This window comes from Mesorhizobium sp. WSM4819 (genome assembly GCF_055811215.1).
In genome coordinates, this window is sequence record NZ_JBVVQO010000019.1 from 1 (window position 1) to 53,989 (window position 53,989).

Consider the following 53,989-nt stretch of genomic DNA (forward strand, 5'->3'; position numbering starts at 1 on the left):
AAAGCCTTGGATTCTTGCCCACTTCCTCATCGCGCTTGTGACCGAACCCCTCTCGCAGGAGTTGGGTGTCTCTCCCCATTGAGCGACGGACCTGCTGTGGCGCGCCACCCGCCAGATCGTCGCCTCTCTGATTGCAGCGATCTTTGCTCAACCTCCCTTGGCAACCCTGCGCCAAAATCTCCATGCCTTGCGACGATGGCGTGAACCACCACGAAAGCGCAAATTTCAGTCCATGCCGAAGCTATCTTAGCGCATATGCCCTTGAGGGAGGGTGACCGGCCCGGCCGCCGCGGCAGCTACTTAACCGGGATCATGAGATGTGCGTAGGGAGTGCCCGCCCACATCACATATGGCTTGGACGTGTCAGGTTTGGGGTCAGCCGGATAGCCCTGCATCATGTCCGTTGCGTTGACGATCATCACGTGCGGTCCGGTCTCCACCCAATTGTTGCCTTCCTCAGGCTTCGTCGCATAAGGATCGGTGTTGCTGCCATCGGTGCCGCCGGCCAGCATATACATGAAGCCGACCTTGCCCTTGGGCGGTTCCTTTTTTCCAATCCACGCCATTGCCCATTCCATCGCGTTGGCATCGCCACACATTGGATCCGGGCCAGGTGTGGCCGGGTTGTCCGGCATGCACCAGAAGCCGTTCGTGCCCTCGCGCAGTGTGCGCATTGCACCCTTCTCATCCATAGCGTGGATCGCAGCGCCGCTTGCTACAGCGGGGGGTGCGGCGGATTCAGCGCTCTTGATCATCGCAGCGTCATCGGCGGCTGCGCCTTGCATCGCAACCAAACTGCCCGCCGCCACAAGGGCAGCGACCGTCAGAAGCCGTTTCATGGCCGTTCTCCGGTTTTGAGTTGATCTTGTGCATGACGCACGGCCTCCCAGAGCCGTTTGTCGGTAGTTAAATCGTAGCAGATCGCGTGCACCGGGACAACGACGTTTTAGTAATTGCTAATATCTGTCGGGTTATACTAAAACTCTGTACGCGCTATCGAGGGGCCTTCCTTTGCCTTCAGCTCGAGCCGCCGCGCGTGCAGCACCGGCTCGGTGTAGCCGTTGGGCTGGACCCGGCCCTTGAAGACGAGGTCGCAGGCGGCCAGGAAGGCAATCGACTTGTCGAAGTCAGGGGCCATCGGCCGGTAGAGCGGATCGCCTGCGTTCTGGCGGTCGACGACGCCGGCCATGCGCTTCATCGTCTCCATCACCTGGTCTGAGGTGCACACGCCGTGATGCAGCCAGTTGGCGATGTGCTGCGAGGAGATGCGCAGCGTCGCGCGGTCCTCCATCAGGCCTATGTCATTGATGTCAGGCACTTTCGAGCAGCCGACGCCCTGGTCGATCCAACGAACGACATAGCCCAGAATGCCTTGCGCGTTGTTGTCGAGTTCGTTCTGGACCTCCTCCGGCGACCAGTTCGGCCGCACCTCTACCGGCACCGACAAGATGTCGTCGAGCTTTGCCTTGGGGCGGCTCTTCAGCGCCGCCTGCACGGCGTGGACGTCGACCTTGTGGTAATGGGTGGCGTGCAGTGTCGCCGCTGTCGGAGACGGCACCCAGGCGGTGTTGGCGCCGGCCCTGGGATGGGCGATCTTTTCCGCCAGCATCGCCGCCATCAGATCGGGCATCGCCCACATGCCCTTGCCGATCTGGGCGCGGCCGGCCAGCCCGCATTCCAGTCCGGTGTCGACGTTCCAGGCTTCGTAGGCGGCAATCCAGACGGCCTGCTTCATGTCGCCCTTGCGGATCATCGGGCCGGCTTCCATCGAAGTGTGGATCTCGTCGCCGGTGCGGTCGAGGAAACCGGTGTTGATGAAGACGACGCGATCTTTGGCGGCGCGGATCGCCTCCTTGAGGTTGACGGTGGTGCGCCGCTCCTCGTCCATAATGCCCATCTTGATGGTGTTTTTCGCCATGCCAAGCAGCGCCTCGACACGGTCGAATATCTCGACGGCGAAGGCAACTTCTTCCGGGCCGTGCATCTTGGGCTTTACGACATACATCGAGCCCGCGCGCGAGTTTAGCCGGCGGCCGTTCGGGCCGACATCGTGCAGCGCGATCAGCGCCGTCATCGCCGCATCCATGATGCCTTCCGGCACTTCGTTGCCGTCGCGATCCATTATCGCCGGATTGGTCATGAGGTGGCCGACGCTGCGGATCAGCATCAGCGAGCGGCCGGGCAGGGACAGCGCGCCACCATCAGGCGCGGTGTACGACCGGTCGGGATTGAGTTTACGCGTAAACGTGCTGCCGGCCTTGGTGATCTCCTCGGCAAGGTCGCCCTTCATCAGGCCGAGCCAGTTGCGGTAGACCAAAACCTTGTCCTGCGCATCGACCGCCGCGACCGAATCCTCGCAGTCCTGAATGGTGGTCAGCGCCGATTCCAGCACGATGTCGGCAATGCCGGCCGGATCGGTCTTGCCGATCTGGTTGCTGCGGTCGATCGATATTTCGACATGCAGGCCATTGCGGGTGAGCAGGACGGCTTCGGGATTAGCGGCGTCGCCGCGATAGCCGGCAAACTGTTTGGGATCGGCGAGCGTGGTGGCGCCGGCGCCCTCGCCCAGCCGCAGCATGCCGTTGGCCACGGAAAGCCCGTTCACCCCTGCCCATTTGCCGGTCGTCAGCGGGACCGAATCATCGAGAAAACCCTTCGCCCAGGCAATGACCCTAGCGCCGCGCTCGGGATTGAATCTGGCACCCTTCTCGGCGCCGTCGGTCTCTGGAATGGCGTCGGTGCCGTAGAGCGCATCATAGAGCGAGCCCCAGCGCGCATTGGCGGCATTCAGCGCGTAACGCGCGTTCATCACCGGCACCACCAATTGCGGCCCTGCAACCACCGAGATCTCGGGGTCGACATTGTCCGTCGCGACGGAGAAGGCCGGCCCGTCCGGCGCGAGATAGCCGATTTCCCTCAGGAAATCCTTGTAGGCTTCCATGTCGCTGGGCGCGCCATTGTCGCGATACCAGCGGTCGCTCTGGCCTTGCAGCGCGTCGCGCTTTGCGAGCAGAGCCCGGTTCTTCGGCGCCAAATCATCCACGATGGCGGAGAAGCCGGTCCACAAGGCGTCGGCTGCAATGCCGGTGCCCCGCAGCGCCTCGTTCACGACGAAATCATAAAGCTCGCGGGCAATCCGCAATCCGGCGATTTCGACGCGATCGGTCATCGGGGCTTTCTCCAGGCGAAAGGCTTTGGCCGGGCCTTTGACATGTCAGGGTGGCAGGGTCAATTCAGCTTAGGGTGAAGGTAGGGCATTTTCGCCGCCGGCCAAAGCCGCCAATCTCCCCCTTGTGGGCGCCCTTGTGGGGGAGATTGCGCTCTCCCTCAAACCGCGATCCTTGGCCTGCCCGACGCCACCGCCACCACATGCGCCTCGATAAACATGCGCTGGCCCTCGACGGTCGAAACGCGGAATTCGCTGGCGATCTCGATTTCGGCGCTGTCGGTGCCGGCGTCCCTGGCCCGCCCGGCGGCAATGGCGCGGACATCGGTTTCCGCTGCCGCGATCGCCGCCGCCTCGTCATTGAAGTCGCGCACGCTTTCGCCCGAGGCGACGCGAAACAGCCCTTCCTGGGGCTGGCTGACGCGCGCCTCTGCCGAAACCCTGACCTGGCCGACGACGGCGCCGAGCGCATTGGCGACATCGGTATCTTCGGGCACCACGCAGTCATGGCCGACCAGCGGTGGCAGCCCGGCATAATGCAGCGGCGCCGAGGCGCCGAGGCCGATGACCGGGCGGTCGAGCGCGACGCTCAGCCGGGCGATGCCGGGATGCGCGTCGACGGCGCGCTGGACCAGCGCGTGCGCCACGGTTGCCGCCCCATCCAGCCCGTCCTCGGCAAAGGCGGTTTCGAGGATGACTTCCGCCGACAGCCGGGTCAACGTGGTCAGCACCCGTTTCGAGATCGCCTCCGGTGAGGCGGCGATCGCCTGCCCGCGGCCGTCGCGCCTGCGGGCGAACAGCTCGGCACCGAGCCGAGCCGTGGCGGCATCCCAGTTGGCCTGCTTGCCCAGCACATGGGCGGCGTCCGACGGCGTAAAACCGGCGACATGCACCAGCCCGCGCGACACCAACCGGTTCAAGGTGGCGTTCTGGGCGTTTGATGTCAAAAGCCTGTCGACGGCGAGGGGCGTCGAGCCGATCAGCTCATAAAGCTTGGCCTCGGCGCCGGTCAGGCCGGCAGCCAGCCGCTCCGGCACGCCAGTCCTGACCGCCAGCCGGCCATCCATGCGGCTGGGGTTGGCCGTGCGGATTTGGCGTTCCAGTTCGACAGTCACCGCTTCGCCATGCATCATGCCGGCCAGCGCCAGCGGCACCAGGCGGCGCGGCCCGAGCAGGATTCTTGGGTTGAGCGCGCCATCCTCCAGCGTCACTTCGGAATCGCCGCCGAGTCCAAAGGTGCGCATGGCGACCGCCTCGACCATGGTGCGGAAGCCGCCGACGGTGGCGCCTTCCGGGTCAAGCCTGGGACGGCCCTGGTCGAGCACGGCAACGTCGGTGGTGGTGCCGCCGATGTCGGAGACGACTGCATTGTCGAGGCCGGTCATGTGGCGAGCGCCGACAAGGCTGGCGGCCGGGCCTGAAAGAATCGTCTCGATCGGCCGCTGGCGGGCGAAGGCGGCGGAAACCAGCGCGCCGTCGCCGCGCACCACCATCAGCGGGGCGGCGATGCCGCGCGCGGCAAGAAAGCCCTCGGTCGCCGCCACCAGCCGGTCGATCATCGAGATCAGCCTGGCGTTGAGCAGCGTCGTCAGCGCCCGGCGCGGGCCGCCGAGCTTGGCCGAAAGCTCGTGGCTGGCGGTGACCGGCAGGCCTGTTATGCCGCGGATCAGGTTCCGCGCGCTTAGCTCATGCGCCGGGTTGCGAGTGGCGAAATAGGCGCAGACGGCAAAGCCGGACACCGAGGCGCCGAGTTCCGGCAGCGCTGCCTCCAGCCCGGACAGATCGAGTTTTGCCGCATTGCCATGGACATCGTGGCCGCCCGGGCAGAACACCACAGGGTCGGTGCCGAGCGCGGTCTTCAGCCCGTCGCGGGCAAGGTCGCCCTCGGCAAAGCCGATCATCACCAGCGCGACGCGGCCGCCCTGGCCCTCGACCAGAGCGTTGGTGGCAAGCGTCGTCGACATCGACACCAGTTTTATCGCTGCCGGATCGGTGGCGGCTTTTTGCAGCACCGCATCGACCGCGCCCGAAATGCCGACCGCCAGATCGTGGCGGGTGGTCAGCGCCTTGGCCTTGGCCAGAACCTTTCCGTTAGCGCCGCCGGCTTCCGACCACAGCACGGCATCGGTATAGGTGCCGCCGGTGTCGATGCCGAGGAACAGGGGGGAGGATTTGGCGGTCATTGGCGGATCCGGGATTTTGCTCCCCGCCCTTAGCCGATACGCGCCGGCGGATAAAGCCGCGAGCGCTGGGCCACGAAGCCTGATCCCCCTCAGCTATGCGCGGACGGCTTCTCAATCGCCCATCTTCAGCGCCTGGATAAACGCCTCCTGCGGGATGTCGACCTTGCCGAACTGGCGCATCCGCTTCTTGCCCTCTTTCTGCTTGTCGAGCAGCTTGCGCTTGCGCGAGACGTCGCCGCCGTAGCATTTGGCGGTGACATCCTTGCGCAGCGCCGAGATCGTCTCGCGGGCGATGACCTTGCCGCCGATTGCCGCCTGGATCGGGATCTTGAACAGATGGTTCGGGATCAGTTCCTTCAGCTTCTCGCACATCAGCCGGCCGCGCTTTTCTGCCGCCGTGCGGTGGACCAGCATCGACAGCGCGTCGACCGGCTCCTCGTTGACCAGGATCGACATCTTGACCAGGTCGCCTTCCTTGTAATCGGTAAGGTGATAGTCGAAGGAGGCGTAGCCCTTGGAGATCGACTTCAGCCGGTCGTAAAAGTCGAAGACGACCTCGTTGAGCGGCAGGTCATAGGTCAGCATGGCGCGCTTGCCGACATAGGACAGGTCGGCCTGGATGCCGCGCCGGTCCTGGCAGAGTTTTAGGATACCGCCGAGATACTCGTCCGGCGTCAGGATGGTGGCGCGGATCCACGGCTCCTCGATGGCCGATATCTTGACCACGTCGGGCATGTCGGCGGGGTTGTGCAATTCCTTGGTCGTGCTGTCGTTCAACAGCAGCCGGTAGACGACCGACGGCGCCGTGGCGATGAGGTCGAGGTTGAACTCGCGCTCCAGCCGCTCCTGGATGATTTCCAGATGCAGCAGGCCGAGGAAGCCGCAGCGATAGCCGAAACCGAGCGCAGCGCTGGTTTCCATTTCAAAGGAGAAAGAAGCGTCGTTGAGGCGCAGCTTGCCGACTGCGGCGCGCAGATCCTCGAAATCGGCGGCGTCGACCGGGAACAGGCCGCAGAACACCACCGGCTGCGCCGGCTTGAAGCCGGGCAGGGCCTGTGCCGTCTGGCGCTTGTCCTCGGTGATGGTGTCGCCGACGCGGGTGTCGGCGACTTCCTTGATCGAACCGGTGAAGAAGCCGAACTCGCCGGGGCCGAGTTCGTCTACATTGATGCGGGCCGGCGTGAAGACGCCGGTGCGCTCGACCAGGTACTTGGCGCCGGTGCCCATCATGCGAATGGTCTGGCCCTTCTTCAGCACGCCGTCGATGATGCGGACCAGCACGATGACGCCGAGATAGGCGTCGTACCAGCTGTCGACCAGCATCGCCTTCAGCGGGGCAGCAATGTCGCCCTCGCGCGGCGGCGGCAAATCGTTGACGATCGCCTCCAGCACATCGGGAATCCCGAGGCCGGTCTTGGCCGAGATCAGCACGGCGTTGGAGGCATCGATGCCGATCACCTCCTCGACCTGCTCGCGGATGCGCTCGGGCTCGGCGGCCGGCAGGTCGACCTTGTTCAGCACCACGACGATCTCGTGGTTGTTGTCGATGGCCTGATAGACATTGGCCAATGTCTGCGCCTCGACGCCTTGCGAGGCATCGACGACCAGCAGCGAGCCCTCGCAGGCGGCCAGCGACCGCGACACTTCATAGGCGAAGTCGACATGGCCGGGCGTGTCGATCAGATTCAGGATATAATCCTCGCCATTGCTGGCGTGGTATTTCAGCCGCACCGTCTGCGCCTTGATGGTAATGCCGCGCTCGCGCTCGATATCCATCGAGTCCAGCACCTGCTCCTTCATGTCGCGCAGCTCCAGCCCGCCGGTCAGCTGGATCAGCCGGTCGGCAAGCGTGGATTTGCCATGGTCGATATGCGCGACGATGGAGAAATTGCGGATGTTCTTGATCGGCGTGGTCATGTCGGGCGCTTTAGCAGGGGCAGCTTGCCCGGGCAAGCGGCCGGGCGCCGCATGAGCCGCCAGCGATCGCAGCGTCGTTAAACTTTGCTCCATCAGATTAAGGCATAATTCGCGGCCTGCGTGACAGGACACGACCTGTTACCGTTTTGGGGAACACGAAATGCCACTGTCCGGAAGCCATTTTCTCAGTTCCGAGAGCGGCTCCTTAGCGCCGATACTCGCCATCATGCTTATCCCGATGTGTGCCGCTCTGGGCCTCTCGGTCGACTATAACGCGGCCATTGCGACCAAGGGCTCGATGCAGAATGCGCTCGATGCCGCGACCCTGGCGATCACCACGCTGCCGACCAGCACGTCATTGGCGGACCGTCAGGTGAAACTGCAGGAGTCGTTTGCGGCCAATAGCGGGCAAGGCACCGCCAAGCTCGACGGCTTCGTCGTCGCCGCCGACGGCACCGCCAGCATCAATGCTTCGGCCAGCTTTGCCATGCCGACGAACTTCATGCAGATCGCCCGCGTCGACACCGTGCAGATCGGCGTCGCATCGGCGGTGCGCAAGAGGCCGGCGCTGGTGCAGACCACGTTCAAGGTCCAAAAGGTGTCGGGCCATTGGAACAAGACGGTGTCGCTCTACGGCACGAAATTTATCGAGACGGCGGTCAACCCGTTGATGAAGATCACCTATGTCTACAACAACTTTGGTGATCCGAAAGGCTACGGCACGTCGACGGTCTATACGGTCAATGGAGCGACGGAGACGAAGGTCCAGGAACAAAAATGCACGACCAAGACGGTGCAGAATTTCAACAACCTGCCAACCGGGGCGATCACACAGGTTAGCGGCAACAAGAAATACCTGACCACCTGCACCAACACCATGTACCCGGCGAACGGCGCCGGCGCGGTGATCGATGTCAGCCTTATGGATTCACTGTTTCTGCAGATGGATGTGCCGGATGCCGCAAGAGCAAATCCGCCCAAGCCACCCGTGCTCAGATCCAACGATTCGGCGACATCGAACCGGCTGTACATCGACGGCGTCGAGATCGCGAACGGCGAGAAGGTGGACATCTTCACTGCAGTGCCATGCGGCCAATCCAGCCAGCAGGCCTGGGAGGACGGCGGAAATCCCGTCCCGGCTCCGGTGTCCAACGCCGACTTCTTCTACACCGTGGTCGGCAAATGCGACTTCAATCAACGGCCTTCGCAAACAGTGCTTACGCAGTAGGGGCAGGCGCCCGAGCTGCCAATCTCCCCCCTGTGGGGGAGATGGCCGGCAGGCCAGAGGGGGGCGCTGTCCCGCGGCCTTGCCAAGATTGAAAATCGCGCCGCCGTGATCCACCCCTGTTGCCAGGAGATTCGACCGCCTCTCCGGTTATCGATGCATCAACCTGGCGTTATGAAGTGTCCCGACGCCACTTGCACGCAAGGCCTACTGCCGCGCTCTACGTCGCCCCCTCTGTCCTGCCGGACATCTCCCCCACAAGGAGGGAGATTGTATGTCGCACCCGCTTTCGCCAATCTCCAGCGTCGCAAAAACGATGACCCTTCCGATCACGAAGCGGTGATGGCTGTAACGAACCGCTCTGCGGCGGCGAAGTGTGGACATGACCGGCGCTCGCAGCCCGTCGCAGCGGAGGACAGCCGATGACTGGATCAAAAGCAAAACGCAGCAGGAGCGCGACGCGCGCAGGCGCGGCGGCGCTGTTTTCGGCGACGATACTTTTTGCAACGGGGCTTTCGGTAACGGGGGCGGCCGCCGGCCAGCCGCTCACCGTGGTCGAGCTGTTCACCAGCCAGGGCTGCTCGTCCTGTCCGCCGGCCAACGCCAATCTGGTCAAGCTCAAGGACCAGCCCGGCGTGCTGGCGCTCTCCTTCAACGTCACCTACTGGGACTATCTCGGCTGGAAGGACACTTTCGGCAGAGAGGAATTCACCCAGCGCCAGGTCCGCTACGAGCCGTCGCTCGGCCGTTCGGGTCCTTTCACGCCGCAAGTGGTGGTCAATGGCAACGCCGATGCGGTCGGCGCCCGGCCCGGCGAGATCGAGCAGCTGATTTCGAGCAGCGGCCGCGCGAAAGGACCCTCGCTGTCGCTCGACGGCGGCAAGATCGCCATCGGCGCCGGCCCGGTGCCGGGCGGCAAGGCCGATATTTGGCTGGTGCGCTACCGGCAAGGCGTCATCGAAGTGCCGGTGGCGCGCGGCGAAAACTCCGGACGCACGCTGCCGCACGCCAATGTCGTGCATTCCCTCTCCAGGCTTGGCGCCTGGACCGGCGATGCCCTCGCGCTGCCGCTGCCGGCGGCCGCGAGCGGGCTCAGCACCGCGGTGCTGGTGCAAGTGCCAGCTGGCGGACAGATCCTGGCCGCCGCGACAAACTAGACTCTCGAGATTTGCGTAACGCCGCACGAGCGGCGCCGCACATGCCGGCCGCATCAGCGCGCCACCAACCCCAGAGGAGACCACCATGATCAACTTCACCCGCCTGACGCTGCCGGCGCTCGCCCTAGCGACGCTTTGCTCGACGGTGCTTTTTGCCGGCGGCATCGCCCGTGCCGAAGATGCGATGAAGCCCGCTGACCCGATGGCCACGGATGCCATGAAGCCCGCCGATGCGATGGCCACCGACGCGATGAAGCCGGCCGACCCGATGGCCGCCGAAAAGATGAAGGAATGCATGGACAAGGCAGCCATGGAGACCGACGCGATGAAGAAGGATGAGGCAACAAAGGCCTGCGACGCGATGGGCATGGCCAAGTAGGTCCCGCCTCGGCAGTCCCTGGCCCTGGCCGTTTCCTGTCCAGGTCTGGGACGGGTTCTTGCGGCCCGGCGCTGGGGCACCCTGCGCCGGCGCCGTGTTCCAAATACGCACGGCCCAACACGCACGGCAATGTGAGACGCCGGCGGGCCAATATGTTCTATAGTCACAACACCATCATGGGAGATCAGACATGACTGGCATTGGAGAACCCGCCGCGAAACGGTCGAAGAAATTCGCCTGGGGCGCGCTTGCGGCGCTGATGCTCGCGGCGGCTGGCGCCGCCTTGTGGCAGACGCCGGCGATCGCGGCCGAGGCGGCGGTGGTGATCCCGCCACCGGCGATGGACGAAAAACCCGCCGCCGGCACCGCCAGGGCGATCTTCGCCGGCGGCTGCTTCTGGGGCGTGCAAGGCGTGTTCCAGCACGTCAAGGGCGTGACCAGCGCCGTCTCCGGCTATGCCGGCGGCGACAAGGACACCGCCGTCTACGAGACGGTCGGCACCGGCCGGACCGGGCATGCCGAGGCCGTCGAGATCATCTACGAGCCGTCCAAAGTCAGTTACGGCCAGCTGCTGCAGGTGTATTTCTCGGTCGCGCACAACCCGACGCAGCTGAACTACCAGGGTCCGGACCGCGGCCCGCAATACCGTTCGACGATCTTTGCCGAAAGCGACGCGCAGAAGAAGATCGCCGAGAGCTATATCGCCCAGCTCGACAAGGCCAAGGTGTTTCCGGAGCCGATCGTGACCACGCTGGAGACGGGGAAAAAATTCTATCCGGCCGAGGACTACCACCAGGACTTTTTGACGCTGAACCCGACCTATCCCTACATCGTCTACAACGACCTGCCCAAGGTCGAGAATTTGAAGACGCTATTCCCAGACCTCTACAGCGACAAGCCGGTGCTGGTGCTGGCCGGCAACAAGAGCTGATCTTTGCCAGTGTGTACCTGGTGCGTCCTCATGGACGCATGTCGGCGTCAGGTGTGGTGAGGTACCAGGTCAGGCCGCGCCGAAAATGGTGGATTCCGAGAACCGGAACGGGGCGCACTTTCGGGTACGCGAGTAGCGCCGGGTGCAGGCCGGCTGAAATATCAACAAAGCTTATTGCACGCCCAGAAACTGCCGGAGCTCCGGCGTCCTGGGATTGGAAAAAACGTCCTCGGGGGCGCCGATCTCGTGGACACGACCCTGATGCATGAAAACGACGCGCGAGCAGACGTCGCGGGCAAAGCGCATCTCGTGGGTGACCATCACCAGCGTCATGCCTTCCGCCGCCAATTCCTTGACGACGGCCAGCACTTCGGCGACGAGCTCGGGATCGAGCGCCGAGGTGATCTCGTCGCATAGCAGCGCGATGGGCTGCATGGCGAGCGCCCGGGCGATCGCCACGCGCTGCTGCTGGCCGCCGGACAATTCGTCCGGCAACGCATCGAACTTGTGGGCGAGACCGACGCGGTCGAGCATTTTTCGCGCGACCGCCTCGGCGTCCTTCTTCGGCGTCTTCTTCACCACCATCTGCGACAGCATGACATTGCCGCCGGCGGTGAGATGCGGAAACAGGTTGAATTGCTGAAAAATCATGCCGACCTTCAGGCGCAGCGCCTTGAGATGCACCTCGTCGGGCAGGAACTGGGCGCCGGCGACGACGATCGAGCCTTCATCGATGGTCTCGAGCCCGTTGATGCAGCGCAGCAGCGTCGACTTGCCCGAACCGCTCTTGCCGATGATGGCGACGACCTCGCCCGGCGCGACGTCGATGGAAATCCCCTTCAGCACCTCGTTGTCGCCGAAGCGCTTCTTCACCTCAGTGATTGCGATGAGCGACATTGAGCTTCCTTTCCAGGAGCTGGCTGGATTTTGACAGCGGCCAGCACATAGCAAAGTAGATGAGCGCGACCAGGCCATAGACGGTGAACGGCTGGAACGTCGCGTTGGTGACGATCGAACCGGCCTTCGACAGTTCGACGAAGCCGATGATCGAGGTGAGCGCGGTGCCCTTCACCACCTGCACCGAGAAGCCGACGGTCGGCGGCACCGCCACTTTCAGTGCCTGCGGCAGGATGACGTAGCGCATCTGCTGGAGATAACCCATCCCGAGGCTGGCTGACGCCTCCCATTGGCCCTTGGCAATGCTCTCGACGCAGCCACGCCAGATTTCGGCGAGGAAGGCTGCGGTCCACAGGACGAGCGCGACACAGGCGGCAAGCCAAGCGGGAACGTCGATGCCCAACAGGCCAAGCCCGAAGAAAGCCAGAAAGAGCTGCATCAGCAGCGGCGTGCCCTGAAACAGCTGGATGTAGCCGCGTGACAGAAACTGCATCCCACGCCGGCCGCCGATGCGCAAGAAAAGCAGGGCCGCGCCGACGATGCCGCCACCGATGAAGGAGACCAGCGAGAGGACAACGGTCCAGCGGGCGGCCAGAAGCAGGTTGCGCAGGATGTCCCAGAAGCTGAACTCGGTCATGGCGCCTGTCTCATCGCGACGCCTTCCTCGGGAACAGCATCCCGCCCAGGCCGGCCAGCAGCTGGCGCAGCAGGATGGCGAGCGCCAGGTAGATCAAGGTGGAGACGATGTAGGTTTCGAAGGCCCTGAAATTGCGCGACTGGATAAAATTGGCGGCGAAGGTCAGGTCCTCAGCGGCAATCTGCGAAACGACGGCCGAACCCAGCATGACGATGACGATCTGCGACGACAGCGCGGGCCAGATGCGCTGCAGCGCCGGGACCAGAACCACGTGCCAGAAGGTCTGGAACGGGGTCATGGCGAGGCTGGCGCCGGCCTCGAACTGGCCGCGCGACGTGGCCTGAATGCCGGCGCGGATGATCTCGCAGCTGTAAGCGCCGAGATTGACGATCATGGCGAGGTTGGCGGCGGTCAGCTCCGACATCCTGATGGCAAGCGACGGCAGGCCGAAGAAGATGAAGAACAGCTGGATGAGGAAGGGCGTGTTGCGGATCAGCTCGACATAGGTCGCGACGACGGGTTTTAGCCATTTCGGCCCCAGCGCCCGCACCCAGGCGCAGGCAATGCCCAATGCCACGCCGAACACCGCGCCGATCAGGATGAGCTGCACGGTGATCCGGATGCCCTTGAGCAGCACCGGCAGAGATCCGATCAGCCAGCCGAAATCGAACTGATAGGTCATGGCTTGCACTCCGACCTCAGCCACACGCGGCGGGCGGCGATCACAGCTCAGCCGGCAGGTCCACCTTCAGCCATTTTTGCGAAATCGCGTTGAGGGCGCCATCGGACCTGGCGGCGGCGATGATGCCGTTGATCTTGGCCATCAACGCCGGCTGCTCCTTGTTCATGCCGATGTAGCAAGGCGAGTTCTTGATCAGGAACTTGAGCTCCGGCCGCTTGGGCGGGTTCTTTTCGAGGATGGCGGCGGCGACGACATTCCCGGTCGCGATCACCTCGACCTGGCCCGACAGGAAAGCCGAAATAGTGCCGTTATTGTCCTCATAGCGCTTGATCTCGACGCTCGTGGGCACAACCTTGGTCAGTTCGAGATCTTCGATCGCGCCGCGGGTGACGCCAACGGTTTTGCCGGCGAGGTCTTCCGCTTTTGCGACGGCGACGTCTGCCGGAGCGAACACGCCGTTGTAGAACGGAGCATAGGCTTCGGAAAAGTCTATGACCTTCTCGCGATCGGGATTCTTGCCGAGGCTGGAAATGACCAGGTCGACTTTGTTGGTCTGGAGATAGGGAATGCGGTTGGCGCTGGTGACCGGGACGATCTCGACCGTGGCGCCGAGCTTTTCGCCAATCAGATTGGCGATGTCGACGTCGTAGCCTTGCGGCGTCATGTCGGCGCCGACACTGCCGAAGGGCGGGAAATCCTGTGGAACGGCGATGCGGACGGTGCCGCGCGCCGCGATGTCGCTCAAGGCGTCGGCCCGCGCCTGCGGAAACGAAGCCATGGCCATTCCAACGGCGGCGGAGAAGGCCAGCATGCAGACATTGCGACGGTTCATTATCTTTCCCTTTGACTGGACAAAACCAATTGGTCGCCAGGGCAAAGCAACAGACATGCCAAACCATCGAAATCGCTGCGAATCGGACTTTCCCGGCGGAATTGGCAAGGTGGGATTGGCAAGGCAGTCTTCACGAGCCGCTGCCGCCCGAGCAATCGACTGCCTAAATATTGTGCAGTTCGGCGGTTTGCCAGTCAGTCGTAGGTCAGATCCGTCGCCTTGCCGCCGAAGACGCGGTAGGCATAAAACGAATAGAAAATGATGATCGGCAGCACCACCACCGTGCCGGCCAGGATGATGGCGAGGCTTTCCGGCGCGGACGCCGCCTGCCAGATGGTCAGCCTGTCGGGCACGACGAAGGGATAGAACGACCAGGCGAGGCCGGCAAAGCCCAGCGTGAAGATGGCGGCCAGCGTCAGGAACGGCGTCAGCGCATGGCGGTCGCCGGCCTTAGGCAGATGGAATGTCTGCCGCCACAGCCATGCGAACAGCACCGCCGACAGGACCGGCAGCGGCGACAAATAGAGCATGGCCGGCCAGACGAACCATTTGTCGAAGATGCGCGGACTGGCGAGCGGCGTGGCCAGCGAGACGGCGACCATGCCGAGCGCGGTCAGCACCAGCGCCCGGCGCAGCCATAGCACCGCCTTCCTCTGCAATTCGCCTTCCGTCTTGTAGATGACCCAGGCCGCGCCCATCGCCGCGTAGGCGGCGGCAAGGCAGAGCGCCACCAGCGCGCCGAAGGCCATGCCGCCGAGGCCGACATCAAGGCCCAGCACATAGATCCCCAGCATGTAGCCCTGCGCCAGCGATGCGATGACCGAGCCCAGAAAGAAGATGCGGTTCCAGCGATGCTTGTGACCGGCCGGCACCTTGGCCCGGAAATCGAAGGCAACGCCGCGCAGGATCAGGCCGACAAGGAGCAGGAAGACCGGAATGTAGAGCGCGGTGAGGATGGTGCCGTGCGCCAGCGGGAAGGCGACCAGCAGCAGGCCGACGGCCAGCACCAGCCAGGTCTCGTTGGCGTCCCAGAACGGGCCTATTGCGGCGATCATCGTGTCCTGCTCGGCGTCTCCGGCGGCTGCGAACAGGATGCCGATACCGAGGTCAAAGCCGTCGAGGATGACGTAGATCAGGATGGCAAGGCCCATCAGGCCGGCGAAGATGAGGGGGAGCAATGTCGGCCAGTCGAGGGTCATCGCCGTTCTCCTATTTCGCCGCCGGCTGCGACAGCGGCGCGTCGAGAACGCCCGGCAGCGGCGAGGCATCGCCGTCCTTCGCCGCCTTCAGCGCCAGATAGACCAGCACGCCGAGATAGGCGATCAGAAGCAGCGCATAGAGGATGAGATAGACCGCGAGCGACAGCGCGACCTGGCTGCCGGCGACCGGGCCGACGGCATCGACAGTTTTCAGCACGCCGGTGACCAGCCACGGTTGGCGGCCGATCTCGGTGGTGTACCAGCCAGCCAGCGTCGCCAGCCAGCCGGACAGCGCCATCGGCACCATCACCAGCGCCAGCGGTCTCGGCAGGCTGTGCCGGCGCTTGAGGAAAAAGGCGGCCGACCAGGAGACGACGAGCATCAGGACGCCGGTGCCGACCATGATGCGAAAAGCCCAGAACACCGGGAACACCGGCGGGTGGTTGCCGGCATAGTCGTTCAGCCCCGGCACGACGCCGCTGGCGCTGTGCCTGAGGATGAGGCTGGCGCCATCGGGGATGGTGAGCTCGAATTTGTTCTCCCTTGCCGCCTCGTCGGGAAGCGCGAAAAGGACCAGCGGCACGTTGGGGCCGGTGTTCCAGTTGGCCTCCATGGCGGCGATCTTCTGCGGCTGATGCTCGAGCGTGTTGAGGCCATGCTGGTCGCCGGCGAAGATCTGGATGGGGATCAGGATCGCCGCGGTGAAAACTCCGGTGCGCAAGGCCTTCCACATCGATTCCGAACGGTCGCCATAGAGATAGCGCAGCGCCGACAGGCCGGCGATCAGGAACGAAACCGTCAGGCCGGAGGCAAGCAGCATGTGGACGAGCCGGTAGGGCATGGACGGGTTGAAGACGATCGCCCACCAGTCGGTAGCGTGGGCTACGCCGTCGCGCATCTCGAAGCCGACCGGCGTCTGCATCCATGAATTGAGCGCGATGATCCAAAAGGCGGACAGGGTGGTGCCGCCGGCCACCAGCACGGTTGCCAGCGTGTGGATGCGGTTGGAGACGCGGCGGAAACCGAACAGCATGATGCCGAGGAACGCCGCCTCGAGGAAGAAGGCGGTGAGTATCTCATAGGCGAGCAGCGGGCCGGCGATGTTGCCGACGGTCTCCATGTAACCCGGCCAGTTGGTGCCGAACTGGAAGCTCATGGTGACGCCCGAAACCACGCCCATGGCGAAGGACAGCGCGAACACCTTCACCCAGGTGAAATAGGCGCGCATCCAGGCGGTATCGCCGGTGGCGTTGTAGCGAAGCTTGAAGAACAGCAGCAACCAGCCAAGCGCGATGGTGATAGCCGGAAACAGGATATGGAACGAGATGTTGGCGCCGAACTGGATGCGCGAAAGGATGAGCGGGTCCATGGCGGGCTCCGGCTGCTGCTATGTCAGGGAAGATAGGCCGGATGCGCCAGGCGGTCAAAGCGGCGTGGCGTCACGCGAGGCGGAACGCCGCAGGACCGCGCAGCGGTGGATGCGCCGATGTCCAGAATGTCAGGAGTGCCATTGACTTCCGGCCGCGCGCACCGACATTCAGCGGACTAAAATCAACAGACCTCCTTTCAAGCAGCCGTTTTTCAACCATGCCATCGATCATTGCCATTTCCGGGGTCACCAAGACCTACGCCACCGGTTTCAAAGCGCTGAAGGAGATCAACCTCGATATCGAGCGCGGCGAGATTTTTGCGCTGCTCGGGCCGAACGGCGCCGGCAAGACGACGCTGATCTCGATCGTCTGCGGTATCGTCAACCGCTCGTCGGGCACGGTCAGCGTCGACGGCCACGACATCAGCCGGGATTATCGCGCCGCACGCAGCCTCATCGGGCTGGTGCCGCAGGAACTGACCATCGACGCGTTCGAGAGCGTGTGGGCGACGGTCAACTACAGCCGCGGCCTGTTCGGCAAGCCGGCCAATCACGCCTTTGTCGAGAAAGTGCTGCGCGAACTGTCGTTGTGGGACAAGAAGGACGCCAAGGCGATCACCCTGTCCGGCGGCATGAAGCGGCGGCTGATGATCGCCAAGGCGCTGTCGCACGAACCGAGGGTGCTGTTCCTCGACGAGCCGACAGCCGGCGTCGACGTCGAACTTCGTCAGGACATGTGGGCGATGGTGCGCCGGCTGCGCGAGGATGGCGTCACCATCATCCTGACCACGCACTATATCGAGGAGGCCGAGGCGATGGCCGACCGCGTCGGCGTCATCAATCGCGGTGAGATCGTGCTGGTTGAGGACAAGGTGCAACTGATGCGCACGCTCGGCCGCAAGCGGCTGTTGCTGGAATTGCGCAGTCCGCTCGCCACCATACCCGAGAAATTGTCGCGCTACGCGCTGGAGCTTTCGCCGGACGGTGATCGACTGACCTACACCTATGACAACCAGAGCGAGCGGCCGGGCGTCGCCTCGCTGCTCCGCGACCTTGAGACGGCCGGCATCCAGTTCCGCGATATCGACACGCAAAACAGCTCGCTCGAGGAGATCTTCGTCAACCTGGTGAGGAAGGGCGCATGAACCTGCGAGCCGTCTGGGCGATCTACAAGATGGAAATGGCGCGCGCCTTTCGGACCGTGCTGCAGAGCATCGTCTCGCCGGTCATCTCGACATCGCTCTATTTCGTCGTCTTCGGCTCGGCCATCGGCTCGCGCATCACCGAGATCGACGGCATCAGCTACGGCGCCTTTATCGTGCCGGGGCTGATCATGCTGTCGCTGCTGACACAGTCGATCTCCAACGCCTCCTTCGCCATCTATTTCCCGAAATTCGTCGGCTCGATCTACGAACTGCTGTCGGCGCCGGTGTCCTATCTGGAGATCATCATCGCTTATGTCGGGGGTGCGGCGACCAAGTCGATCATACTCGGCCTGATCATCCTGGGGACCGCGTCGCTGTTCGTGCCGCTGACCATCGAGCATCCGTTCTGGATGCTCTCCTTCCTGGTGCTGACGTCGGTGACCTTCAGCCTGTTCGGGTTCATCATCGGCATCTGGGCGAAGAGCTTCGAGCAGCTGCAGCTGGTGCCGCTGCTGATCATCACGCCGCTTACCTTCCTTGGCGGCAGCTTCTATTCGATCGACATGCTGCCCGGCACCTGGCGCACGGTGACGCTGTTCAACCCAGTCCTTTATCTGGTCAGCGGCTTTCGCTGGAGCTTCTACGGCAAGTCCGACGTCTCGATCGGCATCAGCCTCGGCATGACCGTGGTTTTCCTGCTTATCTGCATAGCGATTGTCGCGTGGATTTTCAGGACCGGCTACCGGCTGCGGAACTGACCGAACGGCCTGCCCAGGCGACGCAGCGCCAGCATCCGAGCGATGTTCCCGACCCAAGACGACCAAATCTGGTGACGACGGTTGAAAGCGGCCGTGCGATGGCGGCGCTTGATTTCCATAAAATGTTATATATCGTGTTATCAATTGGCTGGCAGGTTGATTATGGAAGACGTCGTAAGGTCCCTTGGCTTCCTGTGCCTGGGCAGCAGGCTGAAGCGTATTGGCGAGCAATTGCAGGCGGATACGCAGCGCCTGCTCGACTGCCTCGATGTGCCGGTTCAGTCGAGCCAATACCCGCTGCTGGCTGCGCTCGACAGGCTGGGCCCGCTGCCAGTCGGGGAACTAGCGCAATCCCTCGGGGTCGCACAGCCAGGTGTAACGCGGAGCGTGTCGCTTCTGGCCGAATTGGGACTGGTCGAGGTCAGTCCATCGGATGATGACCAGCGGCGCAGGATTGTCTGCCTCACCCTGCACGGCCAGCGGCTGGTCGATGTTGCAAAGCACGACGTCTGGGCGCGCATCGAGAATGCCGTCGCGGATCTGTGCGCGGATCTTTCTGGGCCGCTTCTTGATCAGCTGGCCGCCATCGAGGACGGCCTCGCCGCGGCGCCTCTCGACCGTCGTGTAAAGAAGCCGGAAGTGCCACGCGATGAAATACCTGCTTGACCGTCCCGTGTGGAGCGCGCTTCGGACGCGACACCAAGCCTTCGCGCAAGGTGACGACCTCGCCATGCGGTATCGGCCCTCGATAGCTCCCTTCGCCGCCAGTGCCGCGGACGATGCGGAAAGCCTGCAGGCGCTCGGAAAACTTGTCTCCCCAGGCGAGAGTGCGATCCTGCTTCAGGCGGACGCCATTGCTCTGCCCGCGGAACTCTCGGCGACTTCGACCGCGCCCGGGGTTCAGATGATTGCCGAGCGGCCATTGCAGATGGTCTCCGACAACCGCGTGCAACGTCTGACGCGAGACGATGCAGCTGAGATGCTCGCCTTGGCATTGGTCACCAAGCCTGGCCCATTCACGCTCGAAGCCTTGAGCCTAGGCGATTTTTGGGGTGTGAAGATCGAGGGCCGACTTGCGGCGATGGCCGGCGAACGCATGAAGCAACCCGGCTATACCGAACTTAGCGGCGTGTGCTCACATCCGGAATTTCGGGGCGGTGGTCTGGGCAGGCTGCTGTCGCTGTTCGTGGCAAACCAGATAGCGGCGCGCGGCGAAGTTCCCTATCTCCACGCCTTTGCCAGCAACACCACGGCCATCGGATTATACGAGTCCATTGGCTTCAGGTTGAGAACCATGATGAACGTGGCCGTGGTTCAGCGCGCCGAATGAGCCCATCAGGCGCATTCCCGCGCATCAGGAAAAGGAAGGATTTCGTACCGACGAAATCCTTCCTTGGCGCTGCTAGCGCCTTGCAGTGATTCAGACCGCGATTTTGCCGCCGCCCTGTTTGGTGATGGCGACGACCGACGGCCGCACCGGCATATCGGGCTTGAAGTCAGGCCAGCGGGTCGATAGGTCCTCATAGTAGGAGGGACGGCCAAAAGCCTCCCAGTCCTCGCCGCCATCGGCCGGATGCTGGACCGCGACGAAGGCAGTCTGGTCGTCGGGCGTGAACAGCGGGCCGCAGAGTTCGGCGCCGATCGGCACGCGGAAGAATAGCTTCGAGGTCGCCCGCGCCTCGCCTTCGGTGTCGACCGCCCACAGGCCATCGGTGCGGCCGGTCGCCTTCGGGCCCTGGCCATCGGTCGAGACCCAGAGCCGGCCGGCCGCATCGATGGCGCAATTGTCTGGCATGCCGAACCAGCCATTGGCGGTCGTTGCAGTCGAGAAAGTAGCGCCGACTTCGGCCACCGAGGGATCGCCGCATTTCAACATGATTTCCCACTTGCCCTTGGTGGCAGTGAAATCGCCACCGTCCTCAACAATCTCGACGATGTGGCCGAAGGCGTTTTCGGCGCGAGGGTTGGCGGCGTCGACCTGTTCCGTCTTGCGCTTCGAATTGTTGGTCAGCATGACGTAGACCTTGCCGGTCGTCGGGTGGGGCTGAATATCCTCGGGGCGGTCCATCTTGGTGGCGCCGAGAAGATCGGCGGCAAGCCTTGTCCCGATCAGCACGTCGGCCTGGCCGGCAAAGCCGTTCTCGGCGGTCAACGGACCCTGGCCGTGAACCAGCGGCAGCCATTCCAGGGTACCGTCCTCGGCGAATTTGGCGACGTAGAGCGTGCCATCGTCGAGAAGATCCATGTTGGCGGCGCGGTCCTCGGCGTTGAACTTGCCGGCCGTGACGAATTTGTAGACATAGTCGAAACGCTCGTCGTCGCCTTGGTAGAACACCACACGGCCATCCTTGGCGACGATCGATTCAGCGCCCTCATGCTTGAAACGGCCCATGGCAGTGCGCTTCCGCGGCACCGAGGTCGGATCGTTGACGTCGACCTCAACGACCCAGCCGAAGCGATTCGGCTCGTTCGGCTCCTTGCCGATGTCGAAGCGGTCGTAATGCGCAGCCCATTCATAGGAGCCTTCGGGAATCCCCAGGCGCTTGTAGTTGGCGGCTTCCTTGTGGCCTTCCTGCAGCTCGCCCGAGAAATAGCCGTGTATGTTTTCCTCGGCCATGATGTAGGTGCCCCAGGGGGTGACGCCGCCGGCACAATTGTTGACGCTGCCGAAGACCTTCGTGCCGGTCGGATCGGCACTGGTCTTGACCCGGTCGTGGCCGGCGACGGGGCCGGACAGCGCCATCTCGGTGTTGGCGGTGATGCGGCGATTGAGCTTGCCGTCGCGCACCACCTGCCATTTGCCTGATACCTTGCGAACTTCGACGATGGTGCCGCCATGCGCGGCTATCTCGATATCGACCTGTTCCTTGCTCAGTGGGGCCTGCTTGGCCTCGCCATCGACGATGCTGACAAGGCCCGGGAACATCAGATGCGGATTGGTGTACTCGTGGTTGACCACCAGCAGGCCGTGCTCGGCCGAGCCGTCTATCGGGAGATAGCCGACATAGTCGTTGTTGTAGCCAAACTGTCTTTCCTGGGCCTGCGCCGACTGTTTTGTCGGATCAAATTCCGGCGAATCGGCAAACAGCGGATCGCCCCAGCGCAACAGCACGTCGGCGTCGTAGCCGGCAGCGACATGGTGCTTGTCGTCGACGCCTGCCTCGACCTCGTCGAAACTGAAGACCGAGCCGCCGCCGGCGCGGGCATCGTCGGCGAGGATCAGCGCGAGCGGGCTGACGGTGGCGGCGATGGCGGTTGCCGCGAGCGATCCCTGCAGAAAACTACGGCGCGAGAATCGCGCGGCGATGATTTCGCCCATCGTCTGGTTGTCAGTGGGATTGGTTCCTGGCCCATCGTTTTCCTCGAGCAGGCTGGTGCGGAAATGGGCGTCGGGGCGATGTTCAGTCATGGGGGCGTGCCTCTGGCTCTTTGGGATGGCTGGAGCGTGCTGCTTGACTGACCGCGTATCGCCAGCAGATCACAGTTTGATGACGTTGCCGACCAATTTCCAGCCCGATTTCATGTCTTTGATCAGGCCGCTTGACCGCGACCGACACTTCCGAAACAAGATCTGCGGCAGGCGCGCAAGCACTGCGTCGGGAGGAACAAAAAAGTGAGTTTCTGGGGACTGGGGCAGCTCGGCATTTCGACAGTGATCTTCCTGCTGGCGGCGACGGCGGCCAAGCAATGGGGGCTGGCGCCGAGCCTCGGCAAGATCGTTCTGACTCTGGCGCTCTATTCAGCGGGCAATCTGATCATGCTGAGGCTGATCCGTGAATTCGGCATGTCGGTGTCGTTCAGCCTGTCGGCGGTGATCCAACTGGTGTCTGTGAACGTGGTGGCACTGGTGTTCTTCGGCGAGCGCGTCAATTCGTTGCAGGCGACCGGCATCGTGCTCGCCGTCGCAGCGGTGGCGCTGATCACGCTCGGACCCTATCTGCAAAAACTGTAGTTGCGCATGACCCCGAAAATCGGAATCGATTTCGGAAAGGATCATGCGCGAAATCAAAGTGCTACAGCGTCCTTTGCGTCCAAAAGGACGCGCGGCGCTGTAGGACGATTGGCCCGATGAAGAATACCGCAAACAAGCTGCTCAACTGGATCGAATTCCCGGTGCTGTTGGCCGGACTGGTCATCGCCGGCGGGCTGTGGGGGTTCGAGGAGCTGATGGAGGTGGCGCGGGACACCACGCCGCACGCCTTCGACACGGAAATCATGCTCGTCTTCCGTGAAGCGGGACAGCCCGACAATCCGATCGGACCGCCATGGCTGGAAGGGGCGATGCGCGACATTACCAGCCTCGGCAGCGCCATCGTGCTCGGGCTGATCACAGTGGCGGTGATCGTCTATCTGCTGCTGATCCACAAGCCGGGAGCAGCGTTTCTGGTCTTCGTCGCGGTGGCGGGCGGGCAGGCCCTGTCGAGCACGCTGAAGCTCGGAATCGATCGGCCGCGCCCCGACCTGGTCTCGCATCTCGCCGACGTGGCGACGCTTTCGTTTCCAAGCGGCCATGCGATGCTGTCGGCGGTGACATATTTGACGCTGGGCAGCATGGCGTCGCGTTTCCTGCCTGGGCGAACGACCAAGATCTATGTGCTGGCACTTGCCGTGCTGACAGCACTGCTCGTCGGCATCAGCCGCGTCTATCTCGGCGTTCATTGGCCATCGGACGTGCTGGCCGGCTGGTGCGCCGGCTTCGCCTGGGCGATGCTGTGCTGGCTGGTCGCATGGGCGTTCCAGCGATGGCGCGGGCAGACCGCCGGAGCCTGAACCGCCCGTTCCGAACGACGCTGCGCCAATTCTCCTCTAAGTTGCGGCGGCTGGGGCGTGCTGGCCCAGCGGGCGCGCAGGCTCGCCAAGATGCAAACGGCCTGGTGTGCACATGTCTGACATGTGCATGATGATGCTTGAACCCTCATAATGATGGTATTATACATGGAATGCAGACTCAGACGGGGGTTTTAGCCAATGATCACTGCCGCGCAGATGCGCGCCGCAAGGGCTCTGGCCGGCATCGATCAGAAGACGCTCGCCGAGCGCGCCGGGGTTTCGCTTCCAACCATTCAGCGCATGGAAGCGAGCGACGGCGTGGTCAGGGGCGTGGTCGATACGCTGATGAAGGTCATCCAGGCCCTCGACCGGGCCGGCGTGGAGCTGATCGGCGAGAACCAGGCCAGCGAGCGCGGCGGCAGGGGGGTGCGCCTCAAGCCGGTCGTGCCGCAGAACCCGCCAGGCTGAGCCGATAGAGTCGCGACGGCGACCGCCGACAGTCCTGCCGACGATCCCGCCGCCTGCTTGGTTTTAGGCGTGGCCGCTGTGCACTTTTTGGCGGCATGCATCAGGAGCGGAAGGCAGTCCATGCATCGAACCCAGCGGGCAATTCATCAACCGGCGCAGCCGACATTTTCCGAACTGTTCACGCCGAAGCTGGCGACGGTGCTGCGCGAAGGCTACACATCAGAGCACTTCAAGGCCGATGCCATCGCCGGACTGACCGTGGCCATCGTGGCGCTGCCGCTGTCGATGGCGATCGCGATCGCATCGGGCGTGTCTCCGGAGCGCGGGCTCTACACTTCCATCATTGGCGGTTTCCTCGTCTCGGCTCTGGGCGGCAGCCGTTTCCAGATCGGCGGGCCGGCGGGCGCCTTTATCGTGCTGATGGGGGCAACCGTGGCACGGGTCGGCGTCGACGGGTTGCTGCTGGCGACGATGATGGCCGGCGTTTTGCTGCTCGCCATCGGCTACCTCAGGCTTGGCACCTACATCAAATTCATTCCTTATCCGGTGACCGTCGGCTTCACCGCCGGCATCGCCATCATCATCTTCTCCGGCCAGATCGTCGAGCTGTTCGGGCTAAAACTCGCCGGCAAAGAACCTGGACCGCTGGTGCCGAAGCTGATGGCGATCGGCGAGGCGGCCGGCACGATCAATCTCGCCGCGACCTTCGTCGCTCTGCTGACCATCGTCGCCATTGCCCTGATGAAACGGTGGCGGCCGAAATGGCCCGCCATGCTGATCGCCATCGGTCTGGCGTCGCTTGTCGTGGCGCTGTTTTCTCTGCCTGCCGAAACGATCGGCACGCGCTTCGGCGGTATCCCGCGCAGCCTGCAAATGCCGGCCTTTCCGCCGATCAGCTTCGACAGGATGATCGACGTCCTGCCGGACGCCCTAGCCTTTGCGCTGCTCGGCGCGATCGAATCGCTGCTGTCGGCGGTGGTCGCCGACGGCATGACAGGAAGGCGGCACCGCTCCAACTGCGAACTCGTGGCGCAAGGCTTCGCCAACATCGCGTCCGCCCTGTTCGGCGGCATCTGCACCACCGGCACCATAGCCCGCACCGCGACCAATGTGCGGGCCGGCGCGCATGGACCGGTCTCGGGCATGATCCACTCGGCCCTCCTGCTTGCCCTGATGCTGGTGGCGGCGCCGCTGGCCGGCTACATCCCGCTTGCAGCCCTTGCCGGCGTGCTGGCGGTGGTGTGCTGGAACATGTTCGAGAAGCAGGCCTTTGCCACGCTGCTGCGTGCCTCGCGCGGCGACGCGCTGGTGCTGATGGCGACTTTCCTGATCGTCATCTTCCGTGATCTCACCGAAGGCATCGTCGTCGGCTTCGCGCTGGGCTCGATCCTGTTCATCGACCGCATGGCCAAGAGCATTGCGGTTGAGCCGGATCAGGGACTGGTGCAGGACGATGTCGCCGACAGAACCGGCGCCGCCAGCGCATACGATTCCAGCGAAGCCAGCGATGCCGACACCGTCGTCTACCGGATTTCCGGCGCCTTCTTCTTCGGCGCCGCCTCGACCGTCGCCACGGTGCTGGACCGCATCGCCGACCAGCGCAAGAACTTCATCCTCGACTGCTCGGCCGTGCCATTCTTCGATTCAACGGCGGCCAACGTCATCGAGAGCGCTGCCCACAAGGCGAGGCGCGCCGGCGTGCGCTTCATCATATCAGGCGCTTCGCCGCAGACACGCCGCATGCTGATCAACCACGGCGTCAAACGGCCGCTGGTGACATACGCCGCCTCGATCAGGGACGCGCGAGCGCAGTTGAAGAATGCCGCGCCGGGAGAAGTCTAACCCTCTCCTCATCGTCAGCGATGTCGGACGGACGCAAGCACCGCGTCAGGCAGCGGCGCCGGGCGCGCTGGCGTCTTCGTGCGGCGCGGCGGCCAGATCGGTGCGCGCCTTGCGCGCGAGTTTTTTTGTCGAGCGCCTGGGCCTGTCGCCGAACAGATCGGCTGCCGCCGCAAGACAGGTCTTTTTCAGGCTTTTCTCCGAGCGCTTCAACAGCTTGCTCAGCAGTCGCGTTTCCTGAGGAGAGCCGAGCGGCCGGTCGTGGGCCTCGAGAAGCGTGCGCAAGACGAACACATCATGCAGTTCGCCCAGCTTTTCGCCAAGTTCGTCGACCGCCTTGCGCCGTGCCTTGATCGGCGTCGGCCACAGCCTTCCAAGCAGCGACAGATGCATGCCGTGAGTCTTTGCCGCCTTGCGCAGATCGTGGAAATCGTCGGCATCACCGCGGGAGCCCGCCTTGTCCAGCGCCTTTCTGGCGCGACGCAGAGTGATGCGGGCGCCTTCGGCAAGCACGTCGGCGGCCTGTTCGGGCTGGTCGGGCAAGACCAGAGTATCGAGCCGGATGATGCCATCCTCGCAAGCGGCAGTCGCGGCAGCTATCGCGGCGCCTAGGCCAGCTCCACCATGCAATTGGTGCTGGCGCGCCGCCAGCGTGTCGCGAACGGCATCGAGACCGCCGCCGGCGCTTTGCTCGGGAAAGTCTTTCGCCAGCCGGTCGATGGTTTCAACCAGCGCGGTCGCCTCGCGCGGGCCGGCAAACAGGGTAGCCACCTCTCGGTAGCATTGGTTCTCGGTACTGCAAAATGTTTCGTCTCCGGGACGGACCAGGCGCAGCAAGGCACGCACCTTCTTCAGCCGCCTGCGGCATTTGTGCAGCGCCTGCTCCGGCCTGTCATGCGCCGCGTCCAGATGGACGAGCGCCTTGCCGACCTCCTCAGCGAGGATGCGCCTGACCTCGCCGGTCAACGGCAGGCGCGGATCGATGCGGTAGCTCATGCGGCGATCTCCGGAATTCCCTCGAGGGCGAGCGACGCGTTGTAGAACCTGTGCTCGCCGGTGACTTCGCGGCCGAGCCAATCTGGTAGCATTTCGCCCTGCACGTCCTGCGGCGTCTCAAGCTCGGCGACCACCAGGCCGCTGAGCATCCCGCCGAATACATCGACTTCATAGAGATGGCCGCGGTGCCTAACATGGTGGCGTGTCTTCTCGATGACACGACCGATGGCGAAGGCCAGCATCTCTTGCGCATCCGCCAGAGGGATCGGATATTCGAATTCGTCGCGTTCGCGGGCCTTGCTGCCGAATTTGAGCGTCAGCTTTGCCGAGGCGCCGTCGCTGATACGCACGCGGACCGAGCGGTCGGGCGCGGCAACGAGATAGAACTGGCGAATGCGGATGTCCGCTTCGACCAGATCCCGCCAGCCATCGCCGGAGACCAGGAACTTGCGCTCGATTTCCTTGACCATGGCTCCACACTAAAGCGCGTGCGGATGGAGATGGCAAGGTGGAGACCGACTGGTGGAGATCGGCAAGGCTTGACTTTAATCATTCGATTGATTAAACTGCGGATCATGAGCAAACCGACAAACGCCAAAATTCCGCGCCGCGAGGCATCCCCCGCCGAGATGACGCGCGCGGCACTTGTTCGCGCAGCGCTGAAGCTGTTCGGACGCCAGGGTTTTGACGGCACCTCGACGCGCGAGATCGCGGCTGAGGCCAGGGCCAATATCGGCTCGATCGCCTATCATTTCGGCGGCAAGGAAGGGCTTCGCACCGCTGCGGCCGACTATGTCGTCGACACCATCCAGACCATTGCCGGCCAGGCGATCGGCAATCTGCAGGGGCCAAGCGAATCAGAAACGGGCGAACCAGAAACGGGCGACCCCGAAGCGGCGCGGGCACAACTGTTCACCGCGCTGGAGCGGATGGTGGCTTTCATCGTGGCAAGTCCGGAGGCCGGCGAGATCGTGCAATTCGTGCTGCGTGAGCTGTCGCATCCGACGGCGGCACTCGACCGCATCTATGACGGCGTGTTCGAGCCGACGCATCGCCGGCTCTGCCTGATCTGGGAGCAGGCGACGGGCGAGCCGGCCGAAAGCGAGGCAACCCGACTCACCGTGTTCACGCTGATCGGCCAGGTCGTCTATTTCCGCATCGGCCGCGAGGCGGTGATGCGCCGCATGGGCTGGCGCGCGATCGGCGACGCCGAGGCCACCAAGATCGCGGCGGCAGTGACGGATAATCTCGGCGCGATTTTGGCTCGGCGTCATTTTAACCGACCGGAAGGATCGTAGATCATGAGTTTCCTCTGCTCTGTGCCGCTCGCCGCCCTGCTTTTCAGCACCTGCGCACCGGCGGCGCCGCTCGCCGTCGGCTATGTCGAGGGCGACTATGTGCTGCTCGCGCCGATCGAGGTGGCGCAGGTCGAGACGATTTCGGTCAAGCGCGGCGATCGCGTCGCGCCGGGCACGCCAGTGGTGACGCTGGAAAGCGCCGACGCAAAAATAGCCGTCGCGCAAGCCGAGGCGGCCCTTGCCCAGGCCCAGGCGCAACTTGCCGACCTGCAGGTCGGCAAGCGGCCGGAAGAGATTGAGGTGCTCAAGGCGCAGGTCGACATGGCCAAGGCGCAAGCCGCCGACGCCAAACGCAGATACACCCGCGCCAGCGATTTGTTCAAACGCGGCACCGGCACCCAGGCCGATTATGATACGGCTTCGGCGTCGCTGGAAACTGCCAACGCGCAGCTCGGCCAGGCGGAAGCCAATCTCGCTGTCGGAGGCCTGCCGGCGCGGCCCGAGACGATCAAGGCCGCCGACAATCAGGTCAGGCAGGCGCAATCGGCGCTGGAGCAGGCGCGCTGGCGGCTGTCGAAGCGTGTGCTGGCGGCGCCTTCGCCCGGCCGCATCAACGATGTGATCCGCTATCCCGGCGACACCGCCGGGCCGACCGCGCCGGTCATTTCGATTCTGCCGGACGGCGCGGTGAAGCTCAGCGTCTATGTGCCGGAAAGCGCGTTCTCGTCGGTGGAAGTCGGCACGCTGCTCAACGTCCATTGCGACGGCTGCGGGCCGGACGTGAAGGCTCGCGTCAGCTACGTGTCGCCGGACCCGGAATTCACGCCGCCGGTGATCTACTCGCTCGAGACCCGGCAGAAGCTGGTCTATCTGGTCGAGGCGCGGCCGGAGGGCGATGCCGGCGCGCTGCAACCGGGGCAGATCGTTGATGTCGAACTGGCGGATATCGGCAAATGAACGTCATCGACGTCCACGGCCTGGTCAAGCGTTTTGGTGACAAGACCGTCGTCGACCATGTGACGATGACGGTGGGCGAGGGCGAGATCGTCGGCTTCCTCGGCCCCAACGGCTCTGGCAAGACGACGACCATCCGCATCATGTGCGGCCTGCTGACGCCGGATGAGGGCGAAGGCACGGTGCTCGGCTTCGACATCCGCACCGACAGTCTGAGGATCAAGCGCGAAGTCGGCTATATGACCCAGAAATTCTCGTTCTACGAGGATTTGACCATCGCCGAAAACCTGGAATTCGTAGCGCGGCTCTATGGGTTGAAGCCGCTCAACGAGCATGTCGCCAGGACGCTGGAGGATCTTGGCCTCACCTCGCGCAAGGACCAGTTGGCCGGCACGCTGTCCGGTGGCTGGAAGCAGCGGCTGGCGCTGGCCGCCTGCATCATGCACAAGCCCAGATTGCTGCTGCTCGACGAGCCGACGGCGGGCGTCGATCCGAAGGCGCGGCGTGAATTCTGGGACGAGATCCATCGGCTGGCCAGCGGCGGGCTGACCGTGCTGGTCTCCACCCACTATATGGACGAGGCCGAGCGCTGCCATCGCATCGGCTACATCTCCTACGGCAGGATGCTGGCCACCGGCACGGTCGACGAGGTGGTCAGGAATGCCGGGCTGACGACCTTCGTTGTGCAGGGTCCGCGCCTCGACCAGGTTGCTGCCGCACTCAGCGGCCGGTCCGGTGTCGACCAGGTGGCGCCGTTTGGTGCGACGCTGCATGTCGTCGGTTCCGACAAGACGGCGCTTCAGGCAGCCCTCGCCGATGTCGAGAAAGACCACAAGGGCGTCACGGTGACGCCGGGCGAGACCAGCCTGGAGGATGTGTTCATCCAGTTCATGTCCGGCTCGAAGGACAATATGGGATGAAAAACGGGATAAACAGCGTCTTTTCCTTCGCCAGGCTCGGCGCGCTGCTGATCAAGGAGTTCATCCAGATGCGGCGCGACCGCATCACCTTCGCCATGATGCTGGGCGTGCCGCTGATGCAGCTGGTGCTGTTTGGCTATGCCATCAACAACGATCCAAAGAGCCTGCCGGCAGCCCTAGTGGCGATGAGCAGCGATCCCTATACGCGAGCCATGGTTTCGGCGCTGCAGACCACCGGCTACTACCGCTTCGACCATGTCGCGCAAAATGCCGCCGAGGCCGAATTCCTGATGGCGCGTGGCGACGTCGCTTTCGTCGTCACCATTCCCGCCGACTTTGCCCGGCGAGTCGAGCGCGGCGACCAGCCGCAAATCCTGATCGAGGCTGATGCGACCGACCCGGCAGTCGCCAGCGGGGCCATTTCGACGCTCGGCACCGTTGCCAACCAGGCGCTGCTCAGGGCGCGCGGCATGCAGGCGACGGCCGCCGAAGCTGCCCGAGGCCAGCTCGAAGTCGTTGTGCACCGACGCTACAATCCGGAAGGCATCTCGCAATACAACATCGTGCCCGGTCTGCTCGGCGTCATCCTGCAGATGACGATGGTGATGATGACCTCGATCGCACTGACGCGCGAGACCGAGCGCGGCACGATGGAAAACCTTCTGGCGATGCCGTCCAGCCCGCTCGAAATCATGCTCGGCAAGGTGCTGCCCTATCTGGTGGTCGGCGCCGTGCAAGTGGCGGTGGTGCTGGCGGCGGCCAAGCTGCTGTTTGGGGTTCCCTTCTCCGGGTCGTTGTCGCTGCTGCTTGCGGCGGTTCTGGTCTTCGTGCTGGCGCTGGTGCTGCTCGGCTACACCATCTCGACGATGGCGCGCACGCAGATGCAGGCACTGCAACTCACCTTCTTCTTCTTCCTGCCGTCGATCCTGTTGTCGGGCTTCATGTTCCCCTATCGCGGCATGCCTGGCTGGGCGCAGATCTTCGGCGAGATCCTGCCGCTGACGCATTTCCTGCGCATCATCCGCGCGGTGATGCTGAAGGGCGCCGACCTGCCGGCGGTGGCAACCGAAATCGGCTGGCTGGTCGTGTTCGTGGCGCTGTTTGCCGGCGTGGCGCTGGTGCGGTTCCGCCGGACGCTGGATTAGGAATTAGGATCCAACTCAAGCAGCTTACGCAAATGGCCGAGGTGTCACCTTGGATGCATGATCATTCGGGTCGAGATTCTATGCCGGTCTGGCCTGATCCGGGACCGGCGGCAACTCAGGCGCATCCAGCCCTTGGAAAGGATCGCGCCAGGCGTCGATCTCTTCAAGCTGGCGATACCAGCGACTGACCGAAGGATAATCGTCGAGCGGCAATCTGGCGACATCGTTGAAAGGCAGAAACGTCGCCATTCGAAAGTCGGCATAGGAGACCGAGTTTTCGACCAGCCAGTCTCGCTTGGAAAGCGCGGCCTCAAGTGTTGCAGCGGCCGTGCGAAAGTCTCTCAGCCCCTCCTCAACCCGGTGCTGATCGATCGGGCCAATCCCATAGCGCTGCTTGGTGCCGCGCTCGAAATGCACGACGTCGCAAGCTCTTGCGAAGTTCTCTTTACCCCAACTGAGCCATCGGATCATCTCGGGTTCGTCGTCGCCGGTGCGCCAGAGATCCGAATGCGCGTCGCGTGAAAGCCGGCAGGCTATGGCGTCAGCCTCCCAGAGGCTGTTTCCCGAGCCTACGAGTATCGGCAATGAAAGATTGGGATTCAGCTGGCGATATCGCTCAGCCTGCCCGGGAGCGAAGGGCGATGCGAACTCAAAGTCGAGCTTTGCGTCGAGATAACGTGCCACGGCGACCGCGAGGCGAGGATTGGGATTGCGGCTGAAGAGCAGTTTCATTTCGTGTCAGCCTTTTTTGAATGGTGCCGGTTCGGTCGCCACCTAAGCCGCGGCCATGATCTCCGCATAGGTGCCGAAATCGACATTGCCGCCGGACAGCACCACGGCGACGCATTTGCCTGATAGCTCGATCACGCCCGATGACAGCGCGGCCAGCCCGACGCAGCCGCCGGGCTCGACCACCAGCTTGAGATGGGCCATGGCGTCGCGCATCGCCTGTGCCGCCGCTCTGTCGGACACGGCAATGCCGCCGGCGAGATTCCTGCGGTTGATCTCGAAGGTGATCGCGCCCGGCTCGGCGGTGAGGAGCGCGTCGCAGATCGAAGTGTGACCGGGTTCGATCGAAACCCGAGCACCTCTGGCCAATGAACGACAGGTGTCGTCGAAATGCTCGGGTTCCACCGCCCAGACGGCGGTGCCCGGCGAGGCGTCCTTGACCGCGATGGAGATGCCGCTGCTCAAGCCGCCGCCGCCGCAAGGGATGACGACCGCGTCGAGGCTCACCCCGAGCGCTTTCGCCTGCGCCATCAGTTCGAGGCCGATCGTTCCCTGGCCGGCGATGATGGCCGGGTCGTCGAATGGCGGCACCAGGACCATGCCCCGTTCCATGTAGCGGCGAACCACCGCCATGCGATCGTCGCGAAACCGGTCGAACGGAACCACTTCGGCGCCCATTTTCCTGACATTGCCGACCTTCATTGCCGGCGCATCGGTGGGCATGGCGATAACCGCCCTGACGCCGAACATCGCCGCCGACGCGGCGACGCCTTGCGCGTGGTTGCCCGACGAGAAGGCGACGACGCCGCGGCTGCGCTGCTCATCGCTGAGCGACGACAGTTTGTTGTAGGCGCCGCGGAACTTGAACGAGCCGGTACGCTGCAGCGTCTCCGGCTTGAACAGGATCCTGGCGCCGAAACGCTTGTTCAGTTCCGGCGATTCGATCAGCGGCGTTTCGACGATCAGGCCGGACAATCGCGTTGCTGCGCGGTGGATATCGGCGATGCCGGGAAGGGTGGTCATGGTGAGGTCCTGCGAAATGAGACCGCCCCATGGTGCACGGAAAACCAGACCGCGCACCACTGGAAAAATGTGACCGAGACAATTCGTGGATTGCGAGCAGAGAGTGGCGCTCTTCGCCGACCGCTCCTCACCCCAAAAGCGTCCGTTGCCGTTTGGCGCCGCCCATCTTGCGCCAGTTGTTGAAGCGATGGGTGGCGGCTGCGAAGGATATCTTCATCTGCTGGGCAACCGAATAGCGCGACTTGCCCTCGTCGAACAGGCGGTAGCAGCATTCGACGCCCTCCTCGGTCAGCTTGCCGTCGGGGGCCTTGTTGTGCGGATTGGCCGGGTCGAATTTCTCGACCTGCTGCTCGACCAAGCCTTTCAGGCGCTGCAGATCGGCCTCGATGCTGGCGATCAGGTCGAGAACGGGTTTCGGGTCAAATGCATGGGTGGGCTGTTTTGCCGGCATCCGGATTCCTTTCTCCTGGCTTAAGCCCAGCTATATAGGTAAACATTCGCCAATAGTGAAGAGCTAGCGGAGGATTCCCGTAGCCATATATTTGAACCTCCGCCTACGAGCGCGATTGACCAACGGTGCGCCAAACCCTAGTTTAGAACTATTCTAAACTAGGGCGGATTTCTCATGCTTTCCCGTGTTTTCGGTTTTGGTCGCCGTCCCTTCGAGTCGCTCTCGGAGCAGGAGATCCTGGCGCTCGCCATCTCTTCCGAAGAGGATGACGGGCGTATCTACCGCGCCTATGCCGACGGGCTGGCGGATAGGTTTCCGCATTCGGCCAAAGTGTTCGAGGAAATGGCGGAGGAGGAGGATGGCCATCGCGACTCACTGATCGAGCTTCACCGCGAGCGTTTTGGCGAGCGCATTCCGCTGATCCGGCGCGAGCACGTAAAGGGCTATTACGAGCGCAAGCCCGACTGGCTGGTCCGGCCGCTCGGCATCGAACATGTGCGCCAACAGGCCGAGTCTATGGAGCGTCAGGCCTACCTGTTCTATGTCGAAGCGGCGAAACGCACCAGCGACGCCTCGACGCGAAAGCTGCTCGACAATCTGGCGGTGGCCGAACAGGGCCACGAAACGCTGGCGCAGCGGCTGGAGCAAAAGCATGTGCCGGGCGCGGTGAAGGCCGAGGAAGCAGCAGCCGAGCAGCGCCAGTTCATCCTGACCTATGTGCAGCCGGGACTGGCCGGGCTGATGGACGGATCGGTGTCGACGCTGGCGCCGATCTTCGCCGCCGCGTTCGCCACGCACGACACGTTCCAGACCTTCCTGGTCGGGCTTGCCGCCTCGATCGGCGCCGGCATCTCGATGGGCTTCACCGAGGTCGCCTCCGACGACGGCAAGCTGTCGGGCCGCGGCTCGCCGGTGAAACGCGGCATCACCACAGGCGTGATGACGGCGCTGGGTGGCCTCGGTCACGCCTTGCCCTACCTCATTCCGTATTTCTGGACCGCGACAATTCTCGCGGTCGTGGTGGTGTTCTTCGAACTGTGGGCGATCGCCTTTGTGCAGAACCGTTATATGCAGACGCCGTTCTGGCGCGCCACCTTCCAGGTGGTGCTGGGCGGCGCGCTGGTGTTTGCGGCTGGAGTGCTGATCGGGAATGCCTAGCAGCCCTCTTGCCTTCTCCCCTTGTGGGGGCCGAAGGGCGGGCGAGGCCCGTGACTCGCCCCGGGCGGTGGATCGGCGCGCAGCGCCGAGACGGAAGAGGGGTGTTGGACGGAGTGCTGTCGGTGCCAAGCTGGAACACCCCTCATCCGTCGCCTTCGGCGACACCTTCTCCCACAACAAGGGGAGAAGGAAGAGCCGCCCCACTCACCCGTTCGCCGCCCGGCTGTCCTCAGGCGCCTCGGCCCGTTCGGTCAGGCCATAGTCGCGCACGACGTGGGCGATGCGCAGACGATAGTCGGCAAAGATGCCGCCGCGGCCGGCCTTCTGCGCCTGCCTATGTTCCTCCGTGTTGCGCCAGGCTTTCACCGCTTCCTCGTCACGCCAGAACGACAGCGACAGCATGCGGCTCGGGTCGACAAGGCTCTGGAAGCGCTCGATCGACAGGAAGCCGTCGATGCCTTCGAGCAACGGACGCAGATCGGCGGCGAGGCCGAGATAGGCGTCACGCTTGCCCGCTGCCGGCTCGACCTCGAAGATGACGGCGATCACAGTTTCACCAGAGAGGCGTGCGGCCCGGATGCGAGTTTCAGAAAAGTCCGATCCTCTTTCAGGATGAATTTTTCACGCCGAGCGAACTCGTAATTGGCCTTGCCGGCCGGGTCGGCGGCGAGCCTGATGCGGTAGGCCTCGTAAGCCGCCAAGCTGTCGATGTTGTAGGCGGCATAGGCTGTCGTGGCCGAGCCCTCATGCGGCGCGAAATAGCCGATCAGATCGGCGCCACAGCGCGGGATCGCCTGGCCCCAGTTGCGGGCATACTCCTCGAACGCCGCCTTGCCGAACGGATCGATCTCGTAGCGGATGAAGCAGGTGATGGTCATCTTTTGTCTCCTTACTGAATCTGGTTTGTTGCGGCGACAGTTCGAGCGGGGTCGAAATATTCCGTGGATCGATGTGCTAGGCAAATTTCTCCGGTGGTCATGCTTGCCAAAAGGATTTCGCGCATTCGCGGCGAACGTCTTGTGGCGTCAGGCCGAGGTCGCGCAAAAGGTGCTCGTCAATCTCGGCGAGGTCGAGGCGTTGCAGATGGCGGTCATACCACCGCGCCAGCAGCCGCAGATGCGCCCGGCGCAAGATCATGAACGGAGACGGCCGACGGCCAAAGCGGTTGGCAAGCACGGTGTGGGGAACGGTCCTTGCGGTCATCGTCGTCTCCTTGATATCGGCGCAGGATAGTGGTTATCTGACGTCAATGCTTCGATGAAGGACGAACCATGCGTGAAGGACCAGATATAGCCCGCATCGCCAGCCTAGTCGGCGATCCGGCACGGGCAAACATGCTGACCGCGCTGATGGGTGGCACGGCGCTGACAGCGAGCGAACTGGCGCTCGAGGCCGGCGTGTCGCTGCCGACCGCCAGCTCGCATCTGTCGAAACTGATGGAGGGCGGGCTGCTGACGCTGGCAAGCCAGGGGCGGCACCGCTACTACGGGCTGGCCGGGCCGCAGGTGGCTGGCATGATCGAGGCGATCACCGGCGTGGCCGCCGCGGTCGGACCGCAGCGGGTGCGGCCGGGTCCGCGTGATGCGGCGATGCGCGTGGCGCGGGTCTGCTACGACCACCTCGCCGGCGAGCAGGCCGTGGCGATGCTCGACCGTCTTGTCGCTCGACAAGTGCTGCTGCGCGACGACAAGGAGATCCGGCTCGGGCCGTCGGCCGCCTCGCATTTCGCCGCGATCGGCATCGATGTCGAGAGCAAGGCGCGACGACCGGTGTGCCGGGCTTGCCTCGACTGGAGCGTGCGGCGCTCGCATCTGGCCGGCACGCTGGGCGCTGCCATCCTCGACAAGATCCTTCTGGAAAAATGGGCGCGGCGCGACAAAGACAGCCGCGCGGTGATCTTTTCGCCGATGGGCAAGCAGTCCTTCGAGAGGGTGTTTCTCGCTTGATTGTCAGCCGCGCTTGAGCGGCTTGCCCTGCTTGAAAAAATCCACCCAGGGATCGGCTTTCGCCAACTGTTTCAGCGTCGTCTTGTCGCCGATCGGAAATGCGTTCGGCGCTAACCCGGCCCCGACCTCGGCCCAAATCGCCGGCATCGATACCGTGGCGCCCTTCTTGGCGCGCGACGAATAGGGCGCCACCGTGGTCGAGCCGCGGCCGTTGCGCAGATAGTCGACGAAGATCTTGCCGGTGCGCGCCTTCTTCGACAGCGTCGCCGTATACCGATCAGGGGCGGCCTGCTCGAGGGCGCAGGCGAAATCATGGGCGAAGTCCTTCGCCTCGTCCCAGTCCGCCGATGGTTTCAGCGGCACGACGACATGGTAGCCCTTGCCGCCCGAGGTCTTGACGAAATTCGGCAATGACAGCGCATCGAGCCGGCCGTGAATTTCGAGCGCCGCCGCGCGCACCGCTTTCACGTCGACTTCCTCGTCGGGATCGAGATCGAAGATGATCTGGTCCGGCTTGTCCAGTTCGTCGATGGTGCAGCCCCAGATATGGATCTCGACCACGCCGAGTTGGACCAAGGCAGCGACACCGTCGAAATCACGGATGAACAATATCTCCTCGCCGTCGGTCGGATCCTTCATCCTGGCGATTTTTTCGTGCATGCCCGCGGAGGCATGCTTCTGAAAAAAGCGTTGGCCGTCGACGCCGTCCGGCGCGCGCACCAGGCTGAGCGGCCGATTGACGACGAATTGGTGCATGCGTGGCCAGACCAAAGCGTAATGATCGAACAGGCCCTGCTTCGATATCTTCTCCTGCGGCCACAGAAGCTTGTCCGGATGAGAAAGTTTTATGACGGTGTCTGCCGCCTCCGTGGATTTGACAGCGGCGGATGTCTCGCCCTTGCCGCTGGCAGGCTTTGCCTTGCTGTCGGCCCTGCCAGCGGGTGCTTTCGGCTTTTCCTGCACGACTTCCTCCGCCGGTTTGTCCTCGCGAAATCCCTGGAACGAGCGTGGCCCATTGTACGGTCGACGTCCAGCTACGGAAAGTGAGGCAAAGCCGGTTGTCCGGCGTTGCCTCGATCGAGAGTCTACTCGGCGGCCTGAAGGTTGACCTTGGCTTCCGCAATCTCGGTGAGCTTGCGGTCGGTCGCCTGTTCTTCCTTGATGTTGTTGGCCAGGACATTGGCGCAGTCGGTGCGGCCAAGCTGCTTGGCCCAGGCGATCAACGTGCCGTAACGGGTTATCTCGTAGTGCTCGACCGCCTGCGCGGATGCGATCAGGGCGGCGTCGAGAACGTCCTTGTCGTCGATGTCGCCGCTGACTTCATCGGCTTCCTCGAGAATGCCGTCGATGGCCGGACAGTTGACCGTCTTGGCCTTCACGCCATGCAGTTCGAACACCTTCTCGACGCGCTCGATATGACCTTTGGTCTGGCCAAGATGCTTTTCAAGGCCGGCTTTCAGCTGCGGGTCGGTCGCCTTGTCGATCATCTTCGGCAGCGACTTCTCGATCTGTTTCTCGGCGTAATAGATGTCGCGCAGCGTGTGGACGAAGAGGTCGTCCAGCGTCTTGATGTCTTTCGAAAAAAAACCCATGGCTTTGCCTTTCCATTGTTCTTGCTGTGTTGGGGTTCCGGCGGCGGTTCCGCTCGAAGCCGCTGGACCGGGGTTGGTCCCGGCTCTCAGCGTCAACGTGCTTCTATCGGACGGGTTCCTGGCTTTCCCGAGTAATCAGGGAAATTTGCGCAAGCACGGAAATTTCGCGGCACCTGCCAAAGTTGAAACACAAGCGCGTCGGAGCGACATCCAAACGAAACATATGTGATGCAAAAGTCACACTAGCCGGAATGCCGACGAACTGCATGGAAAGACCCCGAATCAGCCGCATTCCAGCCACGAACCAAGGCCTTTTTGACCAAAGATTAACATCGTGTTCACCGAGTATTCACGCCTCGACGCTATGATCCCACGCAATTCGGAAGGGACATCCGAAATCGGGACAGGGACAGGGAAAATGAACTTCTTGACGCACCTCATCGGCTACGCTGCTGCCATCCGCGAATTCGTCGCGCCGACCTACCGGCCGGAGCGCTATTACATGCGCGGCCCAGGCCCCGCTTGCGCACGCCGCGGCCACACGCTCGGCATCAGCGCGCACTGATGACGACCATGGAAAGCCGTCACGAAAGCCGGATATGCAGGCCGGCCGCCGATCATCGTGCGACCACCTATCGCACGGAACGTCCCGGGCTCGGCGACAGGCGGTGTGCGACAACGCCAAGGGTCTGAGTTTCCAGAATTTTGAGATTCTGGGGCTTATATCTCGCCGCCGGCAAGCTAAGTGCCGTTTGACACCAGGCAGCCGGGACTCGCGTGACCGCCCAGTAGCTGCAAAATCCCTTCCGCCAAGTTGCCTCCGAAAAGCTAGAGCGGGATTGCGGTCGTCTCCTTGGCGGTTCGAATCACAAACATGGTGTAATACCGCGCCACATTCGTCCGATCTCGGAACAGCCGCTCGCACAAAGTGTCAAACTCGTCCATATCCATCAGCCGCAGCATAAGGACAGCGTCGGTCGAGCCGCTCACGCTGTAGGCCTGGATCACCCCTGGTTCCATGGCGGCAAGCTCGAGGAAGCGGCGCATATGCTGCTCGCCGTGGCGTTCCAGCTCGACCGTGACGATAGCCTTCATCCCCCTGCCGGCCTTGGCCGGATCAAGAAGCGCGACAACGCGGTCGATGACACCGACTGACTTTAGCCGCCGTATGCGGCGCAAGCAGGTGGAGGGTGAAAGCCCGACCTCCGCCGCCAGGTCGGCATTGGTTCGCGAAGCGTCTTCTTGCAAAAGCTTGAGAAGCTTCCTGTCGATCCGGTCCATTCCGGTCCTCCGTCCTCGTCTACCGGTCTGCAATTTTATTGCACAAGTCCGCAAATTTTGACCACAAATGCGAACCGTCTCACGGTAGTCATTTGGCGTCAATCACGGAGACAATCGCCATGGCAGTGCAGACCGCCCTCTATCGAAAGACGCTGGAAACGCTTGAAATCTATTGGGAATTGGTTCGGATTATCGTTCCGGTCACGATAGCCACACAGATCCTGCAGGATCTTGGTGTCATCCGGGCGATCTCTCCGTTCTTCGCGCCTCTCATGACGCTGGTTGGACTGCCGTCCGAGCTCGCTCTTGCCTGGCTAACGGGATTGCTGGTGGGAATTTGGGGCGCGGTGGTGACCGTGTTCACTCTGGCCCCGGTTTCGACGTTGAGCACTGCCGACATGACCGTTCTTTCAACCCTTTTGCTATTTGCGCATGCCATTCCGATTGAACAACGCATCATTCAGAAGGTTGGGCCAAGCTTCGTGGTCACTGCAGCACTTCGCATTGGCGGCGGACTGATCCTTGCCATGCTCCTGCACCAGATATTCGCAGCAACCGGATTGCTATCCGAGCCGCTGAAGCCGGCGTGGATACCAATGGACGAGGGCGCTGACTGGAGCAGTTTTTTTCCAGGCATGCTCAAAACCCTGGCAACCATGCTCGTCATTCTCCTCGCACTAAGCTGGCTGATCGAGCTCCTCAAGATGTCGGGCATCCTGGGTTGGCTGAACAAGGGGCTTGCGCCACTCTTTCGCCTTGCCGGCATCCAGTCACAAGCGGTGCCGTTCACCGCGGTCGGTCTGCTTCTTGGAATTTCCTATGGCGCGGGACTGCTCATCCGCGAGGCGCGCACGACCAGCGTAGAGCCGCGCCAGATCTTCCTCGCTTGCGTGTTCATGGGCTTTGCCCACAGTCTCATAGAGGACACACTGGTTGTCATCGCTCTGGGTGCAGACTTCACCAGTGTGTTTTTCGTTCGCCTGATCTTTGCCGTGCTCGCAACCGCGTTGATCGCCCGGGCTATCAGTTCGGCTTCCGACGTTCTGTTTTTCAAAGCATTGTTCCGCAAGGAAGAAAGTCGGCTCGCTCAGTCGGAATCCGGTTTTGGCGGCTAACGATGGAGCGTCTTTGGTCCGCTTATGTGGCTGTGCCCGGCACTCGACATCCGACAACGCCCTGGAGGACGAGGTCCCGCACCCGCTTGCGGACCGTCGCTACCGCGGCTGGTACTAACCTTCGCACAGCTCCAGCACCGTCGTGTCGCCTGCCGCCTTGCCCAGTTCGCGGCAGCCCTGAACCGTGCACAGCGTCCAGCCTTCACCGGTCGCGCCGGAGGCCGCGAGCACAAGGCGCCGCTGCGGCGCCATCTTGGGTTTATAGACCCACCAACCGTCCCGCAGCACCGAGCCTTCCGGCGGTTCCATGCCGGCGCCCGAGCCCTTGATCCGTGCCTCGGCGATCTCCAAGCCGGAAGGCGTCACCTTCCAGTCCTCCTGCCAATGCGTCTTTTCCACCGAATGCGTCCAGGCGAGCGTGAAGGCGGCGACAGTGAGCGTCACCGTCTTGCCGGCTGCGAGGATACAGAGGCTCATGCGGTGCCGGTGGCCTGCCGCGCCCGCCAGCAGTGCCAGCCGATCCAGGCGACAGAAAGCGCCCAGCCGGCTTCGTCGGTGACAGGCAGCGCGGCAACCAGCAGCACGCCGGCGGCGAAGGCGACGAGACGTTCCCACCAGGCCATGCGCCGGGCCAGGAACCCGACGGCGGCTGCGCCCCACAGGGCAATGCCCATGCAGGCCTTGGCGACGATATAGGCGACCTCGACGGGATAACCGAACTGGGCGGCGATCGGACCGGGGTCCTGCAGCATCAGCGCCGGGGTATAAACCGCCATGAACGGCACGACGAAGCCGGCGACGGCAAGCTTGGTGGCCTGGATGCCGATCTTGAGGCCGCTTTCCTTGGCCATCGGCGCGGCGGCGAAGGCGGCCAGCGCCACCGGCGGAGTGAGGTCGGCCATAATGCCGAAATAGAAGACGAACATGTGGCTGACCACCAGCGGCACGCCGAGTGACAGCAGTGCCGGCCCGGCCAGCGACGAGGTGATGATGTAGTTGGGGATCGTCGGTATGCCCATGCCGAGCACCAGGCAGGTGAGCATGGTCAGCACCAGCGACAGGAACAGATTGTTCTCGCCGATGGAGATTATCCAGCCGATGAAGGTGGAGGCGATGCCGGTGAGCGTCAAGGTGCCGATGACGACGCCGACGATGGCGCAGGCGATGCCGACCGGCAGCGCGTTCTTTGCTCCCTCGGCTAGCGAATCTATGCATATCTGCAGCGTCTCGCGTCCGCCCCTGAAGGTGATGCAGGCGATGACGAGCCCGGCGATGACAAAACTGAGGATGTTGACGCCGAACCTCATGAAGGAGGCGGCGGCAAGCCCCAGCGCCAGCCAAAAGACAATGCGGAAGGCAAGCGGCCCGATCAAAGCCGCCAGCGGCGTGCCGAGGATGAGCACGATGGTCAGCGCCAGCCCCATGGTGCCGGCGAAGATCGGCGTATAGCCGGCAAACAGCAGATAGATGAGCGCGGCCAGCGGCAGCACCAGCGGCCAATGTCTTCTCACCGCGTGCCACGGATTGGGCAGGTCCGCCTTGGCCATGCCCTGCAGGCCGGCCTTGCCGGCTTCCAGGTAGACCTGCCAGAAGCAGGCACCGAAATAGAGCAGCGCCGGGATGATCGCTGCCTTGACCACCTCGGCATAGGGGATGTTCAGCGTCTCGGCCATGATGAAGGCGACCGCGCCCATCACCGGCGGCATGATCTGGCCGCCCATCGACGAGGTCGCCTCGACCGCGCCGGCGAAAGCCGAACGGAAGCCGAAGCGCTTCATCAGCGGAATGGTGAACTGGCCGCTGGCCACCACATTGGCGACGCCGGAGCCGGAAATGGTGCCCATCAGCGCCGACGACAGGACGCAGACCTGGGCCGGGCCGCCGCGCCATGTGCCGACCAGGCCAAGCGCGAAATCGTTGAACAGTGCGATCATGCCGGCGCGTTCGAGAAAGGCGGCGAAGACGACGAAGATGAAGATATAGGCGGCCGAGACGTAGACCGGCGTGCCGTAGATGCCTTCGGTGCCAAAGGCGAAGGTGTCGATAAGCTGGGCGAAATCATAGCCGCGATGGATGAAAGGCGGCGGCAGATGATTGCCGAAGAAAGCGTAGGCGAGAAAGATCAAGGCGATCAGGGCAAGCGGCAGCCCCATCAGCCGCCGCGCAGCCTCGAAGACCAGCACGACCAGCACCGTGCCGACGATCAGGTCCGGCGTGGTGAGGAAGCCGGAGCGCCGGATGAGATCGGCATAGAACACCCAATGGTAGACGCCGGTGCCAAAGCCGAACAGGCCGAGCGTCCAGAATGCTGCTTTTGCCGGTGTGCTTGTGGCGCGCAGGTTGGCGATCAGGCCGAAGCCGAGCAGCAGCAAGAAGCCGACATGCATGGCGCGCACCACCTGGCTCGGCAGGCTGCCATAGGCGGCGATGTAGATCTGGAAGATGGAGAAGGCGATGGCGATGAGAAAGGCGGCCTTGCCGGCGATGCCGGCGCCGAAACCCGGCGGCAGCCCTTCGAGCGGGGCTTCGGCGGTGGGGGAGAGAACGGTCGGCGTTTCGGGATGGGCGTTGGTCATTGGCGGGTTCCTGGCGGGGCGCAATCCCTCCCCCTTGAGGGGAGGGTGGACAGCCGCCGAAGGCGGATGGACGGGTGGGGTCGTTGCGGCAGTGCGCGGCCTGAACCGACCCCACCCGCCTCGCTTCGCTCGGCACCCTCCCCTCAAGGGGGAGGGAAGCACCCCTATTTCACCAATCCCTTTTCCTTGTAATACCGCTCGGCACCGGGATGCAGCGGCACCGGCATGCCGTCGAGCGCCTTGGCCATGTCGATCGCCTTGGCGGCGGCGTGGGCAGCAGTGAGCTGGTCGAGATTTTCGAACAGCAGCTTGGTCATCTGATAGCCGGTCTCATCGGAGACGTCGGCGTGGGTGATGAGGAAATTGCCGACGGCGGCGGTCGCGACGTCCTCGGTCTGGCCTTCATAGGTGCCCTTGGGAATGGTCACCGAAAGATAGGGCGAGCCGATCTTGGCGACGTCCTGCGCCGGTACGGCGACGACGTTGATCGGCACCGAAGTGGCGAGGTCGCGGATCGAGGCGACGCCGAGGCCGGCCGATTGCAGCGTGGCGTCGAGCTGGCGGTTCTTGATCAGCTCGACCGATTCGGCGAAGGGCAGATACTCGACCCGTCCGAGATCCTCGTATTTCAGCCCGGCGGCGGCGAAGATGGCGCGGGCGTTGAGCTCGGTGCCGGAGGCCGGCGCGCCGACCGACAGGCTCTTGCCCTTGAGGTCGGCAAGCGTCTTGATGCCGGACTCCTTGCTGGCAACGATCTGGATATAGTTGGGATAGATGGCGGCGACACCGCGCAGCTTGTCGAGCTTGCCCGGGAAGCCGGCTTCGGTGTTGCCCTCGGCCGCCAGTTTGACGGCATCGCCGAGCGCGAAGGCGATCTCGCCCTTGCCCTGCTGCAACAGGTTGAGGTTCTCGACCGAGGCCTTCGTCGCCTGCACCTGGGTGCGGGCGCCCTCAATGCCCTTGCCGTAGATTTCCGACAGTGCGACGCCGAGCGGATAATAGACGCCCGAGGTGCCGCCGGTCAGCACGTTGATGAATTCCTGCGCCATGGCCGACACCGCGCCAAGACCCAGCGACAGCGCCAGCGCGCCGGCAGCAATAAATTTCGTCCTGAAATTGTGCATGTGATCTCCTCCCTGAAATATCTGCCACCGCGCGACCCGAGGCGAGTTTAGACAGCGGGCGGGAAATGCCAACCCGCAATAATATCCATTAGAACGGCTGAGTGATGCCGCAACGCATGGCCGCTTGCGCGATGTGCGATCGGAGCCGAAAGATTTTCGCAGAGCCTGTCGAAATCGCGCGAGGCCGCGCGACATACGTTCGGCTCGCAACGATGCGGCCTTCGAAAATGGAGAAGACCATGCGATACATGCTTTTGATCTACGTGAACGAAGCCGCGATGGCGGCCGCGCCGACGGAGAAGACCTACGAGATCAGCGCAGCCTATGGCGCCTATACCGAGGCGTTGAAGAAGTCCGGCTCCTGGTTGGCCGGTGACCGGCTGAAGCCGACCCAAGCCGCGACCTCGGTGCGGATGGCCAACGGCAAGACCAACGTGCTCGACGGTCCCTATGCCGATACCAAGGAGCAGCTCGCCGGTTTCTACATGATCGAGGCGGAGGACGCCGACGCGGCTATTGCCTGGGCGGCGCGATGCCCAGCTGCCAGCACCGGCACAGTCGAGGTGCGGCCGATCTGGGAACAAACCATGTAATGACGAACGACCTTGAGGTCGCCCGGGCGGCGGCGGAAGCGGCCGCCCGGCAAAGCTACGGCAAGCTCATCGCCTTCCTCGCCGCCCGCACGCGCGACGTGGCCGGCGCCGAGGACGCGCTGGCCGACGCCTTTGCGGCGGCGCTGGAGCGCTGGCCGCAAACCGGCGTGCCACAGAAGCCGGAAGCCTGGCTGCTGGCGGTGGCGTGCAGACGCCGCGTCGACGCGATCCGGCGGCGGCTGACCAGCGAGGCGAGCCGCGACCATCTGAGGCTGATCGCCGAGGAGATGGAGACCCGCATGGTCGATGAAGACCTGCCCGATGAGCGGCTGCGGCTGATGTTTGCCTGTGCCCATCCGGCGATCGAGGCTGGCGTGCGCGCGCCGTTGATCCTGCAGGCCATTCTGGGCTTGGACGCAGCGACGATCGCCTCGGCCTTCCTGATGTCGCCGGCAACGATGGGCCAGCGCCTGGTGCGCGCCAAAAGCCGCATCCGCGAGACCGGCATTCCCTTCCGCGTGCCGGAGCGGGCGGAGCTTGGCGAGCGGCTGGATGCGGTGCTGGAAGCGATCTACGCTGGGTTCGCCGAAGGCTGGTCCGACCCGGCCGGCACCGAAACCCGGCGCCGCAATCTCGCGACCGAAGGCATCTGGCTCGGCCGGCTGGTGGCGTCGCTGATGCCGGACGAGCCGGAAGCGCTCGGCCTGCTGGCGCTGATGCTGTTTGCCGAGGCACGCCGTGCGGCGCGGCGCAACGCCGCCGGGGACTATGTGCCACTGGCCGAGCAGGAGCTTGCGTTGTGGGACGGAGCCTTGATCGACGAAGCTGAGACACTACTCAGGCGCGCCGCGACCAAGGGCGTCGTCGGCCGCTACCAGCTCGAGGCGGCCGTGCAATCCGCCCATACGACCAGGCGGCTGACCGGGCGGACCGACTGGGTCGCGATCAGACATCTCTACGACGCGCTGTCGGTGATTGCCGCCTCGCCGGTGGTCTCGATCAACCGCGCGGTGGCCATTGCCGAGGCCGACGGCGCCGCGGCGGGATTGAGTACACTTGATGAGCTTGGCGGCGACAAACGGCTGCATGATTATCAGCCTTATTGGGCCGCCCGCGCGGGCCTTCTGGCCAGGCTCGGCAAAACTTGGGAGGCTACCGAGGCCTATAACAGGGCGATCGGCCTCGAACGCGACCCGGCCGTGCGCCGGTTCCTGCAGGCACGACGGGCTGGGCTCGCAGCCGAAGAATGAGGTCCGGGAAACGCCGGCTCAGACATGATCCGATGTTTGGGATCTAACGCCGAGCGCTGGCGCCGCCCCTCATTGCCCTGGTCGCGGTGTCAGCACTTGTTTCTGCAACGCTGGCGATTGGCGAACCCGTCAATGAGAGCGCCCCCTCGCCCCGTTTACAGGGAGAGGACGCCGGCAGGCAGGTGAGGGGCGGCCCCGGTTTCGACAATTAGCGGGCGCTACGGAAGCGCAGGAAACCGCAACCGCAGGCCGGCACAAATATGCCCTAAGCCCCCAGCCCTTCGAATAGGATCGTCGACAGATAGCGTTCGGCGAAGGACGGAATAACGACCACCAGGTTCTTGCCCTCGTTCTCCGGCCGCGAGCCGACGACGATCGCCGCCTGTAGGGCAGCGCCCGACGAGATGCCGACCGGCACGCCTTCGAGGCGGGCGACGAGCCGCGCATTGGCGACCGAATCCTCGTTGGAGACCTTGACGATCTCGTCATAGATGGTCGTGTCGAGGATCTTCGGCGCGAAGCCGGCGCCGATGCCCTGGATCTTGTGCGGGCCGGGCTGGCCGCCCGACAGCACCGGCGAGGCTTCCGGCTCGACGGCGACGACATGCACAGAGGGCTTGCGCTGCTTCAGCACCTGGCCGACGCCGGTGATGGTGCCGCCGGTGCCGATGCCGGCGACGAAGATGTCGACTTCGCCACGAGTGTCGTTCCAGATTTCCTCGGCCGTGGTGCGGCGGTGAATTTCCGGATTGGCGGGATTTTCGAACTGCTGCGGAATGATGGCGTCGGGCAGCGTCGCGGCCAGTTCGTCGGCCTTGGCGATGGCGCCTTTCATGCCTTTCGGCCCTTCGGTCAGCACCAGTTCGGCGCCGAGCAGCGCCAGCATCTTGCGGCGTTCGACCGACATGGTTTCCGGCATGGTCAGGATCAGCTTGTAGCCCTTGGCTGCGGCGGCGAAGGCGAGCGCGATGCCGGTGTTGCCCGAGGTCGGCTCGATCAGCGTGGTCCTGCCGGGCGCAATCCTGCCCGATGCCTCCAGCGCCTCGATCATCGAGACGCCGATGCGATCCTTGACCGAGCCGATCGGGTTGAAGAATTCGAGCTTGGCCAGCAGATTGGCGACGACGCCCTTTTCCCCGGCGAACTTGTCGAGCCGCACCAGCGGCGTGTCGCCGATCGTCTCGGTGATCGAATTGTAGATGCGGCCGCGGCCGGGCACAGGCACGGTGGTGGCGGGCTTGTTCATTGGTTTCGCTCCCAAGAGGTCAGATCGGCAAGGGTCAGGCAATTAAGTGAGTCAGGCAACTAAGTCTCGACCAGGCAGGATAAAGCCTTCGGCCACGCAAGCTAGTCTGCCGTTTGAAAATATCCGACGGGTCGCATGCTGAATACATCCTCGCCCGCAGGTGACGCGCCAGATGCAACCGCCGCCGTCCTCCGGGCACCGCAACACTTGCAGGTCGGCCCCAGATCGCGTCGCCGGAGACGACGAAACCGGTCATGAGATCCCTCATGTTCGCCGGTCGGCTAGCCGTCCTTGCACCTTTCGGGCTCAGTTCCCGGCAGCGTAGAAATCGTCGTCGAGGCGCTTTTCCAGCGCGACGAGATCGGCCGGCAGCGGCAGGCCCATGGCGCGCATCTCCCCCAGCTTTTCGCGCAACTGCTCCTGCACTTCATGCTGATCCTCGGGCTGGTTGATCATCTGCTCGAGCAACAGGCTGATCTGAGCCTTGAATGATTCCAGCGCCATTTTTTTCTCCTTGAGGTCCTAAAGCGTGTCGCGTTGGAAGGGATCCCTGCGACACGCTTCGGTTTTTTGGGCGACATGCATTATCGCAGCATGCGGGAAATAAGCTGCGCGGTATAGTCGACCATCGGCACGATGCGTGCATAGTTCAGCCGGGTCGGGCCGATGACGCCGAGCGCGCCGATGACGCGGGCGTCCTTGTCGCGATAGGGCGCCACGACCAGCGACGACCCCGACAGCGAAAACAGCTTGTTCTCCGAGCCGATGAAGATGCGCACGCCGGAGCCTTCCTCCGCGAGGTCGAGAAGCTGGATCAGCCCGTCCTGCGTCTCCAGATCCTCGAACAAATGCCGCAGCAGCTCGATGTCGGCCTGGGCGGTGACATTTTCCAGCAGATTGGCGCGACCGCGCACGATGAGACGCGCCGGCAAGCCGCTCTCGGCGCCTGCCCAGACAGCAAGGCCCTTCTCGACCAAATCCTGCGACAGCGTGTCGAGGGCGGCCCTGGTTTCTTCCTTGATGCGGGCGATCTCGACCCGCGCCTCGGCCAGCGTGCGACCGCGGATATGGGCGTTGAGGAAATTCGAGGCTTCGTGCAGTTGCGAGACGGTGATGCCGGCGGGCAGGTCGACGACGCGGTTTTCGACGTCGCCGTTCTGCGACACAAGCACGGCCAGCGCCTTGTTCGGCTCGAGCTGGATGAATTCGATATGCTTGAGCGCCACCTCGTTCTTGGCGGCAAGCACGAGGCCGGCGCCGCGCGACATGCCGGACAGCATCTGGCTCGCCTCGGTGAGCATGTGCTCCAGCGTCGCACCAGAGCCGGAGGCGCGTACCTGCGCCTCGATGGTGCGGCGCTCCTCGTCGGAGAGATCACCAAGCTCCATGAAGGCATCGACGAAGAAGCGCAGGCCGGCCTGGGTCGGCAATCGGCCGGCTGAGATATGCGGCGCGTAGATCAGGCCGAGATGCTCGAGATCGCTCATCACATTGCGGATGGTGGCCGGCGACAGCGAAGACGGCAGGATACGCGACAGGCTGCGCGAGCCGACCGGCTCGCCGTCCTTCAGATAGGAATCGACAATGCGCCGAAAGATGTCGCGCGAGCGCATGTCGAGCGATTGAAGGGCGGGCGATTGAAGCGCGGGCGATTGGAGCGCTGCCGCCGAGTGGGAACCGGGATCGACTGCCTTGGTCATTCGAGCCAAATACCTCCGGCCCAAGGATATAGACATCGGCCGCGCCCGCGCAACTGGTCCATTTTCCTTTGCGCCTCTCGTCGCGTGCGGCTACAAGCCGGCCACGACTCCTAAAACGACAAGAAAGAAGCCTGAATGCGCCCTTCCAAACGCCAATTCGACGAAATGCGCGCCATCTCCTTTGAGCGCGGCGTCTCCAAGCACGCGGAAGGCTCGTGCCTGGTGAAGTTCGGCGACACCCACGTGCTTTGCACCGCCAGCCTCGAAGAAAAGGTGCCGGGCTGGATGCGCAATTCCGGCAAGGGCTGGGTGACGGCGGAATACGGCATGCTGCCGCGCTCGACCGGCGAGCGCATGCGCCGCGAGGCTTCGGCTGGCAAGCAAGGCGGCCGCACGCTGGAAATCCAGAGGCTGATCGGCCGTTCGCTGCGCGCAGTGGTCGATCTGCAGGCGCTGGGTGAGCAGCAGATCACCGTCGACTGCGACGTGATCCAGGCCGATGGCGGCACGCGCACCGCCTCGATCACCGGCGGCTGGGTGGCGCTTTACGACTGCCTGCGCTGGATGGAAGCCCGGCAGATGGCCAGCGTCGCCAAGGTGCTGAAGGACCATGTCGCGGCTATCTCCTGCGGCATCCACGACGGCCAGCCGGTCATCGACCTCGACTATCTCGAGGATTCAGCGGCCGGCACCGACGCCAATTTCGTCATGACCGGCAAAGGCGGCATCGTCGAGATACAAGGCACGGCCGAGGGCGAGCCTTTCTCGGAAGAGCAATTTGCGGCGCTGATGGAATTGGCCAAGAAAGGTATTGCGCGACTGGTCAGCCTGCAGCAGATGGCTGTAGCTTAACCCTGTCATGACTCCTTCTGCCATCCTCGAATCAGCGCTATATGTGACCGACCTCGCTGCCGCGGAAAAATTCTACACCGATGTGCTCGGGCTCGATCTGCTGGGCAAGGTCGACGGCAGGCATCTTTTCTTCCGTTGCGGGGACGGCGTGCTGCTCATCTTCAACGCCGAGGCGACCAAGGTGCCGCCGGCGCCCGATGCCAAGCTGAAAGTGCCGCCGCACGGCACGGTCGGCGACGGCCATCTCTGCTTTGCGGCGAGCGCGGACGAGATCGTGCGCTGGAGAGCGCATCTTGAGCGCAAGAAAATCGCCATCGAGAGCGAGTTCGAATGGCCGCAGGGTGGCCGCTCGATCTATATTCGCGACCCCTCCGGCAATTCGATCGAATTCGCCGAACCAAGAATCTGGGGCATCTGATGCATTCGCTTGATGGACATGAGATCGTTGTCGCCAGCCACAATGCCGGCAAATTGCGCGAATTCGCCGATCTGATGGCGCCGTTCGGCATAGAAGCGAAGTCGGCCAAGGAATATGGCCTGCCGGAGCCGGACGAGACCGGCACCACCTTCGAGGAGAACGCCTATATCAAGGCCTTTGCCGCCGCCAAGGCGACAGGCCTGCCGGCATTGTCGGACGATTCCGGCCTGTGTGTCGATGCGCTGGGCGGAGCGCCCGGCGTCTACACCGCCAACTGGGCCGAGGCGCCCGACGGGAGCCGCGACTTCGGCATGGCGATGCAGCGAGCCGAAGTGGCGTTGCAGGAAATCGGCGCGGTTGCGCCTGCGCAGCGCAAGGGCCGTTTCGTCGCCGTCATCTGCCTGGCCTTTCCCGACGGCGCGGCCGAATATTTCCGAGGTGAGGTCGAGGGCACGCTGATATGGCCGCCGCGCGGCGAACTCGGCTTCGGCTACGACCCGGTGTTCGTGCCGGACGGTTTCCAAAAGACTTTTGGCGAGATGACCGCAGAGGAGAAACATGGCTGGAAGCCCGGCCAGCCGACGGCATTGTCGCATCGGGCTCGCGCCTTCCAGAAATTCGCGCAAGCCAGACTGGATTTGGCGCGATCGGCGGTGAAATGACCATGCTGCTCGACCGCAGCCCCGGTTTCGGCGTCTACGTGCACTGGCCGTTCTGCGCGGCCAAGTGCCCCTATTGCGACTTCAACAGCCATGTCCGCCACCAGCCGGTCGACCAGGAGCGTTTCGCGCGCGCCTTCGAGACCGAGCTTGCGACGATGCGCAACCGCACCGGACCGCGCGAGGTGACCAGCATTTTTCTCGGCGGCGGCACGCCATCGCTGATGAAGCCGCAAACCGTGGCGACGGTGCTGGACGCGGTGGCGAAGAACTGGACAGTGCCTGCCGGCATCGAAGTGACGCTGGAAGCCAACCCGTCTTCGGTCGAGGCCGAGCGCTTTCACGGCTACCGGGCGGCAGGCGTCAACCGGGTGTCGCTCGGCGTGCAGGCGCTGAACGACAGGGATCTGCGCTTTCTCGGCCGGCTGCACAATGTCGATGAAGCGCTGCACGCGATTGGCCTGGCGCGTGAGATTTTCCCGCGGCTGTCGTTCGACCTGATCTACGCACGGCCCGGCCAGACAACGGAAGCGTGGCAGGCGGAGCTCGAGCAGGCGATCGGCCACGCCGCCGACCATTTGTCGCTCTACCAGTTGACCATCGAGGAAGGCACGCCGTTCCACGCGCTGCATGCGGCCAGGAAATTCGCTATTCCCGACAATGACCATGCCGCCGATCTCTATGCGCTGACGCAGGAGATCACCGCCGCGCATGGGCTGCCGGCCTATGAGATTTCGAACCACGCCAGACCAGGCGCCGAAAGCCGGCACAATCTCACCTATTGGCGCTATGGCGAATATGTCGGCGTCGGTCCCGGCGCGCATGGCCGCTTCGTCGAGAACGGCCGCCGCGTGGTGACGATCGCGGAACGAATGCCGGAAACCTGGGCCAATCTGGTCGAGGCCAAGGGCCATGGCGTCACCGGCGGCGAGATCCTGACGCGCTCGGAAGAGGCCGACGAGTTCCTGTTGATGGGGCTGAGGCTGGCCGAGGGAATCGACCTCTCGCGCTACGAAGCGTATTCCGGCCGTGGCCTGTCGACGGCGCGGCTGTCGATGCTGCAGGGCGAGGGGCTGGTGGCGCCGATCGGCAATGCCCGCCTGCGCGCCACGCCGGCCGGCATGATCGTGCTGGATGCGGTGGTGGCGGATCTGGCGCGGTAAAGCACAGGCCAGGACTACGAAGGAATATCCCAGCGCCGGGCCAGCCTGCAATCCGCGACCGATATTTACTTGCAAGCGTGGGCCTGACTGGTCAAGCTTCTGTCGGGTGCCGCTAATATGCGGTTGAAGCAGACGGCGGGGCTAAAATGCGCCTCTTCAATATCGCGCTTGCTGTCCTTGCCCTGATCGGCGGGCTGGAGGTGGCGTGGGCTGAAAAACGCGTTGCGCTGGTGATCGGCAATTCGAACTATCAGCGGGTGGCTAGACTTCCCAATCCGAACAATGACGCTGCTGACATGGCGACCTTGCTCTCAATGGTAGGGTTCAAAGTATCTCGCAAGATGGACTTGGACCATACCGCGTTCAGGAAAGCTCTGCAGGAGTTCGGTCGCGCGGCGGAAGGTGCTGATTTCGCAATAATCTACTTTGCGGGACATGGGGTTGAGGTTGAGAATAGAAATTTTCTCGTGCCTACAGATGTCAGCCTGAGCGCTGATTCCGACGTGGAGTTTGAGGCAATCCCGCTGGATTTGGTGATGAACGCGTTGTCACGTGTCTCCGGCGTGCGGGTGGTTCTACTTGATGCTTGCCGGGACAACCCTTTTATCGCGGCCATGCGAAGATCAAATGCAATGCGTTCCATCGGCAGAGGCCTGGCTGCGATTGAACCGGCAGCCGGAACCCTGGTCGGGTACGCTGCGAAGGAAGGTACAACCGCTTTCGATGGAGCGGGACGGAACAGTCCCTACACTGCAGGGCTGTTGGCGCATTTGGGTGAACCCGGGGTAGACATCCAATTCGTGTTCCGCAAGGTTCGCGACACTGTTCTGGCCGCGACAGGCGGCAAGCAGGAACCATTCACGTATGGATCGCTGCCTGGCAGGGAAATTTTCATTGCCCCTCCTCGTGGCGCAACGGCAGTCTCGCCAGCCAACAACAGCAGCCGAGATGCGAGCCTGACGGAAATCGAGATGTGGACCTCAATCCGCGGCTCCAAAAGCAGCGGAGCGTTAAAGGATTATCTTCAACTGTACCCGGACGGCCTGTTTGTGCCTCTCGCCAGACTCCAAATTCAACAGTTGGAGAATGCAGATCATCAATCGGACGCCAGCCAGGAAGATGCCCCGAACGAGCTGGCGAAGCGGATACAGCGCGAGCTTGGCCGCGTTGGGTGTAATCCGGGAAACCCAGACGGCATCTGGGGTGGAAGGACCCAGGAGGCGTTGCGCCGTTTCGCTCGCCACTCCGGCGCTGAGATCGACATGGCGAAACCGACAACAATTGCTTTGAAGATATTGGAAGGAAGCACAGCGCGCGTGTGTCCGGTAGTTGCCCGGCCGAATTCGATACAAGAACCCGGCCATGCAAATGGCCCGAATACCCGGCCACGACCGACAACGGAACAGAAGCGTGCCGCCGCTACTCCGAGCGCGAGCAGGCCAGCTCGCGTTTGCAGGGCAGAAACCCACGATGAGTGCAGGGTCAGAGCGCGGGCCGCCGGGGCTCGCCGGGGCAGCGGCTTCTGCCGCGATCGACTTACAATCTGCGAGTGACGTGCCTCGGCAGAACTTGCCGATCTGGCGTCCCTCAGCGGCCACGAGCCCTGTTGAAGCCGGCGAGAACCGGCGGCAAGCGGCAGCAGAAAGCTATGCTCCTGCTGGCGCGACTATTCTAGGCTGAATACCTCGATCATCTCGGCGCGCCCTTTGACCTCGTGATGGCCGCAGGAACTGAAATATTGCCTGCCTTCAGGCCAGTGCTCGACGAATTGGGCGCTGACCAATAGCGGCTTGTCCAGTTTTCGCGTCAATCCCTCAATACGAAAGGCCAAATTCACGGCATCGCCCAGCGCGGTGTTGATGCCTTTGCCCATAGCGCCGATAGCAACTTCACCCACATGAAGGCCAATGCGGCAGTCGAGTACGATGTCTTGTTGTTCCTTGACCAGTACTCGGGTTGGCGACGTAGCCGCGTCTTCCGCAGCGCGGAGCGCCTGGGCAGCCTGAACCGCAGCGACACAGACGTCCGCGGCCGTCCCGTGCCAATAAGCAAATACACAATCACCGATGAATTTGTCGATCGAGGCACCGTAGTGCTTCAAGATCATATTGCAGTCCATATACCACTCGGCCAGGAGGGCCGCCACCTGTTCCGGGGATAGCCTTGCGCTAATTGCGGTAAACTCCTTCAAATCAGCAACGAACAGGGTGGCCGGCCGGCTCTTGGGGGCTGCCGGGTTGCCCCAT

At 63.5% G+C, this 53,989-nt stretch carries 56 protein-coding genes and 1 pseudogene (1 of these 57 cut by a window edge); 27 read left to right on the forward strand and 30 right to left on the reverse strand.

The features are described 5' to 3' along the window. Positions 1–296: 296 nt before the first annotated feature. The 4 genes from AC0L18_RS18145 to lepA all read right to left on the reverse strand — a co-directional run bounded on the left by AC0L18_RS18145 (position 297) and on the right by lepA (position 7,266). On the reverse strand, positions 297–839 hold the full coding sequence (locus AC0L18_RS18145) for a hypothetical protein (RefSeq protein WP_473493605.1): 543 nt from the start codon (positions 837–839) through the stop codon (positions 297–299). A 137-nt stretch (positions 840–976) separates the two neighbouring features. Then, positions 977–3,169: a malate synthase G gene (locus AC0L18_RS18150; protein WP_473493606.1), complete on the reverse strand. Its 2,193-nt coding sequence runs from the start codon at positions 3,167–3,169 to the stop codon at positions 977–979. A 158-nt stretch (positions 3,170–3,327) separates the two neighbouring features. Then, entirely contained in the window at positions 3,328–5,349 is a 2,022-nt protein-coding gene (locus tag AC0L18_RS18155; RefSeq protein ID WP_473493607.1) for a hydantoinase/oxoprolinase N-terminal domain-containing protein, read from the reverse strand. 111 nt (positions 5,350–5,460) lie between these two features. Beyond that, a complete protein-coding gene (gene lepA, locus AC0L18_RS18160) occupies positions 5,461–7,266 on the reverse strand; it encodes a translation elongation factor 4 (protein WP_473493608.1) in 1,806 nt (601 codons plus the stop codon). A 160-nt stretch (positions 7,267–7,426) separates the two neighbouring features. Between lepA and AC0L18_RS18165 the strand changes: the two genes are divergently transcribed. From AC0L18_RS18165 to msrA, 4 genes are all read left to right on the forward strand, one after another. After that, positions 7,427–8,494, forward strand: a complete 1,068-nt coding sequence (locus tag AC0L18_RS18165) for a TadE/TadG family type IV pilus assembly protein (RefSeq protein WP_473493609.1) — start codon at positions 7,427–7,429, stop codon at positions 8,492–8,494. A gap of 419 nt (positions 8,495–8,913) precedes the next feature. Continuing rightward, entirely contained in the window at positions 8,914–9,648 is a 735-nt protein-coding gene (locus tag AC0L18_RS18170; RefSeq protein ID WP_473493610.1) for a DUF1223 domain-containing protein, read from the forward strand. 85 nt (positions 9,649–9,733) lie between these two features. Then, on the forward strand, positions 9,734–10,027 hold the full coding sequence (locus AC0L18_RS18175) for a pentapeptide MXKDX repeat protein (protein ID WP_473493611.1): 294 nt from the start codon (positions 9,734–9,736) through the stop codon (positions 10,025–10,027). Positions 10,028–10,217: 190 nt separating this feature from the next. Beyond that, positions 10,218–10,958, forward strand: coding sequence for a peptide-methionine (S)-S-oxide reductase MsrA (gene msrA, locus AC0L18_RS18180; RefSeq protein ID WP_473493612.1), 741 nt, complete (start codon positions 10,218–10,220; stop codon positions 10,956–10,958). Between the two features lie 171 nt (positions 10,959–11,129). On the opposite strand, the gene AC0L18_RS18185 is transcribed toward msrA, so the two are convergent. From AC0L18_RS18185 to AC0L18_RS18215, 7 genes are all read right to left on the reverse strand, one after another. Further along, positions 11,130–11,855 carry an amino acid ABC transporter ATP-binding protein gene (locus AC0L18_RS18185; protein ID WP_027154711.1) on the reverse strand — a complete coding sequence of 242 codons (726 nt, stop codon included), beginning with the start codon at positions 11,853–11,855 and terminating at the stop codon, positions 11,130–11,132. Next, positions 11,833–12,492 carry an amino acid ABC transporter permease gene (locus AC0L18_RS18190; protein WP_473493613.1) on the reverse strand — a complete coding sequence of 220 codons (660 nt, stop codon included), beginning with the start codon at positions 12,490–12,492 and terminating at the stop codon, positions 11,833–11,835. The genes AC0L18_RS18185 and AC0L18_RS18190 overlap by 23 nt, the downstream gene beginning before the upstream one ends. Positions 12,493–12,502: 10 nt before the next feature. Then, on the reverse strand, positions 12,503–13,174 hold the full coding sequence (locus tag AC0L18_RS18195) for an amino acid ABC transporter permease (protein WP_473493614.1): 672 nt from the start codon (positions 13,172–13,174) through the stop codon (positions 12,503–12,505). Positions 13,175–13,214: 40 nt separating this feature from the next. Continuing rightward, positions 13,215–13,985, reverse strand: a complete 771-nt coding sequence (locus AC0L18_RS18200; RefSeq protein WP_473493681.1) for a transporter substrate-binding domain-containing protein — start codon at positions 13,983–13,985, stop codon at positions 13,215–13,217. A gap of 215 nt (positions 13,986–14,200) precedes the next feature. Further along, positions 14,201–15,205, reverse strand: a complete 1,005-nt coding sequence (locus AC0L18_RS18205) for a cytochrome d ubiquinol oxidase subunit II (protein WP_473493615.1) — start codon at positions 15,203–15,205, stop codon at positions 14,201–14,203. A gap of 10 nt (positions 15,206–15,215) precedes the next feature. Continuing rightward, a complete protein-coding gene (locus tag AC0L18_RS18210) occupies positions 15,216–16,574 on the reverse strand; it encodes a cytochrome ubiquinol oxidase subunit I (RefSeq protein ID WP_473493616.1) in 1,359 nt (452 codons plus the stop codon). Between the two features lie 70 nt (positions 16,575–16,644). Then, the gene (locus AC0L18_RS18215) at positions 16,645–16,806 is read right to left on the reverse strand and encodes a hypothetical protein (protein ID WP_156941598.1); all 162 of its coding nucleotides are present in this window, start codon (positions 16,804–16,806) and stop codon (positions 16,645–16,647) included. On the opposite strand from AC0L18_RS18215, the gene AC0L18_RS18220 reads away from it, so the two are divergent. The 4 genes from AC0L18_RS18220 (at position 16,793) to AC0L18_RS18235 (ending at position 19,807) form a co-directional block, all read left to right on the forward strand. Continuing rightward, entirely contained in the window at positions 16,793–17,719 is a 927-nt protein-coding gene (locus tag AC0L18_RS18220; RefSeq protein ID WP_473493617.1) for an ABC transporter ATP-binding protein, read from the forward strand. The genes AC0L18_RS18215 and AC0L18_RS18220 overlap by 14 nt on opposite strands. Then, on the forward strand, positions 17,716–18,477 hold the full coding sequence (locus tag AC0L18_RS18225; RefSeq protein WP_027154718.1) for an ABC transporter permease: 762 nt from the start codon (positions 17,716–17,718) through the stop codon (positions 18,475–18,477). Before AC0L18_RS18220 ends, AC0L18_RS18225 begins: the two co-directional genes overlap by 4 nt. Before the next feature lie 162 nt (positions 18,478–18,639). Next, positions 18,640–19,143, forward strand: coding sequence for a MarR family winged helix-turn-helix transcriptional regulator (locus AC0L18_RS18230; RefSeq protein ID WP_473493682.1), 504 nt, complete (start codon positions 18,640–18,642; stop codon positions 19,141–19,143). Beyond that, positions 19,127–19,807 (forward strand): GNAT family N-acetyltransferase, encoded by a 681-nt coding sequence (locus tag AC0L18_RS18235; RefSeq protein WP_473493618.1) that lies wholly within the window; start codon positions 19,127–19,129, stop codon positions 19,805–19,807. Before AC0L18_RS18230 ends, AC0L18_RS18235 begins: the two co-directional genes overlap by 17 nt. Before the next feature lie 90 nt (positions 19,808–19,897). Here AC0L18_RS18235 and AC0L18_RS18240 read toward each other — a convergent pair whose 3' ends face one another. Further along, positions 19,898–21,886, reverse strand: a complete 1,989-nt coding sequence (locus tag AC0L18_RS18240; RefSeq protein ID WP_473493619.1) for a PhoX family protein — start codon at positions 21,884–21,886, stop codon at positions 19,898–19,900. A gap of 204 nt (positions 21,887–22,090) precedes the next feature. Here AC0L18_RS18240 and AC0L18_RS18245 point away from each other — a divergent pair, with 204 nt between their 5' ends. The 4 genes from AC0L18_RS18245 to AC0L18_RS18260 all read left to right on the forward strand — a co-directional run bounded on the left by AC0L18_RS18245 (position 22,091) and on the right by AC0L18_RS18260 (position 25,557). Further along, complete coding sequence (locus AC0L18_RS18245) at positions 22,091–22,429, forward strand: hypothetical protein (protein WP_027154722.1); 339 nt, start codon at positions 22,091–22,093, stop codon at positions 22,427–22,429. A gap of 116 nt (positions 22,430–22,545) precedes the next feature. Beyond that, a complete protein-coding gene (locus tag AC0L18_RS18250; protein ID WP_473493620.1) occupies positions 22,546–23,247 on the forward strand; it encodes a phosphatase PAP2 family protein in 702 nt (233 codons plus the stop codon). Positions 23,248–23,445: 198 nt separating this feature from the next. Then, positions 23,446–23,715: a helix-turn-helix domain-containing protein gene (locus tag AC0L18_RS18255; RefSeq protein ID WP_023801411.1), complete on the forward strand. Its 270-nt coding sequence runs from the start codon at positions 23,446–23,448 to the stop codon at positions 23,713–23,715. A gap of 120 nt (positions 23,716–23,835) precedes the next feature. Then, a complete protein-coding gene (locus AC0L18_RS18260) occupies positions 23,836–25,557 on the forward strand; it encodes a SulP family inorganic anion transporter (RefSeq protein ID WP_473493621.1) in 1,722 nt (573 codons plus the stop codon). A 45-nt stretch (positions 25,558–25,602) separates the two neighbouring features. On the opposite strand, the gene AC0L18_RS18265 is transcribed toward AC0L18_RS18260, so the two are convergent. Then, positions 25,603–26,550 (reverse strand): CHAD domain-containing protein, encoded by a 948-nt coding sequence (locus tag AC0L18_RS18265; RefSeq protein WP_473493622.1) that lies wholly within the window; start codon positions 26,548–26,550, stop codon positions 25,603–25,605. Beyond that, positions 26,547–27,020: a CYTH domain-containing protein gene (locus AC0L18_RS18270; protein ID WP_473493623.1), complete on the reverse strand. Its 474-nt coding sequence runs from the start codon at positions 27,018–27,020 to the stop codon at positions 26,547–26,549. The genes AC0L18_RS18265 and AC0L18_RS18270 overlap by 4 nt, the downstream gene beginning before the upstream one ends. A 105-nt stretch (positions 27,021–27,125) precedes the next feature. On the opposite strand from AC0L18_RS18270, the gene AC0L18_RS18275 reads away from it, so the two are divergent. Genes AC0L18_RS18275 through AC0L18_RS18290 form a run of 4 tightly spaced genes read left to right on the forward strand, consistent with a single transcriptional unit; the run spans position 27,126 to position 30,867 of the window. Next, entirely contained in the window at positions 27,126–27,848 is a 723-nt protein-coding gene (locus tag AC0L18_RS18275) for a CerR family C-terminal domain-containing protein (RefSeq protein ID WP_473493624.1), read from the forward strand. Positions 27,849–27,851: 3 nt separating this feature from the next. Continuing rightward, positions 27,852–28,805, forward strand: coding sequence for an HlyD family secretion protein (locus AC0L18_RS18280; protein ID WP_023801406.1), 954 nt, complete (start codon positions 27,852–27,854; stop codon positions 28,803–28,805). Continuing rightward, a complete protein-coding gene (locus AC0L18_RS18285; protein WP_473493625.1) occupies positions 28,802–29,722 on the forward strand; it encodes an ABC transporter ATP-binding protein in 921 nt (306 codons plus the stop codon). The genes AC0L18_RS18280 and AC0L18_RS18285 overlap by 4 nt, the downstream gene beginning before the upstream one ends. An 8-nt stretch (positions 29,723–29,730) precedes the next feature. Beyond that, entirely contained in the window at positions 29,731–30,867 is a 1,137-nt protein-coding gene (locus AC0L18_RS18290) for an ABC transporter permease (protein ID WP_473493683.1), read from the forward strand. Between the two features lie 78 nt (positions 30,868–30,945). Here the strand turns inward: AC0L18_RS18290 and AC0L18_RS18295 are convergent, their stop codons facing one another. From AC0L18_RS18295 to AC0L18_RS18305, 3 genes are all read right to left on the reverse strand, one after another. After that, entirely contained in the window at positions 30,946–31,599 is a 654-nt protein-coding gene (locus AC0L18_RS18295) for a glutathione S-transferase family protein (RefSeq protein ID WP_473493626.1), read from the reverse strand. 42 nt (positions 31,600–31,641) lie between these two features. Beyond that, on the reverse strand, positions 31,642–32,619 hold the full coding sequence (locus tag AC0L18_RS18300; protein WP_473493627.1) for a threonine ammonia-lyase: 978 nt from the start codon (positions 32,617–32,619) through the stop codon (positions 31,642–31,644). Positions 32,620–32,746: 127 nt separating this feature from the next. After that, complete coding sequence (locus tag AC0L18_RS18305) at positions 32,747–33,070, reverse strand: hypothetical protein (protein WP_473493628.1); 324 nt, start codon at positions 33,068–33,070, stop codon at positions 32,747–32,749. Positions 33,071–33,244: 174 nt separating this feature from the next. Between AC0L18_RS18305 and mbfA the strand changes: the two genes are divergently transcribed. Further along, on the forward strand, positions 33,245–34,228 hold the full coding sequence (gene mbfA, locus AC0L18_RS18310) for an iron exporter MbfA (RefSeq protein ID WP_027154734.1): 984 nt from the start codon (positions 33,245–33,247) through the stop codon (positions 34,226–34,228). Positions 34,229–34,432: 204 nt separating this feature from the next. On the opposite strand, the gene AC0L18_RS18315 is transcribed toward mbfA, so the two are convergent. From AC0L18_RS18315 to AC0L18_RS18325, 3 genes are all read right to left on the reverse strand, one after another. Further along, positions 34,433–34,777: an antibiotic biosynthesis monooxygenase family protein gene (locus tag AC0L18_RS18315; protein ID WP_473493629.1), complete on the reverse strand. Its 345-nt coding sequence runs from the start codon at positions 34,775–34,777 to the stop codon at positions 34,433–34,435. After that, the gene (locus AC0L18_RS18320; protein ID WP_027154736.1) at positions 34,774–35,106 is read right to left on the reverse strand and encodes an NIPSNAP family protein; all 333 of its coding nucleotides are present in this window, start codon (positions 35,104–35,106) and stop codon (positions 34,774–34,776) included. Before AC0L18_RS18320 ends, AC0L18_RS18315 begins: the two co-directional genes overlap by 4 nt. A 97-nt stretch (positions 35,107–35,203) precedes the next feature. Beyond that, a complete protein-coding gene (locus AC0L18_RS18325; protein ID WP_091591975.1) occupies positions 35,204–35,431 on the reverse strand; it encodes a DUF1127 domain-containing protein in 228 nt (75 codons plus the stop codon). Positions 35,432–35,499: 68 nt separating this feature from the next. On the opposite strand from AC0L18_RS18325, the gene AC0L18_RS18330 reads away from it, so the two are divergent. Continuing rightward, positions 35,500–36,174 carry an ArsR/SmtB family transcription factor gene (locus tag AC0L18_RS18330; RefSeq protein ID WP_091591977.1) on the forward strand — a complete coding sequence of 225 codons (675 nt, stop codon included), beginning with the start codon at positions 35,500–35,502 and terminating at the stop codon, positions 36,172–36,174. Positions 36,175–36,177: 3 nt separating this feature from the next. On the opposite strand, the pseudogene ligD reads toward AC0L18_RS18330, so the two are convergent. Together ligD and AC0L18_RS18340 are read right to left on the reverse strand one after the other, a co-directional pair. Beyond that, positions 36,178–37,216: pseudogene (gene ligD, locus AC0L18_RS18335) on the reverse strand (DNA ligase D); the annotation flags it as partial. Between the two features lie 43 nt (positions 37,217–37,259). Continuing rightward, positions 37,260–37,766 (reverse strand): YciE/YciF ferroxidase family protein, encoded by a 507-nt coding sequence (locus AC0L18_RS18340; protein WP_027154740.1) that lies wholly within the window; start codon positions 37,764–37,766, stop codon positions 37,260–37,262. 418 nt (positions 37,767–38,184) lie between these two features. Between AC0L18_RS18340 and AC0L18_RS18345 the strand changes: the two genes are divergently transcribed. After that, the gene (locus tag AC0L18_RS18345) at positions 38,185–38,331 is read left to right on the forward strand and encodes a hypothetical protein (RefSeq protein WP_023801394.1); all 147 of its coding nucleotides are present in this window, start codon (positions 38,185–38,187) and stop codon (positions 38,329–38,331) included. A 263-nt stretch (positions 38,332–38,594) separates the two neighbouring features. On the opposite strand, the gene AC0L18_RS18350 is transcribed toward AC0L18_RS18345, so the two are convergent. Then, positions 38,595–39,047: an Lrp/AsnC family transcriptional regulator gene (locus tag AC0L18_RS18350; RefSeq protein WP_473493630.1), complete on the reverse strand. Its 453-nt coding sequence runs from the start codon at positions 39,045–39,047 to the stop codon at positions 38,595–38,597. A 119-nt stretch (positions 39,048–39,166) separates the two neighbouring features. Here AC0L18_RS18350 and AC0L18_RS18355 point away from each other — a divergent pair, with 119 nt between their 5' ends. Further along, entirely contained in the window at positions 39,167–40,162 is a 996-nt protein-coding gene (locus AC0L18_RS18355; RefSeq protein ID WP_473493631.1) for a nucleoside recognition domain-containing protein, read from the forward strand. 114 nt (positions 40,163–40,276) lie between these two features. Here the strand turns inward: AC0L18_RS18355 and AC0L18_RS18360 are convergent, their stop codons facing one another. The 3 genes from AC0L18_RS18360 to AC0L18_RS18370 all read right to left on the reverse strand — a co-directional run bounded on the left by AC0L18_RS18360 (position 40,277) and on the right by AC0L18_RS18370 (position 43,862). Then, positions 40,277–40,639 carry a DUF1850 domain-containing protein gene (locus AC0L18_RS18360; protein ID WP_031255764.1) on the reverse strand — a complete coding sequence of 121 codons (363 nt, stop codon included), beginning with the start codon at positions 40,637–40,639 and terminating at the stop codon, positions 40,277–40,279. Next, positions 40,636–42,738 (reverse strand): TRAP transporter permease, encoded by a 2,103-nt coding sequence (locus AC0L18_RS18365; RefSeq protein WP_473493632.1) that lies wholly within the window; start codon positions 42,736–42,738, stop codon positions 40,636–40,638. Before AC0L18_RS18365 ends, AC0L18_RS18360 begins: the two co-directional genes overlap by 4 nt. A gap of 164 nt (positions 42,739–42,902) precedes the next feature. Continuing rightward, positions 42,903–43,862 (reverse strand): TAXI family TRAP transporter solute-binding subunit, encoded by a 960-nt coding sequence (locus AC0L18_RS18370; protein ID WP_128169299.1) that lies wholly within the window; start codon positions 43,860–43,862, stop codon positions 42,903–42,905. A gap of 239 nt (positions 43,863–44,101) precedes the next feature. Here AC0L18_RS18370 and AC0L18_RS18375 point away from each other — a divergent pair, with 239 nt between their 5' ends. Beyond that, complete coding sequence (locus AC0L18_RS18375; protein WP_027155901.1) at positions 44,102–44,455, forward strand: YciI family protein; 354 nt, start codon at positions 44,102–44,104, stop codon at positions 44,453–44,455. Further along, entirely contained in the window at positions 44,455–45,705 is a 1,251-nt protein-coding gene (locus tag AC0L18_RS18380) for an RNA polymerase sigma factor (RefSeq protein ID WP_473493633.1), read from the forward strand. Before AC0L18_RS18375 ends, AC0L18_RS18380 begins: the two co-directional genes overlap by 1 nt. A 265-nt stretch (positions 45,706–45,970) precedes the next feature. Here AC0L18_RS18380 and cysK read toward each other — a convergent pair whose 3' ends face one another. The 3 genes from cysK to hrcA all read right to left on the reverse strand — a co-directional run bounded on the left by cysK (position 45,971) and on the right by hrcA (position 48,651). Then, positions 45,971–46,951 carry a cysteine synthase A gene (gene cysK, locus AC0L18_RS18385; RefSeq protein WP_091591986.1) on the reverse strand — a complete coding sequence of 327 codons (981 nt, stop codon included), beginning with the start codon at positions 46,949–46,951 and terminating at the stop codon, positions 45,971–45,973. A 306-nt stretch (positions 46,952–47,257) separates the two neighbouring features. Further along, a complete protein-coding gene (locus tag AC0L18_RS18390; protein WP_023803672.1) occupies positions 47,258–47,455 on the reverse strand; it encodes a hypothetical protein in 198 nt (65 codons plus the stop codon). Between the two features lie 80 nt (positions 47,456–47,535). Beyond that, positions 47,536–48,651, reverse strand: coding sequence for a heat-inducible transcriptional repressor HrcA (hrcA, locus tag AC0L18_RS18395; RefSeq protein WP_473493634.1), 1,116 nt, complete (start codon positions 48,649–48,651; stop codon positions 47,536–47,538). Between the two features lie 135 nt (positions 48,652–48,786). Between hrcA and rph the strand changes: the two genes are divergently transcribed. From rph to AC0L18_RS18420, 5 genes are all read left to right on the forward strand, one after another. Continuing rightward, positions 48,787–49,503, forward strand: a complete 717-nt coding sequence (rph, locus tag AC0L18_RS18400) for a ribonuclease PH (protein WP_473493635.1) — start codon at positions 48,787–48,789, stop codon at positions 49,501–49,503. A gap of 7 nt (positions 49,504–49,510) precedes the next feature. Next, on the forward strand, positions 49,511–49,921 hold the full coding sequence (locus AC0L18_RS18405) for a VOC family protein (protein ID WP_077375897.1): 411 nt from the start codon (positions 49,511–49,513) through the stop codon (positions 49,919–49,921). Then, complete coding sequence (rdgB, locus tag AC0L18_RS18410) at positions 49,921–50,583, forward strand: RdgB/HAM1 family non-canonical purine NTP pyrophosphatase (RefSeq protein WP_287221549.1); 663 nt, start codon at positions 49,921–49,923, stop codon at positions 50,581–50,583. The genes AC0L18_RS18405 and rdgB overlap by 1 nt, the downstream gene beginning before the upstream one ends. Continuing rightward, on the forward strand, positions 50,580–51,743 hold the full coding sequence (gene hemW / locus AC0L18_RS18415) for a radical SAM family heme chaperone HemW (RefSeq protein ID WP_473493636.1): 1,164 nt from the start codon (positions 50,580–50,582) through the stop codon (positions 51,741–51,743). The genes rdgB and hemW overlap by 4 nt, the downstream gene beginning before the upstream one ends. Positions 51,744–51,889: 146 nt before the next feature. Then, on the forward strand, positions 51,890–53,296 hold the full coding sequence (locus tag AC0L18_RS18420) for a caspase family protein (RefSeq protein ID WP_473493637.1): 1,407 nt from the start codon (positions 51,890–51,892) through the stop codon (positions 53,294–53,296). A gap of 113 nt (positions 53,297–53,409) precedes the next feature. Here the strand turns inward: AC0L18_RS18420 and AC0L18_RS18425 are convergent, their stop codons facing one another. Next, positions 53,410–53,989 carry the 3' portion of an FHA domain-containing protein gene (locus tag AC0L18_RS18425; RefSeq protein WP_473493638.1) on the reverse strand. It continues 326 nt past the right edge of the window, so 580 of the gene's 906 nt are visible here — the last part of the coding sequence; the start codon falls outside the window, past its right edge; it ends in the stop codon at positions 53,410–53,412.

What these genes read in the sequence shown, in the direction of transcription:
- AC0L18_RS18145 (WP_473493605.1), bottom strand. Translation starts at nt 839, where the DNA reads ATGAAACGGCTTCTGACGGTCGCTGCCCTTGTGGCGGCGGGCAGTTTG.
- AC0L18_RS18150 (WP_473493606.1), bottom strand. Translation starts at nt 3,169, where the DNA reads ATGACCGATCGCGTCGAAATCGCCGGATTGCGGATTGCCCGCGAGCTT.
- AC0L18_RS18155 (WP_473493607.1), bottom strand. Translation starts at nt 5,349, where the DNA reads ATGACCGCCAAATCCTCCCCCCTGTTCCTCGGCATCGACACCGGCGGC.
- lepA (WP_473493608.1), bottom strand. Translation starts at nt 7,266, where the DNA reads ATGACCACGCCGATCAAGAACATCCGCAATTTCTCCATCGTCGCGCAT.
- AC0L18_RS18165 (WP_473493609.1), top strand. Translation starts at nt 7,427, where the DNA reads ATGCCACTGTCCGGAAGCCATTTTCTCAGTTCCGAGAGCGGCTCCTTA.
- AC0L18_RS18170 (WP_473493610.1), top strand. Translation starts at nt 8,914, where the DNA reads ATGACTGGATCAAAAGCAAAACGCAGCAGGAGCGCGACGCGCGCAGGC.
- AC0L18_RS18175 (WP_473493611.1), top strand. Translation starts at nt 9,734, where the DNA reads ATGATCAACTTCACCCGCCTGACGCTGCCGGCGCTCGCCCTAGCGACG.
- msrA (WP_473493612.1), top strand. Translation starts at nt 10,218, where the DNA reads ATGACTGGCATTGGAGAACCCGCCGCGAAACGGTCGAAGAAATTCGCC.
- AC0L18_RS18185 (WP_027154711.1), bottom strand. Translation starts at nt 11,855, where the DNA reads ATGTCGCTCATCGCAATCACTGAGGTGAAGAAGCGCTTCGGCGACAAC.
- AC0L18_RS18190 (WP_473493613.1), bottom strand. Translation starts at nt 12,492, where the DNA reads ATGACCGAGTTCAGCTTCTGGGACATCCTGCGCAACCTGCTTCTGGCC.
- AC0L18_RS18195 (WP_473493614.1), bottom strand. Translation starts at nt 13,174, where the DNA reads ATGACCTATCAGTTCGATTTCGGCTGGCTGATCGGATCTCTGCCGGTG.
- AC0L18_RS18200 (WP_473493681.1), bottom strand. Translation starts at nt 13,985, where the DNA reads ATGCTGGCCTTCTCCGCCGCCGTTGGAATGGCCATGGCTTCGTTTCCG.
- AC0L18_RS18205 (WP_473493615.1), bottom strand. Translation starts at nt 15,205, where the DNA reads ATGACCCTCGACTGGCCGACATTGCTCCCCCTCATCTTCGCCGGCCTG.
- AC0L18_RS18210 (WP_473493616.1), bottom strand. Translation starts at nt 16,574, where the DNA reads ATGGACCCGCTCATCCTTTCGCGCATCCAGTTCGGCGCCAACATCTCG.
- AC0L18_RS18220 (WP_473493617.1), top strand. Translation starts at nt 16,793, where the DNA reads ATGCCATCGATCATTGCCATTTCCGGGGTCACCAAGACCTACGCCACC.
- AC0L18_RS18215 (WP_156941598.1), bottom strand. Translation starts at nt 16,806, where the DNA reads ATGATCGATGGCATGGTTGAAAAACGGCTGCTTGAAAGGAGGTCTGTT.
- AC0L18_RS18225 (WP_027154718.1), top strand. Translation starts at nt 17,716, where the DNA reads ATGAACCTGCGAGCCGTCTGGGCGATCTACAAGATGGAAATGGCGCGC.
- AC0L18_RS18230 (WP_473493682.1), top strand. Translation starts at nt 18,640, where the DNA reads ATGGAAGACGTCGTAAGGTCCCTTGGCTTCCTGTGCCTGGGCAGCAGG.
- AC0L18_RS18235 (WP_473493618.1), top strand. Translation starts at nt 19,127, where the DNA reads ATGAAATACCTGCTTGACCGTCCCGTGTGGAGCGCGCTTCGGACGCGA.
- AC0L18_RS18240 (WP_473493619.1), bottom strand. Translation starts at nt 21,886, where the DNA reads ATGACTGAACATCGCCCCGACGCCCATTTCCGCACCAGCCTGCTCGAG.
- AC0L18_RS18250 (WP_473493620.1), top strand. Translation starts at nt 22,546, where the DNA reads ATGAAGAATACCGCAAACAAGCTGCTCAACTGGATCGAATTCCCGGTG.
- AC0L18_RS18255 (WP_023801411.1), top strand. Translation starts at nt 23,446, where the DNA reads ATGATCACTGCCGCGCAGATGCGCGCCGCAAGGGCTCTGGCCGGCATC.
- AC0L18_RS18260 (WP_473493621.1), top strand. Translation starts at nt 23,836, where the DNA reads ATGCATCGAACCCAGCGGGCAATTCATCAACCGGCGCAGCCGACATTT.
- AC0L18_RS18265 (WP_473493622.1), bottom strand. Translation starts at nt 26,550, where the DNA reads ATGAGCTACCGCATCGATCCGCGCCTGCCGTTGACCGGCGAGGTCAGG.
- AC0L18_RS18270 (WP_473493623.1), bottom strand. Translation starts at nt 27,020, where the DNA reads ATGGTCAAGGAAATCGAGCGCAAGTTCCTGGTCTCCGGCGATGGCTGG.
- AC0L18_RS18275 (WP_473493624.1), top strand. Translation starts at nt 27,126, where the DNA reads ATGAGCAAACCGACAAACGCCAAAATTCCGCGCCGCGAGGCATCCCCC.
- AC0L18_RS18280 (WP_023801406.1), top strand. Translation starts at nt 27,852, where the DNA reads ATGAGTTTCCTCTGCTCTGTGCCGCTCGCCGCCCTGCTTTTCAGCACC.
- AC0L18_RS18285 (WP_473493625.1), top strand. Translation starts at nt 28,802, where the DNA reads ATGAACGTCATCGACGTCCACGGCCTGGTCAAGCGTTTTGGTGACAAG.
- AC0L18_RS18295 (WP_473493626.1), bottom strand. Translation starts at nt 31,599, where the DNA reads ATGAAACTGCTCTTCAGCCGCAATCCCAATCCTCGCCTCGCGGTCGCC.
- AC0L18_RS18300 (WP_473493627.1), bottom strand. Translation starts at nt 32,619, where the DNA reads ATGACCACCCTTCCCGGCATCGCCGATATCCACCGCGCAGCAACGCGA.
- AC0L18_RS18305 (WP_473493628.1), bottom strand. Translation starts at nt 33,070, where the DNA reads ATGCCGGCAAAACAGCCCACCCATGCATTTGACCCGAAACCCGTTCTC.
- mbfA (WP_027154734.1), top strand. Translation starts at nt 33,245, where the DNA reads ATGCTTTCCCGTGTTTTCGGTTTTGGTCGCCGTCCCTTCGAGTCGCTC.
- AC0L18_RS18320 (WP_027154736.1), bottom strand. Translation starts at nt 35,106, where the DNA reads ATGACCATCACCTGCTTCATCCGCTACGAGATCGATCCGTTCGGCAAG.
- AC0L18_RS18325 (WP_091591975.1), bottom strand. Translation starts at nt 35,431, where the DNA reads ATGACCGCAAGGACCGTTCCCCACACCGTGCTTGCCAACCGCTTTGGC.
- AC0L18_RS18330 (WP_091591977.1), top strand. Translation starts at nt 35,500, where the DNA reads ATGCGTGAAGGACCAGATATAGCCCGCATCGCCAGCCTAGTCGGCGAT.
- AC0L18_RS18340 (WP_027154740.1), bottom strand. Translation starts at nt 37,766, where the DNA reads ATGGGTTTTTTTTCGAAAGACATCAAGACGCTGGACGACCTCTTCGTC.
- AC0L18_RS18345 (WP_023801394.1), top strand. Translation starts at nt 38,185, where the DNA reads ATGAACTTCTTGACGCACCTCATCGGCTACGCTGCTGCCATCCGCGAA.
- AC0L18_RS18350 (WP_473493630.1), bottom strand. Translation starts at nt 39,047, where the DNA reads ATGGACCGGATCGACAGGAAGCTTCTCAAGCTTTTGCAAGAAGACGCT.
- AC0L18_RS18355 (WP_473493631.1), top strand. Translation starts at nt 39,167, where the DNA reads ATGGCAGTGCAGACCGCCCTCTATCGAAAGACGCTGGAAACGCTTGAA.
- AC0L18_RS18360 (WP_031255764.1), bottom strand. Translation starts at nt 40,639, where the DNA reads ATGAGCCTCTGTATCCTCGCAGCCGGCAAGACGGTGACGCTCACTGTC.
- AC0L18_RS18365 (WP_473493632.1), bottom strand. Translation starts at nt 42,738, where the DNA reads ATGACCAACGCCCATCCCGAAACGCCGACCGTTCTCTCCCCCACCGCC.
- AC0L18_RS18370 (WP_128169299.1), bottom strand. Translation starts at nt 43,862, where the DNA reads ATGCACAATTTCAGGACGAAATTTATTGCTGCCGGCGCGCTGGCGCTG.
- AC0L18_RS18375 (WP_027155901.1), top strand. Translation starts at nt 44,102, where the DNA reads ATGCGATACATGCTTTTGATCTACGTGAACGAAGCCGCGATGGCGGCC.
- AC0L18_RS18380 (WP_473493633.1), top strand. Translation starts at nt 44,455, where the DNA reads ATGACGAACGACCTTGAGGTCGCCCGGGCGGCGGCGGAAGCGGCCGCC.
- cysK (WP_091591986.1), bottom strand. Translation starts at nt 46,951, where the DNA reads ATGAACAAGCCCGCCACCACCGTGCCTGTGCCCGGCCGCGGCCGCATC.
- AC0L18_RS18390 (WP_023803672.1), bottom strand. Translation starts at nt 47,455, where the DNA reads ATGGCGCTGGAATCATTCAAGGCTCAGATCAGCCTGTTGCTCGAGCAG.
- hrcA (WP_473493634.1), bottom strand. Translation starts at nt 48,651, where the DNA reads ATGACCAAGGCAGTCGATCCCGGTTCCCACTCGGCGGCAGCGCTCCAA.
- rph (WP_473493635.1), top strand. Translation starts at nt 48,787, where the DNA reads ATGCGCCCTTCCAAACGCCAATTCGACGAAATGCGCGCCATCTCCTTT.
- AC0L18_RS18405 (WP_077375897.1), top strand. Translation starts at nt 49,511, where the DNA reads ATGACTCCTTCTGCCATCCTCGAATCAGCGCTATATGTGACCGACCTC.
- rdgB (WP_287221549.1), top strand. Translation starts at nt 49,921, where the DNA reads ATGCATTCGCTTGATGGACATGAGATCGTTGTCGCCAGCCACAATGCC.
- hemW (WP_473493636.1), top strand. Translation starts at nt 50,580, where the DNA reads ATGACCATGCTGCTCGACCGCAGCCCCGGTTTCGGCGTCTACGTGCAC.
- AC0L18_RS18420 (WP_473493637.1), top strand. Translation starts at nt 51,890, where the DNA reads ATGCGCCTCTTCAATATCGCGCTTGCTGTCCTTGCCCTGATCGGCGGG.